Genomic DNA, 53849 nt, shown 5'->3' with positions numbered 1-53849 from the left:
CAGGATGGCGCGCCGGTCGGCGTGGGCGACGTGGTCGCCAAGATCCCGCAGGAAGCGTCGAAGACCCGCGACATCACCGGTGGTCTGCCGCGCGTGGCGGACCTGTTCGAAGCGCGCAAGCCGAAGGACCCGGCGATCCTCGCCGAAGTCTCGGGCATCGTCAGCTTCGGCAAGGACACCAAGGGCAAGCAGCGCCTGATCATCAAGCAGGCCGACGGCAGCGAGCACGAAGAGCTGATCCCGAAGTACCGCCAGATCATCGTGTTCGAAGGCGAACACGTGGAGAAGGGCGAGACGGTCGTGGACGGCGAACCGAGCCCGCAGGACATCCTGCGCCTGCTCGGCGTGGAGCCGCTGGCGGTCTACCTGACGAAGGAAATCCAGGACGTCTATCGCCTCCAGGGCGTGAAGATCAACGACAAGCACATCGAGGTGATCGTTCGCCAGATGCTGCGCAAGGTCGAAGTGCTGGATGCGGGCGACACCAAGTTCCTGCACGGTGAACAGGTCGAGCGTCAGCGCATGGTCGAGGCGAATGCCGCGGCCACGGCGAAGAACGAGATCCCGGCGAAGTACGACCCGGTGCTGCTCGGCATCACCAAGGCCTCGCTGGCCACCGAGTCCTTCATCTCCGCGGCCTCCTTCCAGGAGACCACCCGCGTGCTGACCGAGGCGGCCGTTCGCGGCACGCGCGACAGCCTGCGCGGCCTGAAGGAAAACGTGATCGTCGGTCGCCTCATCCCGGCGGGCACGGGCCTGGCCTACCACACCGCACGCCGCCGCAACGCCTCGGGCCTCACCGAGTCGGAGCTGGAAGCGCTGTCGGGCACCATGGTCGAGCAGGCCCCGGCCCCGGCCGTGGAAGCGGCGCAGACCGAAGCCGGCGAGGAGTCCAGCGCCAGCTAAGCCACTGCCAGCGACGGCCTGAAGGCCGTCCCAGACCACGAAATGAGGCGCAGGGAGCGCCTCGTCTTCGGCCCAGGACGGGCGGGAACATCGAAGGGCGGGCGGCCCCGGAGCGGGTCGCCCTTCACCTCCGCAAAGTCGCTCGCGTTGACGGTTTTCGTCGGCGCGGGCTATACTTTTCCGTCTATGCAGGCCCCACGTGGCCTGCATCGTTATTCACGCAGGACCTCGGTCCCAAAAAAGAGCCCCGAAATGGCAACGATCAACCAGCTGGTGCGTAAGGCGCGCAGCCCGGAAACCTACAAGAGCACTTCGCCCGCTTTGGCGAATTGCCCGCAGCGCCGCGGCGTCTGCACCCGCGTCTACACGACCACCCCGAAGAAGCCGAACTCGGCGCTTCGCAAGGTCGCCAAGGTGCGCCTCACCAACGGCTACGAGGTCATCTCGTACATCGGCGGCGAAGGCCACAACCTGCAGGAACACTCGGTCGTGCTGATCCGCGGCGGCCGCGTCAAGGACCTGCCGGGCGTGCGCTACCACACCGTGCGTGGCTCGCTCGACGCCGCCGGCGTCGCCAAGCGTCGCCAGGGTCGTTCCAAGTACGGCGCCAAGCGCCCGAAGTCCTGATCTAGGGGTCATCGAACATGTCGCGTAAAGGTTCCACTCCGCAGCGCACCGTCCTTGCCGATCCGAAACACGGCAGCGAGACGATCGCGCGTTTCATCAACATGGTCATGCAGAGCGGCAAGAAGTCCGTCGCCGAGAAGATCGTGTACGGCGCCATGGACGTCATCGGCGAAAAGAACGCCAATGCGCTCGAGCTCGTCGAAAAGGCCCTCGGCAACGTTTCGCCGTCGGTCGAAGTGAAGTCGCGCCGCGTCGGCGGCGCCACGTATCAGGTGCCGGTCGAAGTGCGCTCGTCGCGTCGCATGGCGCTCGCGATGCGCTGGCTGATCGAGTCGGCGCGCAAGCGCGGCGAGAACAGCATGCCGCGCAAGCTCGCCGGCGAACTGCTGGACGCCTCGGAAAACCGTGGCGGCGCCATCAAGAAGCGCGAAGAAACGCACCGCATGGCGGACGCGAACAAGGCGTTCGCGCACTACCGCTGGTAAGACACGCGGGCCCCTAAGCCGGGCCCGTTCGCGGCCGGCAATGCCGCCGCACTCGCCCGAGCCGCCGAAAGGCGGCTTCGGCCTTCCGGACATTCCGTCCGACACGAACAACGAGAGACAGCCGTGGCTCGCACCACTCCCATCGAGCGTTACCGCAACTTCGGCATCATGGCCCACATCGATGCCGGCAAGACCACGACGACCGAACGCATCCTGTTCTACACCGGCGTCAACCACAAGATCGGCGAAGTGCACGAAGGTGCCGCGACGATGGACTGGATGGAGCAGGAGCAGGAGCGCGGCATCACCATCACGTCGGCGGCGACGACCGCGTTCTGGAAGGGCATGGACATGTCCCTCCCGGAATACCGCTTCAACATCATCGACACCCCCGGGCACGTCGACTTCACGATCGAAGTCGAGCGTTCGCTGCGCGTGCTCGACGGCGCCGTGTTCGTGCTGTGCGCGGTCGGCGGCGTGCAGCCGCAGTCGGAAACCGTGTGGCGCCAGGCCAACAAGTACAACGTGCCGCGCCTTGCGTTCGTCAACAAGATGGACCGCACCGGTGCCAACTTCGGCAAGGTCGTCGAGCAGCTGAAGTCGCGCCTGGGTGCCTATCCGGTGCCGCTGCAGGTGCCGATCGGCGCCGAGGAAGGCTTCGAGGGCGTCGTCGACCTCCTCAAGATGAAGGCCATCGTGTGGGACATGGAGTCCAAGGGCACCAAGTTCGAATACGCCGAGATTCCGGCCAACCTCGCCGATGAGTGCGCGACCGCGCGCTCGTTCATGGTCGAGGCTGCCGCCGAGGCGTCCGAAGAACTGATGGACAAGTACCTCAACGGCGAAGACCTGAGCGAAGAAGAGATCATCGCGGGCATTCGCGAGCGCACGCTCAAGTGCGAGATCATTCCCGCGCTGTGCGGCACGGCGTTCAAGAACAAGGGCGTGCAGGCGATGCTCGACGCGGTCATCCGCTTCCTGCCGTCGCCGTCCGATCGCCCGCCGGTCGCCGGCATCGACGAGAACGACAAGGAAGACAGCCGCAAGGCGCTGGATACCGAGCCGTTCTCCGCGCTCGCCTTCAAGATCATGACGGACCCGTTCGTGGGTTCGCTGACGTTCTTCCGCGTCTACTCGGGCACGCTCAACTCCGGCGACCAGGTCTACAACCCGGTCAAGTCGAAGAAGGAACGCGTGGGCCGCATCCTGCAGATGCACGCCAACAACCGCGACGAGATCAAGGAAGTGCGCGCGGGCGACATCGCCGCGGCGGTCGGCCTGAAGGACGTGACCACCGGCGACACGCTGTGCGCGCAGGACAAGGTCATCACGCTGGAACGCATGATCTTCCCGGAGCCCGTCATCTCGATGGCGGTCGAACCGAAGACCAAGTCCGACCAGGAAAAGATGGGCCTCGCGCTGGGTCGCCTCGCGCAGGAAGACCCGTCGTTCCGCGTGCGCACCGACGAAGAATCCGGCCAGACGATCATCTCGGGCATGGGCGAGCTCCACCTGGAAATCCTGGTGGACCGCATGAAGCGCGAGTTCAACGTCGAAGCCAACGTCGGCAAGCCGCAGGTCGCCTACCGCGAAACCATCCGCAAGGCGGTCAAGTCGGAAGGCAAGTTCGTGCGCCAGTCGGGCGGCAAGGGCCAGTTCGGCCACGTGTGGCTCGAGATCTCGCCGAACGAGCAGGGCAAGGGCTACGAGTTCGAAAACGCGATCGTCGGCGGCGTGATTCCGAAGGAATACATCCCGGCGGTCGACAAGGGCATCCAGGAAGCGGTCGCGAACGGCATCATGGCCGGCTTCCCGATCGTCGACGTCAAGGTGCGCCTGGTCGACGGCTCGTACCATGAAGTCGACTCGTCCGAAATGGCGTTCAAGATCGCCGGTTCGATGGGCTTCAAGGAAGGCTTCCACAAGGCCTCGCCTGCACTGCTCGAGCCGATGATGAAGGTCGAGATCGTCACCCCCGAGGATTACCTCGGCGACGTGATGGGCGACGTCAGCCGTCGCCGCGGCATCCTGCAGGGCCAGGACGACAGCCCGTCGGGCAAGATCATCAACGCGATGATCCCGCTGGGCGAAATGTTCGGCTACGCGACGACGCTGCGCTCGATGTCGCAGGGCCGCGCGACCTTCACGATGGAATTCGATCACTACGCGGAAGCGCCGGCGAACATCGCCGAGGCCGTGATCAAGAAGTCCTGACCGTCAAACAACACAACCAAATCATTTTCTGAGGTAAGCAATCATGGCCAAGGGTAAGTTCGAGCGCACCAAGCCCCACGTGAACGTGGGCACGATCGGTCACGTCGACCACGGCAAGACGACGCTGACGGCGGCGCTGACGAAGGTGGGCGCGGAACGTTTCGGCGGCGAGTTCAAGGCGTACGACGCCATCGACGCGGCGCCGGAAGAGAAGGCGCGCGGCATCACGATCTCGACGGCGCACGTGGAATACGAATCGGCCAAGCGCCACTACGCGCACGTCGACTGCCCGGGCCACGCGGACTACGTCAAGAACATGATCACGGGTGCGGCGCAGATGGATGGCGCGATCCTGGTGTGCTCGGCGGCCGACGGCCCGATGCCGCAGACGCGCGAGCACATCCTGCTGTCGCGCCAGGTCGGCGTGCCGTACATCGTGGTGTTCCTCAACAAGGCCGACATGGTCGACGACGCCGAGCTGCTCGAGCTGGTCGAGATGGAAGTGCGCGAGCTGCTGACCAAGTACGACTTCCCGGGCGACGACACCCCGATCATCAAGGGTTCGGCGCGCCTGGCGCTGGAAGGCGACCAGTCGGAAATCGGCGTGCCGTCGATCCTGGCGCTGGTGGATGCGCTGGACTCGTTCATCCCGGAGCCGGAGCGCGCGATCGACAAGCCGTTCCTGATGCCGGTGGAAGACGTGTTCTCGATCTCGGGCCGCGGCACGGTGGTCACGGGCCGCATCGAGCGCGGCATCATCAAGGTCGGTGACGAAATCGAAATCGTGGGCATCCGCCCGACGCAGAAGACGACGGTCACGGGCGTGGAAATGTTCCGCAAGCTGCTCGACCAGGGCCAGGCGGGCGACAACGCCGGCCTGCTGCTGCGCGGCACCAAGCGTGACGACGTCGAGCGCGGCCAGGTGCTGGCCAAGCCGGGTTCGATCACGCCGCACACGACGTTCGAAGCCGAGGTGTACGTGCTGTCGAAGGACGAAGGCGGCCGCCACACGCCGTTCTTCAAGGGCTACCGCCCGCAGTTCTACTTCCGCACGACCGACATCACGGGTGCCGTGACCCTGCCGGAAGGCGTGGAAATGGTCATGCCGGGCGACAACATCAAGATGGTGGTCGAGCTGATCAACCCCGTCGCGATGGACGAAGGCCTGCGCTTCGCGATCCGCGAAGGCGGCCGTACGGTCGGCGCCGGCGTGGTGGCGAAGATCGTCAAGTAAGAAACTCAGGGAATTTCCGGGGGAATGGCTTGCCATTCCCCCCGGGAACCCCCTAGAATGCAAGACCCTCGCGGCCTCCTTCATCGGATGGCCCAGGGACCAGCGAAATGAGGGGCAGGATGCACCTCGTTTTCGCCAGACAGGGATATGTCGCGCGGCTGCGCTCCGTCCGTTCCGAAGCTCTTCGGGACATTGATGACGGGGCAGTTTGCGCGTTCACGATTCCGTCTGGGCGGACCGGGAAACCGGCCCGCCCTTGATTTTGGGGAATGGATTCCGCGACACGCTCCACCGCTCCAAGAACCCCGGGGCCGGCACACCCAGAGGCCGACCCTCCGCTCTTTCCAGAGGAACACCCGTCATGGCGGACCAGAAGATCCGGATTCGGCTGAAGGCATTCGATCATCGCCTGATCGATCGCTCGGCCAGCGAGATCGTCGAGACGGCCAAGCGGACCGGCGCGCAAGTGCGCGGCCCGATCCCGCTGCCGACCAAGCTCGAGCGCTACACCATTCTCACGTCGCCGCACGCCGACAAGGACGCGCGCGACCAGTACGAAACCCGCACGCACAAGCGCGTGCTCGACATCGTCGACCCGAACGACAAGACCGTGGACGCGCTGATGAAGCTCGAGCTCGCGGCTGGCGTCGACGTGCAAATCAAGCTGACCTGAGGCCCGCCACCATGACCGCGAAGAAATATTCGTTGGGCATCGTCGGCCGCAAGGCCGGCATGAGCCGCGTGTTCACCGAAGACGGCAAGTCCATCCCGGTGACCCTGATCGAAGCCACCCCGAACCGCATCACCCAGGTCAAGACGGTCGAGACCGACGGCTACAGCGCCGTGCAGGTCACCGTCGGCGTCAAGCGCGCCGCCCTGGTGAACAAGCCGGAAGCCGGCCACCTCGCGAAGGCGAAGGTGGAAGCGGGCCGCGGCCTGTGGGAACTGCGCGTGGCCGACGACAAGATCACCGACTTCCAGGTGGGCGGCGAGATTCGCGCCGACATCTTCGAAGTGGGCCAGGTCGTCGACGTCCAGGGCATCACCAAGGGCAAGGGCTTCCAGGGCACGATCAAGCGCTGGAACTTCACCATGGGCGACGCGACGCACGGTAACTCGCTGTCGCATCGTTCGCCGGGTTCGATCGGCCAGCGCCAGACGCCGGGCCGCGTGTTCCCGGGCAAGAAGATGTCGGGCCACATGGGTGCCGAAACCCAGACGACGCAGAACCTCAAGGTGGTCAAGGTCGACGCCGAGCGCGGCCTGATCGCCGTGCGCGGTGCCGTTCCGGGCGCGCCGGGTGGCGACGTGATCGTGCGTCCGACGAGCAAGGGAGTCTGACGATGGAACTGTCCATCAATAACAGCAAGAGCACGCTGTCCGTTTCGGACGCGGTGTTCGGCCGCGAGTTCTCCGAAGACCTCGTGCACCAGGTCGTCGTCGCCTACCGCAACGCGGGTCGCGCCGGCACCAAGGCGCAGAAGACGCGTTCGGAAGTCAACGGCACCACGAAGAAGTCGAAGAAGCAGAAGGGCGGCGGTGCGCGTCATGGCGCGCTGACGGCTCCGATCTTCGTCGGCGGCGGCGTGACGTTCGCGGCCAAGCCGCGCAGCTTCGCGCAGAAGGTCAACCGCAAGATGTACCGCGCGGCGATCTCCGCGATCCTGTCGGAGCTCAATCGCCAGGGCCGCATCACGGTCGTCGAGTCGTTCGACATCGACGGTCCGAAGACCAAGGGCCTGATCGCGAAGCTGAAGGACCTCTCGGTCGGTCGGCGTCCGCTGATCGTGACCGAAGACGCTTCGGAGTCGCTGTACCTGTCCGCGCGCAACCTGCCGTACGTCGAAGTGCGCGATGTGCAGGGCCTCGACCCGGTCGCCCTCGTCGGCGCCGATTCGGTCGTGGTCACGGCCGACGCGGTCAAGAAGATCGAGGAGTGGCTGGCATGAGCGCGAACGTTTACGAAGTAATCCGTGCGCCGCGCGTGTCCGAAAAGACCGCGCGCCTGCAGGAAGTGTCGAATCAGTACGTCTTTGAAATCGCGAAGACCGCCACCAAGGCCGACGTCAAGGCCGCGGTGGAGCAGATCTTCGACGTCAAGGTCGAAGCGGTGAACGTGGTGAACGTGAAGGGCAAGAACAAGTCCTTCAAGTTCCGCCAGGGGAAGCGCGGCGACTGGCGCAAGGCGTACGTCAAGCTGGCCGAAGGCCAGTCGATCGACGTGATGATGGCCAAGGCCTGAGGACAGACCCATGGCATTGATGACTTTCAAGCCCACCTCGCCCGGTCGCCGTTCGGCGGTCCGTGTCGTGACGCCGGACCTGCACAAGGGTGCGCCGTTCGCCGCGCTGGTCGAGAAGAAGGCAAAGACCGGCGGCCGTAACCACCACGGCCGTATCACCACCCGCCACATCGGCGGTGGCCACAAGCAGAACTACCGCATCATCGACTTCAAGCGCGACAAGGAAGGCATTCCGGCGCGCGTGGAGCGGATCGAATACGATCCCAACCGCACCGCGCACATCGCGCTGCTGTGCTACGTCGATGGCGAGCGTCGCTACATCATCGCCCCCAAGGGCCTGAAGAGCGGCGACCAGGTGATCGCTGGCCGCGACGCGCCGATCAAGGTCGGCAACACGCTGCCCCTGCGCAACATCCCCGTCGGCTCCACGGTGCATTGCATCGAGATGAAGCCCGGCAAGGGTGCGCAGCTCGCCCGCGCCGCCGGCGCCGGCGTGCAGCTGATCGCCCGCGAATCCGGTTACGCCACGCTGCGCCTTCGCTCCGGCGAAATGCGCCGCGTGCCGGCCGAGTGCCGCGCGACCGTCGGTGAAGTCGGCAACGTCGAGCACAACCTCGAGAAGCTGGGCAAGGCCGGTGCGAAGCGTTGGCGCGGCATCAAGCCGACCGTCCGCGGCGCCGCCATGAACCCGGTCGACCACCCGCACGGTGGTGGCGAGGCGAAGGCTGGCCAGGGCAACCCGCATCCGGTCACCCCGTGGGGTGTCCCGACCAAGGGTTACAAGACGCGCAAGAACAAGCGCACCACGCAATTCATCGTGCGCGATCGCAGGGGTTAATCGGCCATGGCACGTTCACTGAAGAAGGGTCCGTTCGTCGACCACCACCTGATGAAGAAGGTGGAGACCGCGGGCAACAACAAGAAGCCGATCAAGACCTGGTCGCGTCGTTCGATGGTCATGCCGGAAATGGTCGGCTTCACCATCGCCGTGCACAACGGCAAGAACCACATCCCGGTCCTGGTCAACGAAAACATGGTTGGCCACAAGCTTGGCGAATTCGCACTGACCCGGACGTTCAAGGGTCATGGCGGCGACAAGAAGAGCGGGAAGTAAGGAGATGACCATGGAAGCGAAAGCCATCCTGCGCTCTGCGCGCATCTCCGCCCAGAAGGCCCGCCTGGTCGCCGACCAGGTGCGCGGTCTCTCGGCCGAACGCGCCGTCAACCTCTTGAAGTTCTCCGACAAGAAGGCCGCCGCCATGATCCGCAAGGTCGTGGAATCGGCGATCGCCAACGCGGAGAACAACCAGGGCGCCGACGTCGACGACCTGCGCGTCAAGACCATCATGGTTGACGAAGGTCCCACGCTGAAGCGCTTCATGGCGCGTGCGAAGGGCCGCGGCACCCGGATCCTCAAGCGCACCAGCCACATCACCGTGGTTGTCGGTGCCGGCAAGTAAGGCGGAGATAAGACGATGGGTCATAAAGTTCATCCGACCGGTATCCGCCTGGGCATCGCCAAGGACTGGAACTCCAAGTGGTACGCCGGCAAGAAGCATTACGCCGACTACCTGATCGCCGACCTCAAGGTCCGCGACATGCTGCGCAAGAAGCTCGCGCAGGCCGGTATTTCGAAAATCCTGATCGAGCGTCCGGCGCAGAACGCGCGCGTGACGATCCACACCGCCCGCCCGGGCGTGGTGATCGGCAAGCGTGGCGAGGACATCGAGAAGCTGCGTAAGGAAGTCAGCGATCTGATGGGCGTTCCGGCGCACATCAACGTCACCGAAGTCCGCAAGCCGGAACTCGATGCGCAGCTGGTCGCCGAATCGATCGCGCAGCAGCTCGAGCGCCGCATCATGTTCCGCCGCGCGATGAAGCGTGCGGTCGGCAATGCGATGCGCCTCGGCGCCCTGGGCATCAAGGTCAATGTCGCCGGTCGCCTCAACGGCGCCGAAATCGCGCGTTCGGAGTGGTACCGCGAAGGTCGCGTGCCGCTTCACACGCTGCGCGCCGACATCGACTACGGCTTCGCCGAAGCGAAGACGACCTACGGGATCATCGGCATCAAGGTGTGGGTCTACAAGGGTGAAGTGTTCGACTTCAGCCAGGTCGGCCAGGAAAAGCAGGACGACACGCCGCGCGCCGAGCGTGGTGAACGCGGCGATCGCGCCGATCGTCCGCGTGGTCCGCGCCGTGAGCGCGAGGCGAGGGATTAATCATGTTGCAACCCAAGCGAACCAAATATCGCAAGATGCACAAGGGCCGTAACGACGGCCTGAGCTGGAGCGGCAATGCCGTCTCGTTCGGCGAGTACGGCCTGAAGTCGACGGCTTTCGGCCAGCTCACCGCGCGCCAGATCGAAGCGGCCCGCCGCTCGATCAGCCGCTACGTGAAGCGCGGCGGCAAGATGTGGATCCGTGTGTACCCCGACAAGCCGATCACCAAGAAGCCCATCGAAGTTCGAATGGGTTCCGGTAAGGGCAACGTCGAATACTGGGTCGCGCAGATCCAGCCGGGCCGCATGATCTATGAAATCGAAGGCGTCACCGAGGAAGTCGCACGCGAGGCGTTCCGCCTGGCCGCGGCCAAGCTGTCGGTGACCACCACTTTCGTTACCCGGACGGTGCGCTGATGGAACTCAAGGACCTGCGTCAGAAGAACGCCGCGGAACTGAAGGCCCATCTCGTGGACCTGCAGAAGGAGCAATTCGCGCTCCGCATGCAGAAAGCCACGGGCCAGCTGCCCCCGGCCAAGACCCATGAAGCCCGCCGTGTTCGCCGCGAAATCGCGCGCGTGAACATGTTGCTCGGCGACGTGGCCAAGAAGTAAGGGACTCGACGATGAACGAGAACACCAAGAAGCTGCACACGGTCGAAGGCCGCGTCGTCAGCAACAAGATGGACAAGACCATCACCGTGCTCGTCGAGCGCCAGGTCAAGCACGCGCTGTACGGTAAGTACATCCGCCGCTCGACCAAGCTGCACGCGCATGACGCCGACAACGCCTGCAAGGAAGGCGATTTCGTGCGCATCGCCGAATGCGCGCCGATGTCGAAGACCAAGAACTGGCGCGTCGTCGAAATCTTGACGCGCGCGGCCGAGTAAGGAAGGAGAGACAGCCATGATCCAGATGCAGAGCTATCTCGACGCCGCCGACAACTCGGGCGCGAAGGAACTGATGTGCATCAAGGTGCTTGGAGGTTCCAAGCGTCGTTATGCCCACATCGGCGACATCATCAAGGTGACCGTCAAGGACGCGATCCCGCGCGGCAAGGTCAAGAAGGGCGACGTCTACGACGCCGTCGTGGTCCGTACCCGCAAGGGTGTGCGCCGCGCCGACGGTTCGCTGATCCGCTTCGACGGCAACGCCGCGGTGTTGCTCAACAACAAGCATGAGCCGATCGGCACGCGCATCTTCGGGCCCGTGACCCGCGAGCTGCGTTCCGAGAAGTTCATGAAGATCGTCTCGCTCGCGCCTGAAGTGCTCTGAGCAGGGGAAGCATATGAACCGTATCCGCAAGGGCGACCAGGTGGTCGTCATCTCCGGCAAGGACAAGGGCAAGCGCGGCGACGTCGTGCGCGTGGCCGGCGACAAGGTCGTCGTGTCCAACATCAACGTCGTCAAGCGCCACACCAAGCCGAACCCGCAGGCCGGCCAGGCCGGCGGCGTGATCGAGCGCGAAGCGCCGATCCATATTTCGAACGTCATGCTGTTCAACCCTGCCACCGGCAAGGGCGAGCGCATCGGCTTCAAGGTCCTGGAGGATGGACGCAAACTGCGTGTGTTCCGCTCCAGTGGTGAATCGATCGACGGCTGATAGGCCGTCCGAGGAAATGTCATGACCCGGCTTGAAAAGATTTACAAGGAAGACGTGGTGCCGAAGCTGATGAAGCAGTTCGGCTACACCAATCCGATGGAAGTGCCGAAGCTCGTCAAGATCACGCTCAACATGGGCGTGGGCGAAGCGGCGGCGAACAAGAAGATCCTCGAGAACGCGGTGGCCGACATGGCCAAGATCTCCGGCCAGAAGCCGTTGGTCACCAAGTCGCGCATCTCGGTGGCTTCGTTCAAGATTCGCGACGGCTGGCCGATCGGCTGCAAGGTCACCTTGCGCCGCGCCCGCATGTTCGAGTTCCTGGATCGCCTGATCAACATCTCGTTGCCGCGCGTCCGCGACTTCCGCGGTGTGTCGGCGCGTTCGTTCGACGGCCGTGGCAACTACAACATGGGCGTCAAGGAACAGATCATCTTCCCGGAGATCGATTTCGACCAGGTCGACGCCATGCGCGGCATGGACATCGCGATCACCACCTCGGCGAAGACCGATGCGGAGGCCAAGGCCCTGCTCGAAGCCTTCCGCTTCCCGTTCCGCAACTAAGGGCACGACACCATGGCCAAGACCTCGATGGTCAACCGCGAAGTCAAGCGCGCCAAGCTGGCGAAGCAGCATGGTGCCAAGCGTGAGGCGCTGAAGAAGATCATCTCCAGCACCACCGCTTCGTACGAAGAAAAGATGGAAGCCGTGGTCAAGCTGCAGAAGCTGCCGCGCGATTCCTCGGAAAGCCGCCAGCGCACGCGTTGCGCGATCACCGGCCGTCCGCGTGGCGTCTACCAGAAGTTCGGCCTCGCGCGGAACATGCTGCGCAAGGCCACGATGAACGGCGACGTCCCGGGTCTCCGCAAGGCGTCCTGGTAACAAAGTTCCAACAGAAGTATTCGCATTCCGCGGATATCGGTGCACTCAAAGGTAATTCTCAATGAGCATGACTGATCCCATCGCCGACATGCTGATCCGCATCAAGAATGCGGCCGCCGTCGGCAAGCCGGCTGTTTCCATGCCGTCGTCCAACATCAAGGTCGCGATCGCGAAGGTCCTCGAGGAAGAGGGCTACATCGCGTCGTCGCGCGTGACCAAGGACGGCGTCAAGTCGGTGCTCGAAATCGCGCTGAAGTACTACGAAGGCAAGCCCGTCATCGAGCGCCTCCAGCGCGTTTCGAAGTCCAGCCTCCGCCAGTACCGTGGCAAGGATGCGCTGCCCAAGGTCCTCGGTGGCCTCGGCGTCGCGATCATCTCCACCTCGAAGGGCATCATGACGGACTCGCAGGCGCGCCAGCAGGGCGTCGGCGGCGAAGTCCTGTGCATCGTGGCCTAAGGGAGTAACGACTATGTCGCGCGTCGCCAAGCAACCGATCGCCCTGGCCAAGGGCATCGAAATGAACATCCAGGCCGAGAACGTGACCGTCAAGGGCCCGAAGGGCACCCTGTCGATCGCCAAGCCGGCCGGCGTCGAAGTCAAGGTCGAAGACGGCAATGCGCTGCTCTCGGCCAACGACCCGTCGCTCGTCCCGATGGCCGGTACGCTCCGCGCCATCCTCGCCAACATGGTCAAGGGCGTCTCCGACGGCTTCGAGCGCAAGCTCGAGCTGGTGGGCGTCGGCTACCGTGCCGCCATGCAGGGCAAGGACCTGAACCTCTCGCTGGGTTTCTCGCACCCCGTGCTGTTCAAGGCCCCTGAAGGGATCACCATCACCACGCCGACGCAGACGGAGATCCTCGTCTCCGGCGCCGACAAGCAGCGCGTCGGCGAAGTGGCGGCGAAGATCCGCGGTTTCCGTCCGCCGGAACCGTACAAGGGCAAGGGCGTGAAGTACGCCGGCGAGAACATCATCCGCAAGGAAGCCAAGAAGGCCTAAGCGGCTTTCAGCTTTCGGAGACATACGCATGAACAAGAAACCCGCCCGCCTGCGCCGCGCCAAGTCGACGCGCGCGCACATCCGCGAACTCGGCGTGCCGCGCCTGTCGGTGCTGCGCACCGGCCAGCACCTGTACGCCCAGGTTTTCAGCGCCGACGGATCCAAGGTCCTGGCTTCGGCCTCGACCGTGCAGTCGGACATCAAGGAAGGCCTGAAGAACGGCAAGAACGCCGATGCCGCCGCCAAGGTCGGCAAGGTCATCGCCGAAAAGGCGAAGGCTGCCGGCGTCGAGAAGGTCGCGTTCGACCGCTCGGGCTACCGCTACCACGGCCGCATCAAGGCGCTCGCCGATGCAGCCCGCGAAGGCGGCTTGCAGTTCTAAGAACTTTTCAACCGTCGATACGGTCGGTATCGGACGCAGTCGGGAGTTCTCCCGGCTGCGGTGCACCCGCGACATACCAACAACTCCAAGCGGCACGAGCCGTAATCCCTTAACCAACGAGACAAGACAATGGCAGAACAACGTGAATCGCGGGGCCGCGATCGCAATCGCGACCGCGAAGAAGTCGATGACGGCATGATCGAGAAGCTGATCGCGGTCAACCGCGTCAGCAAGACGGTCAAGGGTGGTCGCCAGTTCACCTTCACCGCACTGACGGTGGTGGGCGACGGCAACGGCAAGGTCGGTTTCGGTTACGGCAAGGCGCGCGAAGTGCCGGTCGCGATCCAGAAGTCGATGGAATACGCGCGCAAGAGCTTCATCAACGTGGACCTCAACAACGGCACGTTGTGGCACGCCGTCAAGTCGGGCCACGGCGCCGCGCGCGTCTTCATGCAGCCTGCTTCGGAAGGTACCGGCGTGATCGCCGGCGGTGCGATGCGCGCCGTGCTCGAAGCGGTCGGCGTCAAGAACGTGCTGGCCAAGGCCGTCGGTTCGCGCAACCCGATCAACCTCGTGCGCGCCACGCTGCGCGGCCTGGGCGAAACGCATTCGCCGACCAAGATCGCAGCCAAGCGCGGCAAGAAGGTGGAGGACCTGCACCATGGCTAAGTCGCCCGCCAACACCGGCGGCACCGTCAAGGTGCGCCTCGTCAAGGGCCTTCGCGGCACGCAGGCGCGTCATCGCCTGTCGGTGCGCGCCCTCGGCCTCAACAAGCTCAACGATGTGCGCGAGCTGAAGGACAGCCCGCAGGTGCGTGGCCTGATCACGCAGCTGCACTACCTCGTTCGCGTGGAGGACTGATCTCATGCGTATGAATACCCTCAAGCCCGCCGACGGCGCCCGCAAGGACCGCGTCCGCGTCGGTCGCGGCATCGGTTCGGGCCTCGGCAAGACCGCTGGCCGCGGCCACAAGGGCTCGTTCGCCCGTAGCGGCAAGGGCAAGATCAAGGCCGGCTTCGAAGGCGGCCAGATGCCCATGCAGCGTCGCCTGCCGAAGATCGGTTTCCGCTCGCAGATCGCGAAGGAATCGGTCGAAGTGCTGCTGTACCAGCTGGACAAGCTGGACGCCGGCACGATCGACATCGCCGCGCTGCGCGCCGCCAAGCTCATTCCGCAGGCCGCCCGCAAGGTGAAGGTCGTGAAGAAGGGCGAAGTGACGAAGAAGTTCGTGCTGCAGGGCCTGACGGCCACGGCGGGCGCGAAGGCCGCGATCGAAGCGGCCGGCGGCCAGGTCGGGGAGTAAGCGACGCATGGCGCGAGGCCAAGCTGCGAATCTCGGTGGTGGGCTCGGTAAATTCACCGAGCTCCGCCAGCGCCTGTTGTTCGTGCTCGGCGCGTTGATCGTCTATCGCATCGGTTGCTACATCCCGGTGCCGGGCGTCAACCCGCAGGCGATGATCCAGCTCATGGAGTCGCAGAAGGGCACCATCGTGGACATGTTCAACATGTTCTCGGGCGGTGCGCTCCAGCACTTCAGCCTGTTCGCGTTGAACGTCGTGCCGTACATCTCGGCGTCGATCGTCGTCCAGCTGATGACGCAGATCCTCCCCAGCTGGAAGGCGATGTCGAAGGAAGGCGAGTCCGGTCGCCGCAAGATCACGCAGTACTCGCGCCTGGGCGCGGTGTTCCTCGCGATCGTGCAGGCCGGCTCCATCGCCTTCGCGCTGCAGCACCAGGTATCGGCCACCGGCATGCCGGTCGTCTACAACCCGGGTCCGGGGTTCGTGCTGACCGCCATCGTGTCGCTGACGGCAGGCACCATGTTCCTGATGTGGCTCGGCGAGCAGGTGACCGAGCGCGGCATCGGCAACGGCGTGTCGCTGATCATCTTCGCCGGCATCGTCTCCGGCCTGCCGGGCGCGGTGCTCACCACGTTCGAACAGGCGCGCAACGGCGACATCACCGCGTTGCAGGTGCTCGCCATCGCGATCATCGTGCTGGCCTTCACGTTCCTCGTCGTGTTCGTCGAGCGCGGGCAGCGCCGGGTCACGGTCAATTACGCGCGCCGTCAGGGTGGCGGTCGCAACGCGTACATGAACCAGACCTCGTTCCTGCCGCTGAAGCTCAACATGTCGGGCGTGATCCCGCCGATCTTCGCCTCGAGCCTGATCATGTTCCCGGCCACGGCCTCCACCTGGTTCGGCCAGGCGGGGCAGGCCACCTGGCTCCAGCGCGCGGCACAGTCGCTGGCCCCGGGCGAGCCGCTGCACATGATCCTGTTCGCCGCGCTGATCATCGGCTTCGCGTTCTTCTACACGGCGCTGGTCTTCAACTCGCAGGAAACGGCCGACAACCTCAAGAAGTCGGGCGCGCTGATCCCGGGCATCCGTCCCGGCAAGGCCACCGCGGACTACATCGACGGCGTGCTGACCCGCCTGACGGGCGCCGGCGCGATGTACCTGGTGCTGGTGTGCTTGCTTCCGGAAGTGATGCGCACGAAAATCGGCGCCTCGTTCTACTTCGGCGGCACCTCGCTGCTGATCGTCGTGGTGGTGGTGATGGACTTCATGGCGCAGATCCAGGCGCATCTGACGTCCCACCAGTACGAAAGCCTGCTGAAGAAGGCGAACCTCAAGGGTTCGCGCGGCCTGACCGGCCGTTGATCCAAACACCGCGGAGCCGGCTTGGCCGGTTCCGCACCCGGTCCCGGGTTTCGCCCGGGCCGTCAAGGGCGACTCGCGCGGCGGTCTCGTGCGCGGGTGGGTCCGGACCAGACCGCGCGCCGGAGTAGCGCGCGGGGCAGGGCACGGCGGGGTTCGCCGCTGTGTCCCGGCAGTCCGGATTCCGTCGCCGGAGCATGGGCACACTCCCCATGCCGGGTTCAGGGCCTTCGGGTCCGGGACTTCCAAGAACCACGAGACCACGCTAAACTTTCATGTTCCCTTCGCCGGGTCGAACACATCCGGCCGCCATCAAGTTTGGAGATCGCGTCATGGCGCGTATTGCGGGCGTCAACCTGCCTGCCCAGAAGCATGTCTGGGTCGGGCTGCAAAGCATCTACGGCATCGGCCGTACCCGTTCGAAGAAGGTCTGCACCGCTGCGGGCGTTGCTTCGAACACGAAGATCCGCGACCTGTCCGAACCGGAAGTCGAGCGCCTGCGCTCGGAAGTCGGCAAGTACGTGGTCGAAGGCGACCTGCGTCGTGAAGTCGGCATGGCCATCAAGCGTCTGATGGACCTGGCCTGCTATCGCGGCCTGCGTCACCGCCGTGGTCTCCCGCTGCGTGGCCAGCGCACCCGGACCAATGCACGCACCCGCAAGGGTCCGCGCAAGGCCATCAAGAAGTAAGGAACCCACACCATGGCCAAGCCGGCAGCTGCCGCAAAAACGAAGAAGAAGATCAAGCGCGTCGTCACCGACGGCGTCGCCCACGTCCACGCTTCGTTCAACAACACCATCGTCACGATCACCGACCGCCAGGGCAACGCGCTGTCGTGGGCGACTTCGGGCGGCGCGGGTTTCCGCGGCTCGCGCAAGTCCACCCCGTTCGCCGCCCAGGTCGCCGCCGAAAAGGCCGGCCGTGCTGCGCTCGACTACGGCGTCAAGTCGCTGGAAGTCCGCATCAAGGGCCCGGGTCCGGGTCGTGAAAGCGCCGTGCGTTCGTTGAACAACGTCGGCTACAAGATCACCAACATCATCGACGTGACGCCCATCCCGCACAACGGATGCCGTCCGCCGAAGAAGCGCCGCGTCTGAGGAGCTGAAGAACCATGGCTCGTTATATTGGTCCCACCTGTAAGCTCGCCCGTCGCGAAGGCGCCGACCTCGGCCTGAAGTCGCCGGCACGCGCGCTCGATTCCAAGTGCAAGCTGGAGCAGAAGCCCGGCCAGCACGGCGCCACCGCCCGCAAGGGCAAGCTGTCCGACTATGCGACCCAGCTGCGTGAAAAGCAGAAGGTCAAGCGCATCTACGGCCTGCTCGAGCGTCAATTCCGCAACTACTACAAGAAGGCGTCCACCAAGAAGGGCAACACGGGTGAAAACCTGCTGCAGCTCCTCGAGACGCGCCTGGACAACGTCGTCTACCGCATGGGCTTCGCCGTCACCCGCCCGGCCGCGCGCCAGCTGGTGTCGCACCGCGGCGTCACGGTCAACGGCAAGCCGGTGAACCTGCCGTCGTACGCCGTCAAGGCTGGCGACGCGATCGCGCTCTCCGAGCGCGCGCAGAAGCAGCTCCGCGTGCAGGAATCGGTCACCGTCGCGCAGCAGATGGATCTGTCGCCGGCGTGGGTCGAAGTCGACGCGAAGAAGTTCGCCGGCGTGTTCAAGGCCGTGCCGGACCGTGCGGAACTGCCGGCCGACATCAACGAAGCGCTGATCGTCGAGTTGTATTCGAAGTAACGGTTCGCGAGACATCAGGCATGCGGCCAGACGTGGCCGCGTGCCGCCCTATTGGAGACGTTACAACATGACGGTTACCGCAAACCAAGTCTTGCGCCCCCGCGGTCCGCAGATCGAGCGGATCGCCGAAAACCGCGCCAAGGTCGTGATCGAACCGCTGGAACGCGGCTACGGCCACACGCTCGGCAACGCGCTGCGTCGCGTGCTGCTCTCCTCGATCCCCGGCTTCGCCATCACGGAAGTCGAGATCGACGGCGTGCTGCACGAGTACACCACGGTCGAAGGCCTGCAGGAAGACGTGCTCGAGGTGCTGTTGAACCTCAAGGACGTCGCGATCCGCATGCACACCGGCGATTCGGCCACGCTCAACCTTGCCAAGCAGGGTCCGGGCGTCGTCACCGCCGGCGATATCCGCACGGACCACAACGTCGAGATCCTCAATCCGGCGCACGTCGTCGCGCACCTCACGAAGGACACGGCGCTCAACATGCGCCTGAAGATCGAGCGTGGTTTCGGCTACCAGCCGGCCGCCGCGCGTCGTCGTCCGGATGAAGAGACCCGCGCGATCGGCCGCCTGATGCTGGATGCGTCGTTCTCGCCGGTCCGCCGCGTCGCCTACGCGGTGGAAGCCGCGCGCGTCGAACAGCGCACCGACCTGGACAAGCTGGTCCTGGACATCGAAACCAACGGCACGATCGACGCCGAGGAAGCCGTGCGCACCGCCGCCGACATCCTCAGCGACCAGCTGTCGGTGTTCGGCGATTTCACCCACCGCGACCGCGGTGCGGCGAAGCCGCAGGCGAGCGGCGTGGATCCGGTGCTCCTGCGCCCGATCGACGACCTCGAGCTGACGGTGCGTTCGGCCAACTGCCTCAAGGCCGAGAGCATCTACTACATCGGCGACCTGATCCAGAAGACGGAAGTCGAGCTGCTCAAGACCCCGAACCTCGGCAAGAAGTCGCTCACCGAGATCAAGGAAGTCCTCGCGCAGCGTGGCCTGTCGCTCGGCATGAAGCTCGAGAACTGGCCGCCGGCGGGCATCGCCTCGCACGGCATGATGGGCTAAGCAATATCGGTGCCTGCGCGGTTCGCCGCGCAGGCACTCGTTGCAAGGCAAGCAACACAACCGACGCGGCCCGAGCCGCGCGGACGCCGCCCACGGAGGGTCGGCCAGGGCCAACGCAGTCCAAGTTCCAACGCCAGGATGGCGACAGCGAAATCCAACGACACAAGATTCCAAAGGAAACCAACCCATGCGCCACAAGAAAGCCGGACGCAAGTTCAGCCGCACCAGCGCCCATCGCGATGCGATGTTCAGCAACATGGCGGCCTCGCTGTTCAAGCACGAATTGATCCGCACCACGCTCCCGAAGGCGAAAGAACTTCGCCGCGTCGCGGAACCGCTCATCACGCTGTCGAAGGTCGACGGCGTCGCCAATCGCCGCCTTGCGTTCGCGCGCCTGCGCGACAAGGAAGCGGTGGGCAACCTCTTCACCATCCTCGGCCCGCGCTACGCGGCCCGTCCGGGCGGCTACCTGCGCATCCTCAAGTGCGGCTTCCGCGCCGGCGACAACGCGCCGATGGCGTACGTCGAACTGGTCGATCGCCCCGAGGCGGCCACCGAGTAATCGGTTCGCCCGAAGCACTCCGAGAATCCCCGGCCTCGCGCCGGGGTTTCTTTTTTGCGCGCCGGCGACGCGCGCCACTTCCCATCCGTCGCAAGCTCAGCCACGCTTGGCGGATGAACGATGCCGCCGCCGCTTCCGCCTTCCGCCTCCGCTTCCTGATCGGGTTCGTCGCATGCGCGGCGCTGATCGGGTTCGCGCTGTTTTCGCAAAGCCACTGGCACCTCAACCCGTGCCCGCTCTGTATCTTCCAACGGATCGCCTTCGCGGTGCTCGGGCTCGCATTCCTCGTCGGCGGCTTGATCGCGCCGCGCGGCGCGACGGGCCGTCGCATCCTGGGCGTCATCGCGCTGATCCCCGCGCTGGCCGGCATCGGCATCGCAGGCCGCCACGTGTGGCTGACGCACCTCCCGCCGGACCAGGTGCCCTCCTGCGGCCCGCCGCTGGATTTCATGATGGAAGCCAGTCCGCTGGCCGACGTCGTGCGCCAGGTGCTCACCGGCTCGGGCGAATGCGCGAAGGTCGACTGGCACTTCCTTGGCCTGTCGATGCCGGCGTGGGCGTTGTCGTGGTTCATCGTGCTCACGATCCTGATCGCGATGAGCGCGTTCCGCCGCCGCTGAATGGTGCAGATTGCCGGTTGCGGGCACTCCGCCGCCGGCCCATGATGCGACGACGCACTGCAACATTCCGGCGTCTTCCCATGGCAAATCCCGACCGCACCCTGCATCCCGTGAACCTCCCCGCCGACTGGGCGCCCGACACCTGGCGCACGCATCCGGCCACGCAGATGCCCGTGTATCCCGACGCGGCCGCGTTGCAGGAAGCGCTGCGCGAACTGCGCGCGCTGCCGCCGCTGGTCACCTCGTGGGAAATCATCGCGCTCAAGCAGCACCTGGCTGAAGCGCAGGAAGGCAAGCGCTTCCTCCTGCAGGGCGGCGACTGCGCGGAGAGCTTCGCCGAATGCAGCTCCGACGTGATTTCCAACCGTCTCAAGGTGCTGCTGCAGATGAGCCTCGTGCTCGTCCACGGACTGCGCCTGCCGGTGGTGCGCGTCGGCCGCTTCGCGGGCCAGTACGCAAAGCCGCGCTCGACCGACGATGAAACCCGCAACGGCGTGACACTGCCGAGCTACCGCGGCGACATCGTCAACGCGCCGGGCTTCACCGCCGAAGAGCGCACGCCCGACCCGCGCCGCATGATCAAGGCGCACGCGCGTTCGGCGATGACGATGAATTTCGTGCGCGCGCTGATCGATGGCGGCTTCGCCGACCTCCACCATCCCGAATACTGGGACCTGCGCTGGGTCGGCCACTCGCCGCTCGCCGACGAATACCACCGCATGGTCGCCAGCATCGGCGATGCCGTGCGTTTCATGGAAACGCTGTCCGGTTCTCAGGTGCACAACCTCAATCGCGTCGACTTCTACACCGCGCACGAAGCCCTGCTGCTGCCGTACGAGGAAGCGCAGACGCGCCAGGTGCCGCGCCAGTGGGGCTGGTTCAACCTCAGCACGCATTTCCCGTGGATCGGCATGCGGACGGCCGCGCTGGACGGCGCACACGTCGAATACTTCCGCGGCATCCGCAACCCGGTCGCGGTCAAGATCGGTCCGAGCACGACGCCCGATGCGCTGATGAAGCTCATCGACGTGCTCAACCCGGAAGACGAGCCCGGCCGCCTCACGCTCGTGCACCGCATGGGCGCCACGCAGATCGGCAGCAAGCTGCCCGCGCTGCTCGACGTCGTGCGCCGCGAAGGCCGCCGCGTGCTGTGGGTATGCGACCCGATGCACGGCAACACCGAAAGCACGGCGAACGGTTACAAGACGCGCCGCTTCGGCAACATCCGCAACGAGCTCGAGCAGGCGTACGAATTGCACGCCGTCGCCGGCACGCGCCTGGGCGGCGTGCATCTCGAACTCACGGGCGAGGACGTCACCGAATGTCTGGGCGGCGCACGCGAACTGACGGAGAACGATCTCGCGCGTGCGTATCGTTCGACGGTCGACCCGCGCCTGAACTACGAACAGGCGCTGGAAACCGCGATGCTGATCGTGCGCAAGCAGGCGCAGTTGATGCAGCCGGTGCAGGCGTGAGGCCTTTCGTCATGCCCGCGAAGGCGGGCATCCAGGCCGCCGTTGCGTCCTGTGTCTTCTTCGCAGCCAACGCCTTCGCCGCCAACCCGACGATCGAAACGCAAAGCAGCGGCGTCACCGTGCGCCTGCGCGGCATCTCCGCCATTGATGAAAACACCGCATGGGCGAGCGGCCGCGAAGGCACCGTGCTGCGCACGCTCGACGGCGGCCAGACCTGGGTCAACGTGTCGGTTCCCGACGCGAAGGCGCTCGACTTCCGCGACGTCGAAGGCTTCGATGCGAGCACCGCGGTCGTGCTGAGCATCGGCCCCGGCGAACAATCGCGCGTATATCGCACGCAGGACGGCGGCAGGTCGTGGACGCTCGCGCTGAAGAACGATGACGAGCGCGCGTTCTTCGATTGCATGGTGTTCAAGGGGAATACGGGTTGGATGCTGGGTGATCCGGTCGACGGGCGTTACCAGATCCGCGAGACGCAGGATGGTGGCCGCACCTGGACGCTTTGGAAGAACGGCCCCGAAGCGATGAAAGACGAAGCGGCATTCGCCGCAAGCGGAACCTGCATCGCGCACACGGCCAGCGGACAGTTGGTCGCGGTGGGTGGCGGCGCCGCCGCACGCGTCCACCATTTCATGTACGGCGAGATCTGGTCGGCGGATGAAACGCGGATGCAGCATCGCATTCCCGCCGCCGGCATTTTTTCGATCGCCACCATCGGCGACGACGCGCTCCTGGTCGGTGGCGATTTCGAGAACGAAACGCAGGGCAGTGCGGCGTGGATGTGGTTCGGTCGGAAGCAGACGTCGATGGACCCGCTTCCGCCGCCGCGCGGTTATCGCTCGGGCGCCGCGTGCTTCTCCAAATCGCTTTGCATCGCCGTCGGCCCAACCGGCGTCGATGCGCTCGATTCTCCCGCCGAGGGGACGCCCACGTGGCGCCCCTTGTCCGATGTCGGCTACGACGCCATCGACCGCGCCGGCATGACCGCGTGGGCGAGCGGCGACAAGGGCCGCATCGCGAAGATCACTTTCGCGTCGAAGGCGCCGCAGGCGGCGGCAGCGCCGACGTCGACGCGGTAGCCGGCTCGGCCGACGTCCACACCGGCATCGTGCTGGCCGTCGGCGACGGCAGCGCCGTCTTGCCGAGCCTCACCGTCGGCGCGAACGTCGGCGCACGCCGCAACTTGCTGCGCTGCTCGTACGCGTAACCGACCGACAACAACTTCGCTTCGCTCCACGCCGGACCGACGAACACCACGCCGATCGGCAAGCCGTGGCTTTCGCCCATCGGCACGGTGAGACTGGGATAACCGGCGACCGCGGCCGCGCCGTAACCGGCGCCGACGAAATGATCGCCGAGTACCAGGTCGGTCGGCCACGCGGGCGACATGGCCGGCGCGATCAGCACGTCGACGTTGGCGGCCTGCATCGCCGCATCGATGCCTTCGGGACCGGCGAGGCGGCGCGCCTTCGCCTTCGCTTCGAGATACGCAGGATCGCCGAGCGGCCCCTTCGCATTCGCCTTCTCGAAGATCTCCTGACCGAAGTAGGGCATCTCCTTGTCGGCGTTCTGGCTGTTGAACACCATCAATTGCGAGAGCGTCTTCGGGCCGGCGTCGTGCTTTTGCAGGTAGTTCTCCACGCCCGCCTTGAATTCGAACAGGAGCACTTCGAATTCCGCTTCGTCCCACTTGCCGCGCGTCGGGATGTCCGCATCGACGACGGTGGCGCCCGCCGACTTCAGCGTTGCGACCACGCGTTCCATCGCCGCGTCGACATCCGGATGCCAGCCCATGTCCTTGCGCAGGATTCCGATGCGCAGGCCTTGCAGCGCGTTCGCGTCGAGGCGCTTTTCGTAATCGAACACCGCCTTGCCGACGCTGTTGCCCGTCGCCGCGTCGCCATCGTCGCGCCCGACCATCGCCGACAACATCGCAGCCGCGTCGCTCACCGTGCGCGTCATCGGGCCGGCGGTGTCCTGCGTGGCGGAGATCGGGATGATGCCGTCGCGGCTCACCAGGCCGACGGTCGGCTTCAATCCGACCAGGCCCGCGACCGACGCCGGGCAGATGATGCTGCCGTCGGTTTCCGTGCCGACGCCGACGACCGCGAGATTCGCCGCGATCGCTGTCCCCGTGCCGGAGCTCGAGCCGCACGGATTGCGATCGAGCGCATACGGGTTCTTCGTTTGCCCGCCGCGGCCGCTCCAGCCGGAGGTCGATCGCGTCGAACGGAAGTTCGCCCATTCGCTGAGGTTGGTCTTGCCGAGGATGACCGCACCGGCCGCGCGCAGGCGTTGCACGAGGAACGCATCGCGCGCGGGCTTGTTGTTCGCCAGTGCGAGCGAGCCGCCGGAGTTTACCATCGGCACCGCGTCGATGTTGTCCTTCAACAACACGGGAATGCCGTGCATCGGACCGCGCAACGTGCCGGCCTTGCGTTCGGCGTCGAGCGCGTCGGCTTCCGCAAGCGCCTTCGGATTGAGTTCGATCACTGCGTTGAGCGTCGGACCCGCCTTGTCGATCGCCGCAATGCGGTCGAGGTAGGCCTGCGTGAGTGCGTGGCTGGTCAGACCGCCCCCGGCCATGCGTTGCTGCAGGCCCGCGATGTCGGCCTCGTCGTAGGCGAAGGCTGGAACCTCCGATGCGGACGGCGCACCGGGCTTCGCAGGCGCGGGCGCCGTCTTCGGTGCGGCCGCATCCCGTGGCTGGCAGCCCGTGGCCGCGAGGAGGGCGAGGGCGAGCAAGGCAAGGCGCATGGCAAGGTCCCCTGGGCGGCGGCGTGCCGCGAAGGCGGAGCATCGCGCGGCGGCCGTGCGGCCGCAACTCATGGGGCGGCAGTGGACGCGCTTACTTCCGGCGCTTCAACAAGTCGCGCGCCAGCACCCAGACGACCAGCACGTTGATCGCCAGCACCGCGACCGACACCCAGCCGGGATGGCGGATCAATGCGTAGATGTCGAACGGGAGATAGATCGCCGCGGCCAGGCAGCCGAGCAGCGAGGCCCATGCCTTGTCGCGCCACAGGCCCCACGCTTCGATGAGGTGCAACACCGCGTACACGGCCACCGCGGCCGCGGCGAGATGCACGGAGTCGGGGTTGATCGCGTTGGCGAGCCATGCCATCGCGCCGTGGTCGGGTTCGAGCTGGAAGCGCGCGATCAGCTCATGCACCCAGCGCTTGAGGGGAATCGGGCCGATCAGTTCCAGCCCGCTCGCGGCGGAAAGCGCGAGCAACCCCTTGATGCCTTCGATGATCGCGATCGCCCGCAGGCCCGGATGGGCCCGCGGGTCGTGCACGTAGTCGTTCGTCGTCGAGCGCTTCGCGTCCACGCGTTGCGCCGGATCGGACATCACGCAGCGCGCGAGGCGCGCTTGCGATCGGTCTCGCTGCGGAACTTCTTGCGCAGGCGGATCGCCTTCGGCGTGATCTCGACGAGTTCGTCGTCGTCGATGAACTCCAGCGCCTGCTCCAGCGAGAACTTGATCGCCGGGATCAGCCCTTCGTCGTCGTCCTTGCCCGACGCGCGGAAGTTGGTGAGCTGCTTGCCGCGCAGCGCGTTGACCGTGAGGTCGTTGTCCTTCGAATGGATGCCGACGATCTGGCCTTCGTAGATCTCCTCGCCCGGCTCGATGAACAAGCGGCCGCGTTCCTGCATCGCCATCTGCGCGTAGGCAGGCGACGGGCCGGTGCCGTTGGAAATCAGCACGCCGTTCTGGCGCTGGCCGATCTGGCCTTCCGCCTTCGGGCCGTAATGGTCGAAGACGTGGAAGAGCATGCCGGTGCCGGCGGTGAGCGTGCGGAACTCGGTCTGGAAACCGATCAGCCCGCGCGCGGGGATGAGGTAGTCCAGGCGCACGCGGCCCTTGCCGTCGGGTTCCATGTTCTGCAGCAGCGCCTTTCGCTCGCCGAGGCGACCCATCACGCCGCCCTGGAATTGCTCTTCCATGTCGACGACGAGGGCTTCGAACGGCTCGGATACCACGCCGTCGATTTCCTTGATGATCACTTCCGGACGCGACACCGCGAGCTCGTAGCCTTCGCGGCGCATGTTCTCGATCAGGATCGACAGGTGCAGTTCGCCGCGGCCGCTGACCTTGAACTTGTCGGCGTCGCCCGTGTCCTCGACCTTCAGCGCGACGTTGTGCTGCGTTTCGCGCGTGAGGCGATCGCGCAGCTGGCGCGAGGTGAGGAACTTGCCGCCGCTGCGGTCCTTGACGCCCGCGAACGGCGAGTCGTTGACCTGGAAGGTCATCGAGATCGTCGGTTCGTCGACGGTGAGCACCGGGAGTTGTTCGACGGCGGTCGGATCGCACAGCGTGTCCGAAATGCCCAGGTTCTCGATGCCGGAGAACGCAATGATGTCGCCGGCCTGCGCTTCGCCGACTTCCACGCGCTCCAGGCCCATGAAGCCGAGCACCTGCACGACCTTGCCGTTGCGCGTCTTGCCTTCGCGGTCGATGACCGTGACCTGCTGGTTGGTCTTGACCTTGCCGCGCTGGATGCGGCCGACGCCGATGATGCCGACGTAGCTGTTGTAGTCCAGCGAGGTCACGCGCATCTGGAACGGACCTTCCGGGTCGACCGGCGGGGCGGGCACGTGCTCGCAGATCGCTTCGAACAGCGGCGTCATGTCGCCGTCGCGCACGCTTTCGTCCATGCCGGCGTAGCCCTGCAGGCCCGAGGCGTAGACGGTGGTGAAGTCGAGCTGGTCGTCGGTCGCACCGAGGCGGTCGAACAGGTCGAAGGTCTGGTCGAGCACCCAGCTGGCGCGCGCGCCGGGGCGGTCGACCTTGTTGACGACGACGATCGGCTTGAAGCCCATCGCGAACGCCTTCTGCGTCACGAAGCGCGTCTGCGGCATCGGGCCGTCCATCGCGTCGACGAGGATAAGCACGGAGTCGACCATCGACAGCACGCGTTCCACTTCGCCGCCGAAGTCGGCGTGCCCGGGGGTGTCGACGATGTTGATGCGCCAGACTTCGTTGGTCTTCGGATTCGTCCAGCGGATCGCGGTGTTCTTCGAGAGGATCGTGATGCCACGTTCCTTTTCGAGATCGTTGCTGTCCATGACGCGGTCCGGGACCACGGCGCGCTCGTTGAGGGTGCCGGACTGCTTGAGCAGCTGGTCGACGAGGGTGGTCTTGCCATGGTCGACGTGGGCGACGATGGCGATGTTGCGGAGGCGTTCGACGGAAGCGGACATGATGAATGCGCGCCGGTGAGGGCGCTGGGGCTGCTTGAGAGAGCCGGCGAGTATACCTGTCGGCGGGCCCCGAACACTGACTGGAGTATCCTCGTCGGCTTTCCCGCAGGAGCCCCCGAATGTCCCTGGTCGCCGTTTTCGATACCTCCCGTGGCCCGATCCGCGTCGCGCTGGCCCCCGACAAGGCCCCGCTGACCGTCGCGAACTTCGTGAACCTCGCCAAGCGGGGCTTTTACGACGGGCTGAGCTTCCACCGCGTCATCGCCGATTTCATGGTCCAGGGCGGCTGCCCCGAGGGCTCCGGCCGTGGCGGCCCGGGCTACCGCTTCGAGGACGAGACCAGCAATGGCCTGCGCCACGACCGCGGCGTGCTGTCGATGGCCAATGCCGGCCCGAACACCAACGGCAGCCAGTTCTTCATCACCCACGTGCCGACCCCGTGGCTGGACGGCAAGCACACCGTGTTCGGCAAGGTCACCGAGGGGCTGGACGTCGTCGACGCCGTGAAGCAGGGCGACACGATCAACAGCATCCGCATCGAAGGCGATGCCGACGCCGTGCTGGCCGCCAAGGCCGACCGCGTGGCCGAGTGGAACAAGATCCTCGCCGCGTAACTAGCGTTCCAGGCGAAGCGTGTCGAGCATCCTCGACACCTTCGCCGAATCGCGCGGGAAGTAGTACTCGCGCGGGGCGATGAAGATCGCCAGCGCCAGGCCCTTGTCGTGTTCGAACATCGCGACGAGGCCCTGGTACTGCAGGCCCTCGCCGGTCTGCAAGTCGAGGTCGAAGCGCAGGCCGCTGTGCGTCCCGAAGCTCGCCGGCCGCAGGTTCGACGGCGACACGCCGATGAATCCCGCACTGAGCAGGCCGTCGGAGACCAGGTCGCGCAGTTCGTCCTCGCGCATGCCCTTGTGGTAGTAGGGCGCATCCGGGCGGCGCTTGCTCTCGCGCTGGCCGAGGAAGATGTAGTCGCCTTCCTTCACCGTGTGGACCAGGTAGAGCATGTTCAGCAGCTCGCCGTCGATGGTCCACAGCTGCGAGCGGTTGCTCGTCGCACGCGTCCATTCCATCTCGCTGGTCAACACGAGCTTGCCCGAGCGCACTTCGCCGACCGGCACCAGCCGGCTCGTGCCGCTCGACGCGCATGCGCCGAGCAGCAGCGCGACCGCGCACGCCACGATCGCGTTCCGGACCACGGCCATCCTTTGCATCAGTGCGTGCCTCCGAGTTTGTCGAGCGCGCGTTGCACGAAGGCGCGGTCGTCGGCCTTCGGTGCGTTCTGCAGGTAGGTTTGCAGCGCGCTGCGTGCGTCGTCGTTCCGGCCTTGCTGCGCGAGGGCGTAACCGTGTTCGCGCCACGCAGCGGCGGGCGTGCCGGGCAGGGTGACGGCGCGCGCGTAGAGCTCCGCGGCCTTCGCGTCATCCTGCTTGTTGTCGCGGCGCCGGTAGGACTCGCCGAGGTAGAAGGTCAGCATGCCCTTGTCTTCCTGCGGCGCGTCGTCCAGCAATTCCTGGATCACCAATTGCGAGCTCGCATAGCGGCGCTGCGCGAGTTCGCCGACCAGCCAGTTCTCGAGGAACGGGCGCGTGGCTTCGCGGTATTGCGCCTTGTTGCGCGTGGACGGCGGATTCGGCACCGCTGCCGCCGCGGCGCGCACGTCGGACAAGCGTTCTTCGGTGGCCGGGTGGGTGGCGAACACCGTGCTGCGGCTGATGTACTTCAGCGTGTTCTCTTCGCGCAGCATGCGGCCCCAGACATCGGCGCCCGCGCGCGGGTCCCAGCCCTGGGCGACGACGGCCTCGAACCCGAGCTTGTCGGCCTCGCGTTCCATGTCGCGGCTGAACTTGAAGATCGTCGCGTAGATGCCGAGCGAGCCGAAATACGCGGTGTTCGGGAAGCCCGCGCCATAGGCGAGCATCTGGAACGCGCCGAGGAACGCGCTGGTGTCCTTCATGCGCCGCCATTGGCGCAGCGTGTGCTGCGCGCGGAAGTGGCCCGCTTCATGGCCGAGCACGAAAGCGAGCTCGGCCTCGTCGCGCATGCGCAGCAACGCGCCGGTCCAGACGATCATCGTGCCGTTGGGGGCCATGCTCGCGTTGAACGCGGGCACGTTCATGATGTAGACGCGCAGGTCCTTGCAGTAGCCGGCCGACGCGCGGCACGCGACGTCCTTGACGTACGCGTTGAGCGCCGGGTCGCGCACGCGCATCGGGGAACGCGCGAGTTCTTCCTCCGACTTCTCCATCGCGTACCACAGCTCGTCTTCGTCGGTGCCCGCGACTGGGCGCGAACCCGGTTCCGGCGTGCGCATCGGTTGTTGCGTGGCGCATCCGACGAGCAGCGCGAGCAGGGCGCCCGCGATCGCGTGCTTCGCTTGCCCGACCGTCATTTCCGGATGCCCTTCAGCAGGTCGCCCGCGGTTTCCGATGCGCCGGCTTCGTCGCGCAGATCGCCGGTCTGGTCGAGCAACAGGTTGTGCCAGACGACCTGGCCGGTGCGCAGGTCGACCAGCGAGGCCAGGCCGATCTGCTGCCCGCCGCCGATGTCGCCGCCCAGGAGCAGGAAGCCGATCACGCGCATCGCCGCCCGCCCGCCGCTGGTGTAGCTGTCGCGCACGTAGGTGAACAACGCGTAGTCCGCGCCGGTCGCCTCGCGCAGGTCGGACACGCCCGGCCCGAGGGTCCAGTCGAACTTGTCGTGTTTGTTGCGCAGCGTGCCGGGGCGCCCGTAATTCAGGATGCTCATCGACACGGCCTGGTTCAGCAGGTAGATCTGGCGCAGGCGGTTTTCCGGGCCCGCGTCCTTCGGCAGGTAGTAGTCGGGCCGCAGGGTGAAGCCGACGGCCTCCAGGCGCTGGCGTGCGGCGTCGGGAAAGTTCTTGCGGGCGGCTTCCGTCCACGCCTTGCGCGGTTCGGCCATGCCGCCGGCGCCCACGGCGTACAGCTCGATGTCCGGTTCCACCAGGACCACGGTCGTGCCCGACATGACCACCGGTTTGCCCTTCTCGTCCTCGACCTGCCGCACCTGCGTCGACATGCAGCCGGGCAGGGCCGCAAGGATCAGGAGGATCAGGAGGAAAACAGCCGGGAACCGGCGCACCACGCGCCCCGGCACTGCGGTCGACAACGTCCCCTGTGCTAGCATTTCGGGCTTCCTTCCGGCTGTTCCCGCAGCCGATACGTAGACCAGTCCCCAGTTCGTTCCGACGAGGTTCTCGCGATGCCTTTGCTCGCCCGGCGCGTTGGTCGCGCCAAGCCTAGCGCAATCATGGTGGTGGCCGAAAAGGCCAAGCGTTTGAAGTCCGAAGGCCGCGACATCATCAGCTTTTCCATCGGTGTACCGAATTTCCTCCCGGGCGATCACGTCTATGCCGCCGCTCGTGAAGCGTTGGCGAAGGACAGCGGGCAGTACGGCAGCAACCGCGGCAGCGATGCGTTGCTGGACGCGTTCCTCGCTCACATCGCGCAGATCGGGCTGAACGGATACGAACGCGCGAACATCGCCACCGGCATCGGCGCCAAGCACGTGATCTTCAACCTCGCCGAAGCCCTGCTCGACGAAGGCGACACCATCTGCTTCGCGACCCCGTACTGGACCAGCTACTTCGACATCGCGGAAATCGTGAACGCGAAGATCGACCTGCTTCCGTGCCCGCCGTCGCAGGACTACAAGATGACGCCGGCGCAGCTCGACGCGGCGCTGGCGAAGAAGCCGAAGGTCTTCCTCTTCAACAACCCGTCCAACCCGACGGGCATGGTGTATTCGAAGGACGAGATCGCGGCGCTGGCCGACGTCGTCGCCAAGTACCCGGACACCTGGGTGATCACCGACGACATCTACAACCGCATGGTGTTCGACGGCCTCGGGTACCACAACTTCGTGCACGCGCGACCCGAGTTGCGCGACCGCGTGATCTTCATCGACTCGCTCTCCAAGACCTACGGCATGCCCGGTTGGCGCGTCGGCTTCATGGCCGGCCCCGAGAGCGTGGCCAAGGCCGTCGCGACGATGAACTCCAACCACATCACCAACATCCCGGAAGTCGTCACCGCCGCGGCCATCGCCGCGCTGACCGGCCCGCAGGACGTGCCGACGCAGAAGAACGCCGAGTTCTCCGCCAAGCGCGACCAGGTGCTGGCGATGCTCGCGGAGATCCCCGGCATCGTGTGCCCGCGTCCGCAAGGCGCGTTCTACGTCTTCCCGGACGTCAGCTGCGCGTTCGGCAAGACGCATGGCCCGACGGGCCTGAAGATCGGCAACGACGTCGATTTGTGCAACGCGCTGTTGGAAGCCAAGGGCGTGGCCTGCGTGCCGGGTTCGGCGTTCGGCGAGCCGCGCGCGCTGCGCATCAGCTACACGTGCCCCACGCCGCAACTCGCGCCGGGGCTCGCACGCTTCAAGCAGTTCTTCGACGAACTGCAGTAACGCCCAATCAATAGTCCCCACGATTTCCGGAGCCACCGCACCATGAAGACCCCCGTCCGTGTTGCCGTCACCGGCGCTGCCGGCCAGATCGGCTACGCCCTGCTGTTCCGCATCGCCTCCGGCGAAATGCTCGGGAAGGACCAGCCGGTCATCCTGCAGATGCTGGAACTGCCGCTCGAAAAAGCGCAGGCCGCGCTCAAGGGCGTGATGATGGAACTCGAGGATTGCGCGTTCCCGCTGCTGGCCGGCATGGTCGGCACGGACGATGCGCGCGTCGCGTTCAAGGACGCGGACATCGCGTTGCTCGTCGGCGCGCGTCCGCGCGGCCCGGGCATGGAGCGCAAGGACCTGCTGCTCGAGAACGCGAAGATCTTCACCGAACAAGGCAAGGCGCTGAACGATGTCGCCTCGCGCAACGTCAAGGTGCTCGTGGTCGGCAACCCGGCCAATACCAACGCCTACATCGCGATGAAGTCGGCGCCGAGCCTCCCGGCGAAGAACTTCACCGCCATGCTGCGCCTGGACCACAACCGCGCGCTGTCGCAGCTCGCGGCCAAGGCCGGCGTGCAGGTCGCCGACATCGACAAGCTGATCGTGTGGGGCAACCACTCGCCGACGATGTATCCGGACTACCGTTTCGCCACGGCTGGCGGCGCGTCGCTGAAGGACAAGATCAACGACGCCGACTGGAACGCCAACGACTTCATCCCGAAGGTGGGCAAGCGCGGCGCGGCGATCATCGAAGCGCGCGGCCTGTCCTCCGCCGCGTCGGCCGCCAACGCCGCGATCGACCACGTCCGCGACTGGGTCCTCGGCAGCAACGGCAAGTGGGTGACGATGGGCGTGCCGTCCGACGGCACCTACGGGATTCCGGAAGGCGTGATCTACGGCGTGCCCGTGACCACGCAGAACGGCGAGTACACGCGCATCACCGACCTGGCCATCGACGACTTCAGCCGCGAGCGCATGGACAAGACGCTCGCCGAGCTCGAGGAAGAACGCGCCGGCGTGGCGCACCTGCTCTGATTCGTAACATCGAGGCGACCGCAAGGTCGCCTCGTCGATTGTGGGATGCATGACATGACGCAAGCTTCTGCCGGCACGCGCTTCCGCGATGCCGTCCGCGACGAAAGCCCGCTGCAGGTGATGGGCGCCATCACCGCGTACGCCGGCCTGATGGCCAAGCGCACGGGTTACAAGGCGCTGTATCTCTCCGGCGGCGGCGTGGCCGCCAATTCGCTCGGTGTGCCGGACCTCGGCATCAGCACGATGGAAGACGTGCTCGTCGATGCGCGCCGCATCGTCGATGCCACGCAACTGCCCCTGCTCGTCGACATCGACACCGGCTGGGGCGGCGCGTTCAACATCGCGCGCACCATTCGGTCCTTCATCAACGTCGGCGTTGCGGCCGTGCACATGGAAGACCAGGTCGGCCAGAAGCGGTGCGGCCATCGCCCCGGCAAGGAAGTCGTCACGAAGGACGAAATGGTCGATCGCATCAAGGCCGCGGTGGACGCGCGCACGGACGGGACGTTCGTGATCATGGCGCGCACCGATGCAGCGGCGGTCGAAGGCGTGGAGTCGGCGATCGACCGCGCCTGCGCCTACGTCGAAGCCGGCGCGGACATGATCTTCCCCGAAGCGATGAACACGCTCGAGGACTACAAGCGCTTCAAGGCCGCGGTGAAGGTGCCGATCCTGGCCAACCTCACCGAGTTCGGCTCGACGCCGTTCTTCACCACGGACGAGCTGCGCGGCGCCAACGTCGACATCGCGCTGTACTGCTGCGGCGCGTATCGCGCGATGAACAAGGCCGCGCTCAACTTCTACGAAACCGTGCGCCGCGAAGGCACGCAGAAGAACATCGTCGACACGCTGCAGACGCGCGCTGCGTTGTACGACTTCCTCGGCTACCACGCGTACGAAGACAAGCTCGACGCGTTGTTCTCCTCGAAGAAGTGATGAACGACGCCGCGCCGCGCACGGGCTTCGACTGGGATCGCGTCACCGCGCTCTCGGCGCTGGTCGTGAGCTTCGTGGCGGTCGGCGTCGCCGCATACACCGCGCAACTCCAGCGCCAGCAGGTGCGCGCGCAGGTCTGGCCCCGCGCGCAGTTCTACAACGCGGGCGCACTCGGCGAGTTCCACCTCGCCAACAAGGGCATGGGACCGCTGATCGTGCGCAGCGCGCGCGTGACGCTCGACGGCAAGCCGCTGAAGGACTGGGGCCAGTTGGCCAGCGCCCTGGGCCTGCCTCCCGAAAAGATGGGCTACAGCTCGCTCAACGGCGCGGTGCTCGCGTCCGGTGAGGACATGACCTACCTGCAGCCGGGCGCGAAGGAGCAGTTCACCGCCATCCGCAACGTGGCCGGGGAACGCTGGAACGCCACCATCTGCTATTGCTCGGCGCTCGACGAATGCTGGACCACGCAATCCCATCCGCGGGGCACCGAGGACGTCACCCGTCCAATCGATGCCTGCCCCCGGTTCGACCCGGCGCTCGAGTTCGAGAACTGATTCGCGCGCAACACACGCATACAACGACGCAAACGAAGGAAACGCCATGAGCGAACAAGTGCTCCCCAAGGCCAAGAAGTCCGTCGCGCTGAGCGGCACCGCAGCGGGCAACACCGCGCTGTGCACCGTCGGCCGCAGCGGCAACGACCTGCACTACCGCGGGTACGACATCAAGGATCTCGCCACGAAGTCCACCTTCGAGGAAGTCGCGCACCTGCTGGTGCACGGCGCGCTGCCGACGACCTCGCAGCTCAAGGCCTACAAGACCAAGCTCTCGCGCCTGCGCGGCCTGCCGGCCATCGTGCAGGAAGCGCTTGAACTCGTCCCCGCCAACGCGCACCCGATGGACGTCATGCGCACGGGCTGCTCGGTGCTCGGCACGGTACTGCCGGAACGCGAAGGCCATCCGGCGTCGGAAGCGCGCGACATCGCCGACAAGCTGATCGCGTCGTTCGGTTCGATGCTGCTGTACTGGTGGCACTTCACGCGCAACGGCCGCCGCATCGACGTGGAGACCGACGACGACAGCGTCGCCGCGCACTTCCTGCACCTGCTGCACGGTGAGCCGCCGTCGAAGCTGCACGCCGATGCGCTCGACAAGTCGCTGATCCTGTATGCCGAGCACGAGTTCAACGCCTCGACGTTCACCGCGCGCGTGATCGCGGGCACCGGCTCGGACATGTTTTCCTGCATCACCGGCGCCATCGGCGCGCTGCGCGGTCCGAAGCACGGCGGCGCGAACGAAGTGGCGATGGACATCATCTCGCGCTACACCAGCGCCGATGAAGCGGAAGCCGACATCCGCGCGCGCGTGGAGCGCAAGGAAATCGTCATCGGCTTCGGCCATCCGGTCTACACCGTCGGCGACCCGCGCAATCCGATCATCAAGGAGCTCTCGCGCAAGCTGTGCGCGGATGGCGGCAACCAGGTGCTGTTCGACGTCAGCGAGCGCATCGAAACGCTCATGTGGGACATGAAGAAGATGTTCCCGAACCTCGACTGGTTCAGCGCCTCGGCCTACCACATGATGGGAATCCCGACGCCGATGTTCACGCCGCTGTTCGTCATCGCCCGCACGACGGGTTGGAGCGCGCACGTGATCGAACAACGCGAAGACGGCAAGATCATTCGCCCCAGCGCGAACTACATCGGTCCCGACGATCGCGACTACGTCGCCATCGACAAGCGCTGAAAACGAAAAGGCCGCGCACTGCGCGGCCTTTTTCGTTACGAGAGCCCTTGTGTCTGCAAGGCGCGTTTGACCCCCGGATCGTTCCGCATCCGGTCATGGAACGCATGCAGGTTGTCGAGGCCCGACAGGTCGACGTTCATCGCCTTCGCCCAGCGCACGACGACGAACAGATACGGGTCGACGATCGACCGCTCGCCGGCCACCCAATCCTGGCCCGCGAGCTGCGCATCGATGCGCTCGTACAACGGGCGCAAGGTCTTGCGCGCCTGGTCCTGTGCCTTTTCGATCAGCTTCGGATCTTCGAGGTACTCCGCGCCGCCGAAGAATGCCTTGAAGGGCGGATGCACGTCGGCGTTGACCATCGACAGCCACTGGTTCACCAGCGCGCGCGACCGGGGCGAACCATCGCCGCCCAACTTCGCTTCCGGGAACGAGTCGGCGAGGTAGTTGAGGATCGCGACGTTCTGCAGCAGCACCGTGCCGTCGTCGAGTTTCAACGCGGGTACGGCGCCGGCGGGGTTGATCGCGAGGTATTCGGGTTGCCTGCGCTCCTCGCGCGTCACCAATTGCGCCTCGAACGGCTGGCCGATCCATTCCAGCGCGATGTGGTCCGACAGCGCGCACGTCCCGGGCGTGTAATAGAGCTTCATCGCATCACCCGTTGCGCGGCTTGAGCGTCTGCACGCGATAGAAGGTGTGGTCGCCGATCTTCGCCACCTGGTAGGCGTTGCGCCACGAGGGGCTTGCGATCGCATGCGCGGCGAAGTGGCTCGCGCCCGGCACGATTTCCTTGCGTTGGCCCATCGGCAGCGCCCAGTTGCGTTGCGATTCCAGCGCGACGCTCACCGCGTTCGACCACGCCTCGCCACCGCGCAGGCGCGTGTTGGCGGGCACGATGGTCGGCGCGAACTGTTTTTTCGCGGTGACCACCGAACACAGGTTGTCGCCCCACAGGCCGCTGTCGCGGCGGCGCAGTGCAACTTCGGCGACGGCTTGTTGCCCGCGCGCGGATTGATCGCGCGCTTCGAGATACACGGTGGTGCTCAGGCAGAGCGAATCTGCGGCCGGCTGCGGCAATACCTGCGACAGCCAGAGGATCCAGGCCAGCTTCATTGCGTCGGACTCCTTGCTCCGTTGCGACGCCGATCCGGAGGGACCTGGCGCCATGGCGTACTGGGGAGGGCGGCGGCTCTAACGGCTGCCTTTGCCCGAACGCGGCCTTTGCATTGCAGGCCGCGTGGGTGCCCCGCATCGAGCGGCGGGGCGTGAAAGTGTGCGCACGTTAACGATCGTGATCGGAACGAAATGTGAATACGGGCGCTTCAGAGCGTCACGATGGGCTTGAATCCACCCCAGAACATGCGCTTGGCGTCGAACGGCAGGTTCTTCGGGTCCGCCATCTCGGCCAGGCGCGGATCCTTCATCACCAGTTTGTTGATGCGGCTGCGCTGCGCCTTCGACTCGTAAATGATCCAGGAGAACACGACGAGTTCGCCGGCCTTGCGTTTCACCGCCTGCGGGAAGCTCGTGAGCTTGCCCGGCTGCACGTCGTCCTCGACCGTTTCCATGTATTCGAGCGCGCCGTGCTCCTTCCAGATCTTGCCCGCCTTGCGGGCCATCTTGCGGTAGGCGGCGAGGTTGGCTTGTGGAACGGCCAGGACGTAACCATCGACATACATGGGCGGCACTCCGCGGCGTGGGAGCCGCCGAGCGTACGCCGCAGTGCGTTAAAGCTTCGCTGCGAGCGCGGTGCCCTGCGCGATGGCGCGCTTGGCGTCGAGTTCCGCGGCGACATCGGCGCCGCCGATGACGTGGACGTCGCGGCCATTCGCGGAGAGCGCATCGAACAACGTGCGTCGGGGTTCCTGTCCCGCGCAAACCACCACGTGGTCGACGGGCAGCGCGCGTTCCTCGCCATCGATGCGGATGCGCAGGCCCGCATCGTCGACGCCGAGATACTCGACGCCCCCGAGCATGTGCACGCCCTTCGCCTTCAATGCGGCGCGGTGGATCCAGCCCGTCGTCTTCGCAAGGCGTGCGCCGGGGCGGCCCGCCGTGCGTTGCAGCAGCCACACTTCGCGCGCGGCCGGTTCCGGATGGGCTTTCGCGAGGCCGCCGCGTGTTTCGAATGTCGAATCGACCCCCCATTCGCGCATCCAGCGGTGCGGGTCGAGCGAAGGCGAGGGCCCCGCGTGCACGAGGAATTCCGCGACGTCGAACCCGATGCCGCCCGCGCCGATGACCGCCACGCGTGGGCCGCAAGTGACGCGTCCTTCGATCACGTCCGCATAGCCGACGACCTTCGCGTGATCCGCACCGGGAAACGACACCGCGCGTGGCGTCACGCCCGTCGCGACGACGACCGCATCGTGATCCTGCAATGCCGCCGCATCGACATGCGTGCGCAGATGCAGCGTGACGCCGGTCTCTTCGATCCGATGCCGGAAGTAGCGCAGCGTCTCGTCGAATTCTTCCTTGCCGGGAATTCGCCGCGCGAGGTTGAACTGTCCGCCGATGGCGTCGTTCGCATCGAACAATTCGACGCGATGCCCGCGCGCGGCCGCTTCGGTCGCGCACGCCAGGCCCGCGGGGCCGGCGCCGACGACGGCGATGCGGCGTGGCGTCGCCGTGCGCGTCGCGACCATCTCGGTTTCGGCGCACGCACGCGGATTGACCAGGCAACTCGCGCGCTTGTTCTCGAACACGTGGTCCAGGCACGCCTGGTTGCACGCGATGCAGGTGTTGATCGCATGCGCGCGGCCGGCGCGCGCCTTGTTCGGCCATTGCGGGTCGGCGAGCAGCGGGCGCGCCATCGACACCATGTCGGCGCTACCGGTCGCGAGCACCGCTTCGGCGACGTCGGGCATGTTGATGCGATTGGTGGCGATCAACGGCAGGCGCACGTGCGGACGCAGCTTTGCGGTGACGCCGGCGAAGGCGGCACGCGGCACGGACGTTGCGATGGTGGGAATGCGTGCTTCGTGCCAGCCGATGCCGGTGTTGATGAGCGTCGCGCCGGCGGCTTCGATCGCCTGCGCCTGCTGCACGATGTCCTGCCAATCGCCGCCGCCGTCGACGAGGTCGAGCATCGACAGGCGATAGACGATGATGAAATCCGGGCCGCACGCTTCGCGCACGCGGCGCACGATTTCGACTGCGAAGCGCATGCGTTGCGCGGTGTCTCCGCCCCAACCGTCGGTGCGCTTGTTGGTGCGCGCGACGGTGAACTGGTTGATGAGATAGCCTTCCGAACCCATCACTTCCACGCCGTCGTAACCGGCCTCGCGTGCGAACACCGCCGCGCGCGCATACGCGGCGATTTGCCGTTCGACCCCGCGCGCCGACAACGCGCGCGGCGTGAACGGGTTGATCGGCGCCTTCAATTTCGACGGCGCGACCGACAGCGGGTGATAGGCATAACGTCCCGCGTGCAGCAGTTGCAGGCAGATGTGCGCACCGTGCGCGTGCACGGCCTGCGTCACCTCGCGATGTGGGCGCACTTCGTGCCGCCACGACAACTTGCCTGCGAAGGGCTTGAGCCAACCCACGAGGTTCGGCGCGAATCCGCCGGTGACGATCAGGCCCGCGCCGCCGGCCGCGCGTTCGGCGAAGTAGGCCGCCAGCTTCGGGAAATCGCGCGCACGGTCTTCGAGGCCGGTGTGCATCGATCCCATCAGGATTCGGTTGCGCAGCGTCGCGAACCCGAGATCGAGCGGGCGGAACAGGTGCGGGTAGGGCATTGCGCATACGCCGGCGTACGGGATGGCGCACCATGCCCGCATTCACGGCGCGGCTCAAGTCATCCGAAGGCGAAGGCGTCCAGGGCCAGCGTCCCGAGTTCGTGCGACTGGTGCAGGTGGCGCATCGCCGGCGCGTCGCCCGCGGCGCCGAGCGCGACGAACAACGGCATGAGGTGTTCGACGGTCGGGTGTGCGCGCTTGGCGTGCGGTGCGCGCGATTGCCAGTCGGCGAGGGCATCGATGTCGTTGGCCTGCAGGCGCTCGCGCATCCAGTCGGCGAATTCCGATGCCCACGGGGCAAGCGGCGCCTCCGGGTTGCGCCAGTCCAGGTCGCCGAGGTTGTGCACGAAGCCGCCCGAACCGATCACGAGGACGCCGTCGTTCCGCAACGACGACAACGCCCGGCCCAGCGCGACATGCGCCCGCGCATCGCCGCGCGGATCCACCGACACCGGAACCACCGGGATGTCGGCATTCGGATACATGCGTAGCAAGGGCACCCACACGCCGTGGTCGAGGCCATGGTCGGCCGCGATGCGGACGGGAATGCCGGCGGTGTCGATCGACTTCGCGATCTCGTGCGCGAGCGCGGGCAGGCCGGGGGCGGGGTACTGCAATTCGTAAAGCGCCGGCGGGAAGCCGCCGAAGTCGTGGATCGTGCGCGGCAGGGCCGCCGCGCCGACGTGCGTGGGTGCCGCGGAGAAATGCGCGGAGGCCACGACGATCGCGCGGGGCGTCGGCAGGTGCGCGGCGAGCCCGTCGAGGAAGCGGCCGGCGGCCGAGTCCTGTCGGGCGAGCATCGGCGAGCCATGCGAAAGGAACAGGGTGGGGAAGGTGTCCATGCCCCGGAAGATGCGCGCGCAACCGGGCCGTACCAAGCCGGGCAGGTGCAGCGGTGCGTTGCATGTGTGCAACGTCGGCCGATGGTCGGGCCGTGAAAGGGGTCTCTCTCTGGCAAAATGCGCGGCTTCCCTCCGCCGACCGAATACGCATGAGCCACTTCGACGTCCGTTCCGCCGTCCGCCCGAATCCCGACCAGCCGATGGTCGACATCGCCGACTACGTCGTCGACTACAAGGTCGACTCGCAGGAGGCGTACGACACCGCGCGCTACATGCTGCTCGATTCGCTGGCCTGCGCGATGCTGGCGATGAAGTTCGAGGGCTGCGTGAAGCACCTCGGGCCGATCGTGCCGGGTGCGACGCTCCCGGGCGGCGCCGTGGTGCCGGGCACCGGCTTCGAGCTTGATCCGGTCCAGGCCGCCTTCAACATCGGCACGCTCGTGCGCTGGCTGGACTTCAACGACACCTGGCTGGCCGCCGAATGGGGCCATCCGTCGGACAACCTCGGCGCGATCCTCGCGGTGGCCGACTGGCTGAACCGCAAGGCCCTGCGCGACGACTCGGGCAAGACGATCACCGTGCGCGACGTGCTCGGCTGGGCGATCAAGGCCCATGAGATCCAGGGTGTCTACGCACTCCAGAACTCGTTCAACCGCGTCGGCCTGGACCACGTGATCCTGGTGCGCCTGGCCTCGACCGCCGTGTCCACGGCGATGCTCGGCGGCACGAAGGACGAAATCATCACGGCCGTGTCGCACTCGTGGATCGACAACGGCGTGCTGCGTACCTACCGCCACGCGCCCAACACCGGCCCGCGCAAGAGCTGGGCCGCCGGGGATGCCTGCCGCCGCGCCGTCACGCACGCGCTGAACGCCGTGGAGAAGAAGGTCGTCGGCTATCCGAGCGCCCTGAGCGCGAAGACCTGGGGCTTCTACGACGTCGCCTTCAAGGGCAACGAATTCAAGTTCGAGCGCCCCTTCGGCAGCTACGTGATGGAAAACGTGCTGTTCAAGATCTCCTTCCCGGCCGAATTCCACGCCCAGACGGCGGTGGAATGCGCCATGCAGCTGCACCCGCAGGTGAAGGCGCGCATCGCCGAAATCGATCGCATCGAGATCGAGACGCAGGAAGCCGGCGTGCGCATCATCGACAAGACCGGCCCGCTGGCGAACTACGCCGACCGCGACCACTGCCTCCAGTACATGGTGGCCGTCCCGCTGATCTTCGGCCGCCTGACCGCCGACGACTACAACGACGACGTCGCCGCCGACCCGCGCATCGACGCGCTGCGCGCCAAGATGGTCGTTAAGGAGAACCCGCAGTTCACCAAGGACTACTTCGACGCGGCCAAGCGCTACATCGGCAACTCGGTGCAGGTGTTCTTCACGGATGGCACGAGCACGGAGAAGGTGTCGATCGATTTCCCCATCGGACACCGGAAGCGTCGCGCCGAAGGCATCCCCGTGTTGATGGCAAAGTTCCAGGCCGCGATCCGCGCCCACCTCCCCGCGGCCTCGGCCGACCGCCTGATGGCCCTGGCGGGCAAGCCGGCGGAGCTCGAGGCGATGTCCATTTCGGACTTCATGAACCTTTACCGGGTGTAAGATCGCCCCCACGATTCGAGGGTTGGCACCCTCCAACTGTTATGCTAGCGTTAACAGGGCCTTCACCGGGTCCGAATTAGGTTGGCCTGGATGCCGTGCGGATCGCGGCCGTCAGAAATTGAAAAAGCGTTGGTTTCTTTACCCTGATCAAGGAGCTGAACATGAACAAGAAACTCCTCTGCGCCGCGCTGCTTTGTGGCCTGGGCGTCGCGCAGGCGGCCGCCGCGCAGACCTTCGACGACCGTTGGTACGTCGCGGGTTCCACCGGCGTGAACTTCCAGGACACGGACCGTGACACCGAAGACTCCATCTTCGGCACCCTCGGTTTCGGCAAGTTCCTCAACCCGAATTGGTCGGTCGACTTCGAACTGAACTACCAGAACCCGGACAAGCAGTCGAATCCGAACCTCTGGTGGAGCCAGTACGGCGCTTCGGCCGATGCCCGTTACCACTTCCGCACCGTCGACTCCAAGTGGTGGCCGTACATCCGTATGGGCCTCGGCTGGCAGCGTCATGAAGAAGAGTTCATCCGCGACCCCGCGTTCGGCACCCCGGACGGCGGTTTCCCGGCTGAGCATTCGGACAACAACGCCGCGCTGAACCTCGGCGCCGGCCTGCAGTTCGACTTCGGCCGCGTCGACCTCCGCACGGAACTCGGTACGCGCGTCGACTTCGACGACGTCCAGGCCCGTCCGGCGCAGCAGCAGGAAGACTACTTCACCGACATCCTCGCCTCGGTCGGCCTGACCGTGGCCCTCGGTCCGGAACCGGCAGCCCCCGTTGCCCCGGCCCCGGCGGCTCCGTCGTGCGCCGATGCGGACGATGACGGCGACGGCGTGAACAACTGCGACGACAAGTGCCCCGGTTCGCAGGCTGGCCAGACCATCGGTCCGGACGGCTGCCCGGTGCCGGTCACGATCGACCTGAAGGGCGTCAACTTCGACTTCGACAAGTCGACGCTGCGTCCGGATGCGGTCGCGATCCTCGGCGAAGCCGTCGAAATCCTGAAGCGCTATCCGGAGCTGAAGGTTGAAGTCGCCGGCCACACCGACTCGGTCGGTACCGACGCCTACAACCAGTCGCTGTCGGAGCGTCGCGCCAAGGCGGTGTACGACTACCTGACCAGCAACGGCGTCGATGCGTCGCGCCTGATCGGTCCGAACGGTTACGGCGAGAGCCGCCCGATCGCGCCGAACACGAACGACGATGGTTCGGACAATCCGGAAGGCCGTGCGCGCAACCGCCGCACCGAGCTGAACGTCCAGAACTAAGTTTCGACGTTCCACGCGTTACGAGAAGCCCGGCGAAAGCCGGGCTTCTTTTTTGGGCCCGGAACATTTCCGCAACGTTTTTCCTACGGCGATCACACGCGATGTGGCGTGATCCCATTGTTCGATCCGGGGGCGGTGCCTACACTCCGGTGGACTTCGGGAGAATGGCCATGCGACACGCACTCATTGCACTCGGACTGTTGGCGATGGCGGGCATGGCCCACGCGCAGACGCCCGCCAATTGCAGCCTGGCCACCGCGCCGCGCGCGCTGCCCATCCAGCCCACCGTGTTGCCGGCGCTCTCGCCCGAGCTCACCGTCCCCAGCCACCAGCTCGGCGCGCCCACCGGCGTGCTCGCGCAGGCGTACGACGAATCGCAGACGCTCGACAACGTCCTGTTCCGGCTGAAGCTCGAAGGCTGCCGCAGCATCGCCAACGCCGCGCCCGCCGCGTCGCCGGCCAACGGCGTCATCGATCCGTCGACCTACAAGCCGCAGACCCAGTTCGACAACACGCCGTGGCGGTTCGACATGAACCAGAACGGCAAGCGCATGACGGCCGAAGAGTTCGACCAGTGGATGAAGGCACGCGGAGTCCGCGTCGCGAAGGGCGGCGCACCTGCCGCCGCGCCTGCGCCGGCATCGTCGACTGCCGCGCCCGCCCCCGTGACGACCACGCCGGCCCCGGCGCCCGAAGGCACGCCGCCCGGCACGCAGGCGCCGCCTGCGACGCCCGCCAAGCCCTGACGCCGCTGGCCCACCCCGCGACACCCCGGCACGGCCTCGCACGCGCGCTTTCCAAGCGCGGCGTGTGTTCGCGCACGCAGGCGGCGCAGTGGATTCGCGACGGACGCGTCAGCGTCGACGGCCGCATCGTGCGGGATCCCGAATTCCCCACCATCGCCGGCCGCCACCGCATCGCGGTGGACGGGCGTTCGATCGATGCAGCCCCCGAGCGTCGCGTCATCGTGCTCAACAAGCCGCGCGGCCTGTTGACCACCGCGAGCGACGAGAAAGGCCGCGACACCGTCTATCGATGTTTCGATGGTGCGGGCCTGCCATGGCTTGCGCCCGTCGGGCGCCTGGACAAGGCGAGCGAAGGCCTGTTGTTGTTCACCAACGATCCCGCGTGGGCTGCGCGCATCACCGATCCGGCGACCGGGCCGGACAAGCGGTATCACGTGCAGATCGATGCGGTACCGGACGATGCGTTGATCGCCGCGCTCAACGCGGGCATCGAGCACGAAGGCGAAATGCTGCGTGCGAAATCGGCCGCGCTGCTGCGCAGCGGCGAGCGCACCGCGTGGCTCGACATCGTGCTGGATGAGGGAAAGAACCGGCAGATCCGCCGGATGCTCGCGGCGCAGCACATCGATGTGCTGCGCCTGGTGCGCGTCGCGATCGGCGCGATCGCGCTGGGGGACCTGGGCAAAGGCGCCTGGCGCGAACTGCGCGCCGACGAAATCGCCGCGCTCAGCCCTTGATCACGCCGAGTTCCTTCCCGATGCGCACGAACGCATCGATCGCGCGATCCAGGTGTTCGCGCGTGTGCGCCGCACTGATCTGCGTGCGGATGCGCGCCTTGCCCTGCGGCACGACGGGATAGAAGAACCCGATGGCGTAGATGCCTTCCTCGAGCAAGCGCTGCGCGAACTTCTGCGCGAGCGGGGCGTCGTACAACATCACCGGGCTGATCGGATGCACGCCGGGGCGGATGTCGAAACCCGCTTCGACCATGCGCTCGCGGAAGTACTGCGTGTTCGCGGCCAACGTTTCGCGCAAATCGCCGGCCGACGAGAGCATCTCGAATGCCTTGATTCCCGCGGCCACCACGTGCGGCGGCAGCGAGTTCGAGAACAGATACGGGCGCGAACGCTGGCGCAGCAATTCGATGACTTCGCGCTTCGCCGTGGTGAACCCGCCGAGCGCGCCGCCCATCGCCTTGCCGAGCGTTCCGGTGAAGATGTCGATCCTGTCCATCACGCCCTTGACCTCCGCCGAGCCGCGGCCCGTCTTGCCGAGGAAACCGGTCGCGTGGCATTCGTCGATATGCACCAGCGCGCCGTACTTTTCCGCGAGCGCGGTGATCTCATCGAGCGGCGCGATGAAGCCGTCCATCGAGAACACGCCGTCGGAGGTGATCATGATCGTGCGCGCGCCGTCGGCCTTCGCCTGCTGGAGCTGCTTTTCCAGGTCGGCCATGTCGCAGTTGGCGTAGCGGTAACGCTTGGCCTTGCACAGGCGCACGCCGTCGATGATCGACGCGTGGTTGAGCGCATCGGAAATGATCGCGTCGTTTTCGTCCAGCAGCGGTTCGAACAAGCCGCCATTGGCGTCGAAGCACGCGGCGTAGAGGATCGTGTCCTGCGTGCCGAAGAAATCGGCGATCGTCTTTTCGAGCTGCTTGTGCAGGTCCTGCGTGCCGCAGATGAAGCGCACCGACGCCATGCCGAATCCGTGCGTGTCGAGCGCGTCCTTCGCCGCCGCGATCACGTCGGGATGGTCGGCGAGCCCGAGGTAATTGTTGGCGCAGAAGTTCAGCACCGTGCGCCCGTCGGCCAGCGTGATCTCCGCCGACTGCGGGCTGGTGATGATGCGCTCGGACTTGAACAGGCCGGCGTCGCGGATTTCGTCGAGGGTGTCGCTGTAGCGCGACGTGAGGCTGGTGTCGTTCATCGCATCAGTTCCACGACAGCACGACCTTGCCGGCCTTGCCCGATTCCATCAGTTCGAAGCCTTCCTGGAACGAGTCGATCGGCAACTGGTGCGTGAGCACCTTGCCGAGCGGGAAGCCGCCGAGCACGAGCTGCGTCATCTTGTACCAGGTCTCGTACATGCGACGGCCGTAGATGCCGTGCAGGGTGAGGCCCTTGAAGATGATCTTGTCCCAGTCGGCGCCGGCGCCCTTGGGCATGATGCCGAGCATCGCGATCTTGCCGCCGTTGTACATGCAATCGAGCATGTCGTTGAACGCGCGCGGGTTGCCGCTCATTTCCAGGCCCACGTCGAAGCCCTCCATGTGCAGGTCCTTCATCACGTCCTTGAGCGAGGTGTTCGACACGTTGACCACGCGGGTGGCGCCCATGTCGGCGGCGAGCTTCAGGCGATAGTCGTTGACGTCGGTGACCACCACGTTGCGCGCGCCGATGTGCTTGCAGATGCCCGCGGCGATGATGCCGATCGGGCCCGCGCCGGTGATCAGCACGTCCTCGCCGACGACGTCGAATTCCAGCGCGCAATGCGCGGCGTTGCCGTAGGGATCGAAGAACGCGGCGAGCTCGCTCGGGATCTGGTCGGGGATCGGCCACAGGTTGCTGGCGGGCATCACGATGAATTCGGCGAACGCGCCATCGCGGTTGACGCCGATGCCCACGGTGTTGGGGCACAGGTGCTGCTTGCCCGCGCGGCAGTTGCGGCAATGGCCGCACACGATGTGGCCTTCGGCCGACACGCGCTGGCCGACCTTGTAACCCGTGACGCCCGGGCCGAGGTCCACGACGCGGCCGACGAACTCGTGGCCGATGACCAGGCCCGGCTTGATCGTGCGCTGGCTCCACTCGTCCCACAGGTAGATGTGCAGGTCGGTGCCGCAGATCGCCGTCTTCTCCAGGCGGATCAGCACCTCGTTCGGACCCGGGGTCGGCACCGGCACCTGTTCCATCCAGATCCCCTTGCCTGCCTCGCGCTTCACCAGCGCCTTCATCATCGTCATGTCGAGCCCGGAACCGTACGGAAGAAGGCGGGAATTATAGGCCGCCGGGCGGCCGCTTATACTCGCGGGCCGTTCACCCCAACCAGGATCGCCACGCCGATGCGTCGTCGCTTGCTCGCACCCTTGCTGCTCTGCGCAGCCACCGCCCAGGCCGACGAAGGCATGTGGATGCCCTCGCAATTGCCGGACATCGCCGCGCAGCTGAAGGCCGCCGGCTACAAGGGCGACCCCGCGGAACTGGCCGACCTCACCCGCGCACCGATGAACGCGGTGGTGAAGGTGGGCGGCGCGACCGGCGCGTTCGTCTCGCAGGACGGCCTGGTGCTGACCAACCACCACGTCGCATTCGGCGTCATCCAGTACAACTCCAAACCCGAGCGCGACCTCATCCACGACGGCTTCGTCGCCAAGGACCGCGCGAGCGAACTCCCGGCCAATCCCGACTTCCGCGTGCTGGTGACCACCGGCTTCGACCGCATCACCGACCGCATCCTCGCGCAGGCCCGCGGCAAGCAGGGCCGTGCGTATTACGACGCCGTCGATGCCGCCACCAAGGCCGCCGTCGCCGATTGCGAACGCGAAGCAGGCTTCCGCTGCAGCGTCGCCAACATGGATTACGGCAGCGACTTCTACCTCATCAAGCAGCTCGAACTGCGCGACATCCGCCTGGTGTTCGCGCCGCCGGAAGCCATCGGCAACTACGGCGACGAAATCGACAACTTCATGTGGCCGCGCCATTCCGGCGACTTCACGCTGTTGCGCGCCTACGTCGGCAAGGACGGCAAGCCCGCCGACTACGCCGCCGACAACGTGCCGTACACGCCGCCGGCACACTTGCAGGTGTCCACGCGCAACGTGCAGCAGGGCGACTTCGCGATGCTCGCCGGCTACCCGGGCACGACGTATCGCCACCGGATGGCGTCGGAGTTCAAGAACCAGATCGAATGGCAGCTGCCTTCGCGCGTGGCGCTGTTCGACGGGCTGATCGACACGATCGACGCGGCCGCCAAGGGCGACAAGAACGCGCAGGTCGCGTACGCCTCGCAGCAGCAGTCGATGAAGAACAACCTCAAGCGCGCGCAGGGCGAACTCGACGGCCTGCGCCGCAGCGATGCCGTGCGCATCCGCAACACCGAGGAAACCGCGCTGCTCGCCTGGCTCGGCAAGCAATCCGACGCCGCCGCCACGCGCAAGGACATCGACGCCGCACAGGCACTGCTGGCCGGTGCGATGGCCACGCGCGAACGCGACCAGCTCGTGTCCTCGATCCGCGGCTCGACGCAACTGCTGCGCGCCGCGCTCACCGTGCAACGCCGCGCGGTCGAACGCGCCAAGCCAGATGCCGAACGCGAATCCGGTTACCAGGAACGCGACGAAGCGCTGATCGCCGGTTCGTTCAAGCAAGTGCAGCGCCGCTACGACGCGAAGGTCGAAAAGGCGATCCTCGCGCACCTGCTTGCGCAATATCGCGCGCTGCCGGCTGCGCAGCACCTGCCCGAACTCGACCAGGTGTTCGGCACGACCGACGCCGATGCGAAGGGCAAGCTCGACGCGCTCTACGCGAACACCAAGCTCGGCGACGAAACCGTCCGCCTCGCCACGCTGCAGGACGCGAACATCGCAGCCAACACCGACGCGATGCTCGTCGCCGCGAAGACGCTGCTCCCCGCGTACATGCGCCTGGAAGAAGAGAGCAAGCAGCGCGAAGGCGAATTGCTGCGCCTGCGTCCGTCGTACATGCGTGCGCTGAACGCCTACAGCAAGTCGCAGGGCCGCGCGGTGTATCCGGATGCGAACTCCACGCTGCGCGTGAGCTACGGCAAGATCACGCCGATGTCGCCGCGAGACGGCATCGACTATCGCCCGCTCACGACCGTGCAGGGCATCGTCGAAAAGCACACGGGCGAGAAGCCCTTCGATGCACCGAAGGCGTTGCTCGATGCGATCGCCAAGGGCGATTTCGGCACCACCGCCGACCCCGTGCTGAAGACGCAGACGGTCGACCTGATGACCAACCTGGATACCACGGGCGGCAATTCCGGCTCTCCGGTGCTGGACGCGGACGGCAAGCTCATCGGCCTGAACTTCGACAGCAATTGGGAAGCGGTGAGCGCGAGCTGGTACTACGATCCGCGCTACAAGCGCGCGATCCACGTGGACATGCGTTATCTGCGCTGGTTGCTCGCCAAGGTCTATCCCGCACCGGGCTTGTTGCAGGAAATGCACCTGCCGGCGGAGTAAGCGATCCGGGAGGTTTCGACATTTCGCGAGCACGGCGCGCCATCGCGCGTCGGTCTCGACGAAGATTCGCGCCGGGAATCGGTGTTGGGCCGCTAGACCTTCGCGGACGCGCGGTCGCTTACTGGCTCCAGTCCTCATTGGCCTGGAGTCGCGATGTCCGACAAGCGCTACACCATCTCGTTGCGGACCACCCATCCCACGAAATCGGCGAAGTGGATGGAGGAAGCGATCGGGCAGGTCGCCAGGCGTTCGCGCAGCGTCGGCGAAATCCGGATCGCGCCTGGTGGTCGGGCGCTCGACGTCAATCGGGAATCCTGCTGCGACTTCAACGTGCTCCCCGTGCAGCGTGGGGCGTTCACCTTCGGGGTCGCGAGCGCGGCGGTCATGTTGTCGCACCACGAGCGCGCCTTCGCCCGGATTCGCGAGGAGGGCGGCGTCGCCGAGCTCTTCGTGCGCGTCTTCATCGACGACGCCTCGAACACGGCATTCGCGCTCGAGCCGGCGTTGATGTCCCGGCTCGTGACCCTGGGGTTGCGCTTGTCCCTGGACGTCTCCCTCGAGGAACGTCAGTGATGCATCCGTGCACGGACCGAATCGCCCGCCTCGAACGCAGCTACATCATCAGCTTCTGCGCGTTCGAGCTGCGGACCTGCACGTCGACGCGTTCATCGACGAGCGCAGGCCCACGGCGTTCGAGATCGGACCGATGGTGCTGACGGCGCTCGGCGCAGCGGCATTGCGGGTGTCGGTGGAAATCCACCCGGACTAGGCGGCCGTGGCGTCGGGCAACGTGTAGTCGAATGTATAGAAGTGCTGCCCGTCGACGATGTCGATCGCCATGCGGCCGCTCAGCCCCACCAATCCATCCGTTCCGGAATCGGGCACGACCCCAAGGTCCAGCGACGGCGCACCGCGGTCCATCACGCCCAGGTGCCGGAAGAAGAACGTGCCGCTGCGACCTTCGAGCGTCGCGGCCACGCGTTCGATCGCGACGTAACACCCCGAGCCCGGCGTCGCGGTCATCGCCGCCATCATGTGCACGACGCTCGTCGCTTCCAGCGGGCCGTCGAACGTCTTGTCGAACCGGAAATGCCCGGCCTCCACGCCGCCGCCCATGTCGAGGGCCGGCTCCATGCTGCGCTTGACCTCGAACGTGCCTTTGACCTGCGTCATCGGGGGTTGCTCCGTGGAGGGAAACGCATGGTAGGCTGCGGGCGTCGCGGATTCCCATGCCAGCCGGCCCCGTTTCTCGACATGTGGTGGTGGTACCGATTCACCCGCGCCCGTGGCCTTCCGCCATTCCGCGCACGTTTCCGCCGGCTCGCAAGGCTGTCCGCGCTCCCTTCCCTGACGGAGCGTGCGAATGAAAGTGCTGGCCTGCGATGGCATCCATGAAGACGGATTGGCGCTGTTCCGGCTCGCCGGCTGGGACGTGGCGGTCGCCGACCCCATCAAGAATCCCGACGATCTCGCCGCGGCACTGGCCGACGTCGATGCTTTGCTCGTCCGTTCCGCGACCCCGGTGCCCGCCGCCGCGCTCGAACATGCGCGCCGCCTGCGCGTGATCGGTCGCGCGGGCGCGGGCGTCGACACCATCGACGTCGAAGCGGCCACCGCCAAGGGCATCGCGGTGATGAACGCCCCCGACGGCAACACCCTCGCCGCCGCCGAACACGCGCTGTCGCTGTTGTTCGCCCTCGCACGCCACATTCCGCGCGCCGACGCCGGCATGAAGGCGGGCCAATGGCCGAAGGCGGGCCTCACCGGTTTCGAACTCGAAGGCAAGAAGCTCGGCGTCATCGGCCTGGGTCGCATCGGCGGCACCGTCGCGCGCAAGGCACAGGGCATCGGCATGGAAGTCGCGGCCTACGACCCGTTCCTGCCCGCGTCCGCGGCGGGGAAGGGCAGCGTGCCGTTGAAGTCGCTCGACGACCTGCTCGCGTGGGCCGACATCGTGACGCTGCATATCCCGCGCACGAAGGAAACCACGCACCTGTTGTCCGAAGCGCGCCTGCGCGCGATGAAACCCGGCGCGTACCTCATCAATGCCGCGCGTGGTGGATTGGTCGACGAGGTCGCGTTGCTGCGCTTGCTCGACGAAGGCCACCTCGCCGGCGCCGCGCTCGACACGTTCGCGACCGAGCCGCTTCCCAGCGATTCGCCGCTGCGCCCGCATCCCAAGCTCATCCTCACGCCGCACCTGGGCGCGTCGACGAGCGAAGCCCAACAAGCCGTCAGCACGATCCTCGCGCGCCAGGTCATCGACTTCGTCGCCACCGGCGCCGTCGCCGGCTGCGTCAACCTGCCGCCGCTCACCGCGGAAGCCGCGCGCGAAGTCGGGCCGTGGATGCCCTTGATGTCGTCGCTCGGCCGGCTCGCCGCGCGTCTGGTGCGCGCGCCGACCAAACTCACCGTCACCTACGCCGGCCGCACCGACGCGCTCGACACGCGCCCGCTCACGCGCCTGCTCGTCGCCGCATTGCTCGGGCAGCATTCCGGTCGCGTCACGCCCGTGAACGCATTGCAGGAAGCGCACGCGCGCGGCCTGGTCGTCGCCGAAACCATCGGCGGCGATGGCGACGGGTTCGATCGTTTGCTCCGCATCCGCGTCGAAGGCGCCGATCGCGTGCGCGAGATCGAAGCGACGTTGCATCGCGGCCCGCGCGTCGTGCGCATGGACGGTGTCGAAATCGAATTCGATCCGCAAGCGCACGTGCTGCTGCTGCGCAACGAGGATCGCCCCGGCATGATCGGCATCGTCGGTTCGCAACTGGGTTCGGCGGGCATCAACATCGTGAACTTCGCGCTCGGCGCGGCCGGCGACGGGCAGGCGCGCGCCGCCATCACCGTCGACCAACCGCTCGACGACGCGCAACTGTCCACCCTGCGCGCCACGCCCGGCGTGCTGTCGCTGCAACAGGTCTGACGCCATGAAAATCCTGCTCGCCCGCCATGGCGAAACCGCATGGAATGCCGAAGGCCGTTACCAGGGCCAGGAAGACATTCCCTTGTCCGGCGTCGGTGAAGCGCAAGCGCGCTCGCTCGGCGACCGCCTGCGCCACGTGCACATCGACCGCGCCGTCGCATCGCCGCTGAAGCGCGCGCTGCGCACGGCCGAACTCGCGCTGGGCGAAGATCGCCTCGCGAAGCTCACCACCGACGCCGGCCTGATGGAAATCGCGCACGGCACGTGGGAAGGCCTGCTCGCGGCGGAAATCCGCGAACGCGATCCGGACCGCCTGCACGCGTGGCGGCATGCACCGCACGAAGTGCTGATGCCCGAAGGCGAATCGCTGCAACACGTCATCGACCGCGCATGGCCCGCGCTGCAACGCGCCACCGAAGGCCTGGGCAAGGACGAAACGCTGCTGGTCGTCGCGCACGACGCGGTGAACCGCGTGTTGCTGTGCAAGGTGATGGGCCTGCCGCTCTCGCGCCTGTGGACGTTCCGCCAGGCGCCGACCACGCTGAACCTGCTCGAAGGCGACGACGTCGAAACCCTCGACGTCGTGCGCATGAACGACGCCACGCACCACACCGCGTTGTTCGGCGAAGCCGTGCATCGGGCGTTGTGATGTCCGCGAATCGCAACCTCGAAGACTGGCTGGCGTACATCGAACGCCAGCACCCGAAATCGATCGACCTCGGCCTGGACCGCGTGCGCGCCGTCGCCGAGCGTATGTCGCTGGGCGCGCCGGCCGAACGCACGGTTGTCGTCGGCGGCACGAATGGCAAAGGCTCGACGGTCGCGTTCATCGAAGCGATCGCGCGCGCCTCGGGGTTGCGCGTCGGCGCCTACACCTCGCCGCATCTGCTGCGTTACAACGAACGCGTGCGCGTCGATGGCGTGCAGGCGGGCGACACGCAACTGATCGAGGCGTTCGACGCCGTCGAGGCCGCGCGCGGCGAGACGCCGCTGACGTATTTCGAGTACGGCACGCTCGCTGCCTTGTGGATCTTCGAACGCGAGCGACTGGACCTGGCAATTCTCGAAGTCGGCCTGGGCGGCCGCCTCGACGCGGTCAACATCGTCGATGCGGATGTCGCGGTGATCACGACGGTCGACCTCGACCACCAGGACTGGCTCGGCGATGACCGCGAAGTCATCGGCCGGGAGAAGGCCGGCATCGCGCGCGGTTGGAAGCCGCTGGTGCTGGGCGAAGACGATCCGCCGTCGAGCGTGCTCGGGCATGCGTACCGCATCGGCGCATCCGCCATCCGCGCGAACTGCGACTTCTTCTTCGAACCCGGCGACGACGGCACGTGGCGCTGGCGCGAGGTGAACTTCGCGCTCGAGCTGCCGATGCCTGCGCTCGCCGCGCCCGTGCAGATGCGCAACGCGGCGACCGCCATCGCGGCGTTGCGTGCACTCGACATCCCGATGACGCGCGAGGCGATCGCCGAAGGCGTGGCGCACGCGCACCTCGCGGGGCGGCTGCAACGGATCGGGAAAGGCGGAATCGACATCGTCCTCGACGTCGGCCACAACCCGCAGGCGGCGCGCGCGCTGGCGCAGTGGCTCACCGCCACGCCGGCCGACGGCCGCACGCTGGCGGTCTACGCGGCGCTGGCGGACAAGGATGTCGCGGGTGTCGTCGAAGCGCTGGCCCCGAACGTCGATGGCTGGTGGCTCGCCGGCATCGGTGACGCCGGCCCGCGCGGCACCGATGTCGATGCCTTCGCCGCACGCCTGGCGGGCACCGTGGCCGCCGAAGGGACGCGGCACGCCAACGTGCCGCAGGCATTGAAGGCGGCGCTTGCGAGCGCGAACCCCGGCGATCGGGTCCTCGTCTTCGGCTCGTTCCACACCGTGGCCGATGCAATGCGTGCTTTGGGTTCAGAAGGCGGCGAGGGGCGAAGGCTATAATCGTCGCCGGCAACATCGCCCGGTCGCAGTGGTCCAAGCCCCTTCGATGGAACCCGCACTGAAACAGCGCCTCGTCGGCGCCGCCGTCCTCGTCGCGCTGGCCGTGATCTTCCTTCCCATGCTGATCCAGGGCCCGGCGCCCGAGAGCGGCGTGGCCAACGTGCCGCTGGACGCCCCCGCCGCGCCGCAGGGCGCGTTCGAAACCCGCGATCTCCCGCTCGTGGCGCCCGAAGGCGCACCGGCGGACGGCGCGCTGGGGATGGAAAGCACGCAGCCGCAGCCCGCGATCGCACCGGCGGCCACCGCGCCGGCACCCGCCGCGG

The 53849-nt window shown here is 66.4% G+C and carries 65 protein-coding genes and 1 pseudogene (1 of these 66 running past the window's edge); 52 read left to right on the top strand and 14 right to left on the bottom strand.

Going from position 1 to position 53849, the window contains the following annotated elements:
- From rpoC to LF41_RS06675, 35 genes are all read left to right on the top strand, one after another.
- Positions 1-906 carry the end of a DNA-directed RNA polymerase subunit beta' gene (gene rpoC / locus LF41_RS06845; protein ID WP_036167777.1) on the top strand. It extends 3330 nt beyond the left edge of the window, so 906 of the gene's 4236 nt are visible here — the last part of the coding sequence; its start codon lies beyond the left edge, outside the window; its stop codon occupies positions 904-906.
- Positions 907-1158: 252 nt separating this feature from the next.
- The gene (gene rpsL, locus LF41_RS06840; RefSeq protein WP_036167774.1) at positions 1159-1533 is read left to right on the top strand and encodes a 30S ribosomal protein S12; all 375 of its coding nucleotides are present in this window, start codon (positions 1159-1161) and stop codon (positions 1531-1533) included.
- Between the two features lie 17 nt (positions 1534-1550).
- Positions 1551-2018 carry a 30S ribosomal protein S7 gene (gene rpsG / locus LF41_RS06835; RefSeq protein WP_036167772.1) on the top strand — a complete coding sequence of 156 codons (468 nt, stop codon included), beginning with the start codon at positions 1551-1553 and terminating at the stop codon, positions 2016-2018.
- A gap of 123 nt (positions 2019-2141) precedes the next feature.
- A complete protein-coding gene (gene fusA, locus LF41_RS06830) occupies positions 2142-4232 on the top strand; it encodes an elongation factor G (protein WP_036167770.1) in 2091 nt (696 codons plus the stop codon).
- Positions 4233-4275: 43 nt separating this feature from the next.
- Positions 4276-5466, top strand: a complete 1191-nt coding sequence (gene tuf, locus LF41_RS06825) for an elongation factor Tu (RefSeq protein ID WP_036167768.1) — start codon at positions 4276-4278, stop codon at positions 5464-5466.
- Positions 5467-5827: 361 nt separating this feature from the next.
- Positions 5828-6139 (top strand): 30S ribosomal protein S10, encoded by a 312-nt coding sequence (rpsJ, locus tag LF41_RS06820; RefSeq protein WP_036167766.1) that lies wholly within the window; start codon positions 5828-5830, stop codon positions 6137-6139.
- A gap of 11 nt (positions 6140-6150) precedes the next feature.
- Positions 6151-6807, top strand: coding sequence for a 50S ribosomal protein L3 (rplC, locus tag LF41_RS06815; protein ID WP_036167763.1), 657 nt, complete (start codon positions 6151-6153; stop codon positions 6805-6807).
- A 2-nt stretch (positions 6808-6809) separates the two neighbouring features.
- The gene (rplD, locus tag LF41_RS06810; protein WP_036167760.1) at positions 6810-7415 is read left to right on the top strand and encodes a 50S ribosomal protein L4; all 606 of its coding nucleotides are present in this window, start codon (positions 6810-6812) and stop codon (positions 7413-7415) included.
- Entirely contained in the window at positions 7412-7708 is a 297-nt protein-coding gene (rplW, locus tag LF41_RS06805; RefSeq protein ID WP_036167757.1) for a 50S ribosomal protein L23, read from the top strand. Before rplD ends, rplW begins: the two co-directional genes overlap by 4 nt.
- Before the next feature lie 10 nt (positions 7709-7718).
- Positions 7719-8546: a 50S ribosomal protein L2 gene (rplB, locus tag LF41_RS06800; protein WP_036167754.1), complete on the top strand. Its 828-nt coding sequence runs from the start codon at positions 7719-7721 to the stop codon at positions 8544-8546.
- Between the two features lie 6 nt (positions 8547-8552).
- Positions 8553-8822, top strand: a complete 270-nt coding sequence (gene rpsS / locus LF41_RS06795; RefSeq protein WP_036167751.1) for a 30S ribosomal protein S19 — start codon at positions 8553-8555, stop codon at positions 8820-8822.
- Positions 8823-8832: 10 nt separating this feature from the next.
- Complete coding sequence (gene rplV / locus LF41_RS06790; protein WP_036167934.1) at positions 8833-9168, top strand: 50S ribosomal protein L22; 336 nt, start codon at positions 8833-8835, stop codon at positions 9166-9168.
- 15 nt (positions 9169-9183) lie between these two features.
- Complete coding sequence (gene rpsC, locus LF41_RS06785) at positions 9184-9927, top strand: 30S ribosomal protein S3 (protein WP_036167748.1); 744 nt, start codon at positions 9184-9186, stop codon at positions 9925-9927.
- Positions 9928-9929: 2 nt separating this feature from the next.
- Complete coding sequence (gene rplP, locus LF41_RS06780) at positions 9930-10343, top strand: 50S ribosomal protein L16 (protein WP_036167746.1); 414 nt, start codon at positions 9930-9932, stop codon at positions 10341-10343.
- The gene (rpmC, locus tag LF41_RS06775) at positions 10343-10540 is read left to right on the top strand and encodes a 50S ribosomal protein L29 (RefSeq protein WP_036167743.1); all 198 of its coding nucleotides are present in this window, start codon (positions 10343-10345) and stop codon (positions 10538-10540) included. The genes rplP and rpmC overlap by 1 nt, the downstream gene beginning before the upstream one ends.
- A gap of 11 nt (positions 10541-10551) precedes the next feature.
- The gene (rpsQ, locus tag LF41_RS06770; RefSeq protein WP_036167740.1) at positions 10552-10815 is read left to right on the top strand and encodes a 30S ribosomal protein S17; all 264 of its coding nucleotides are present in this window, start codon (positions 10552-10554) and stop codon (positions 10813-10815) included.
- A gap of 16 nt (positions 10816-10831) precedes the next feature.
- Positions 10832-11200, top strand: coding sequence for a 50S ribosomal protein L14 (gene rplN / locus LF41_RS06765; protein ID WP_036167737.1), 369 nt, complete (start codon positions 10832-10834; stop codon positions 11198-11200).
- Positions 11201-11213: 13 nt separating this feature from the next.
- On the top strand, positions 11214-11528 hold the full coding sequence (rplX, locus tag LF41_RS06760) for a 50S ribosomal protein L24 (protein WP_036167734.1): 315 nt from the start codon (positions 11214-11216) through the stop codon (positions 11526-11528).
- 21 nt (positions 11529-11549) lie between these two features.
- Positions 11550-12089 carry a 50S ribosomal protein L5 gene (rplE, locus tag LF41_RS06755; protein WP_036167732.1) on the top strand — a complete coding sequence of 180 codons (540 nt, stop codon included), beginning with the start codon at positions 11550-11552 and terminating at the stop codon, positions 12087-12089.
- A 12-nt stretch (positions 12090-12101) separates the two neighbouring features.
- Positions 12102-12407, top strand: a complete 306-nt coding sequence (rpsN, locus tag LF41_RS06750; RefSeq protein WP_036167730.1) for a 30S ribosomal protein S14 — start codon at positions 12102-12104, stop codon at positions 12405-12407.
- 61 nt (positions 12408-12468) lie between these two features.
- Positions 12469-12864 (top strand): 30S ribosomal protein S8, encoded by a 396-nt coding sequence (rpsH, locus tag LF41_RS06745; RefSeq protein ID WP_036167728.1) that lies wholly within the window; start codon positions 12469-12471, stop codon positions 12862-12864.
- A 13-nt stretch (positions 12865-12877) separates the two neighbouring features.
- Positions 12878-13405: a 50S ribosomal protein L6 gene (gene rplF, locus LF41_RS06740; RefSeq protein WP_036167727.1), complete on the top strand. Its 528-nt coding sequence runs from the start codon at positions 12878-12880 to the stop codon at positions 13403-13405.
- A 28-nt stretch (positions 13406-13433) separates the two neighbouring features.
- On the top strand, positions 13434-13787 hold the full coding sequence (gene rplR / locus LF41_RS06735; protein ID WP_036167725.1) for a 50S ribosomal protein L18: 354 nt from the start codon (positions 13434-13436) through the stop codon (positions 13785-13787).
- A 129-nt stretch (positions 13788-13916) separates the two neighbouring features.
- On the top strand, positions 13917-14456 hold the full coding sequence (rpsE, locus tag LF41_RS06730) for a 30S ribosomal protein S5 (RefSeq protein ID WP_036167723.1): 540 nt from the start codon (positions 13917-13919) through the stop codon (positions 14454-14456).
- Positions 14449-14649, top strand: coding sequence for a 50S ribosomal protein L30 (rpmD, locus tag LF41_RS06725; RefSeq protein ID WP_036167722.1), 201 nt, complete (start codon positions 14449-14451; stop codon positions 14647-14649). Before rpsE ends, rpmD begins: the two co-directional genes overlap by 8 nt.
- Before the next feature lie 4 nt (positions 14650-14653).
- Positions 14654-15091, top strand: coding sequence for a 50S ribosomal protein L15 (gene rplO / locus LF41_RS06720; RefSeq protein WP_036167721.1), 438 nt, complete (start codon positions 14654-14656; stop codon positions 15089-15091).
- A gap of 7 nt (positions 15092-15098) precedes the next feature.
- Entirely contained in the window at positions 15099-16451 is a 1353-nt protein-coding gene (gene secY / locus LF41_RS06715) for a preprotein translocase subunit SecY (protein ID WP_036167718.1), read from the top strand.
- Between the two features lie 329 nt (positions 16452-16780).
- Positions 16781-17137 carry a 30S ribosomal protein S13 gene (gene rpsM / locus LF41_RS06710; protein WP_036167716.1) on the top strand — a complete coding sequence of 119 codons (357 nt, stop codon included), beginning with the start codon at positions 16781-16783 and terminating at the stop codon, positions 17135-17137.
- A 12-nt stretch (positions 17138-17149) separates the two neighbouring features.
- The gene (gene rpsK, locus LF41_RS06705; RefSeq protein ID WP_036167714.1) at positions 17150-17545 is read left to right on the top strand and encodes a 30S ribosomal protein S11; all 396 of its coding nucleotides are present in this window, start codon (positions 17150-17152) and stop codon (positions 17543-17545) included.
- A gap of 14 nt (positions 17546-17559) precedes the next feature.
- Positions 17560-18189, top strand: coding sequence for a 30S ribosomal protein S4 (gene rpsD, locus LF41_RS06700; protein ID WP_036167712.1), 630 nt, complete (start codon positions 17560-17562; stop codon positions 18187-18189).
- 67 nt (positions 18190-18256) lie between these two features.
- The gene (locus LF41_RS06695) at positions 18257-19255 is read left to right on the top strand and encodes a DNA-directed RNA polymerase subunit alpha (protein ID WP_036167710.1); all 999 of its coding nucleotides are present in this window, start codon (positions 18257-18259) and stop codon (positions 19253-19255) included.
- A 187-nt stretch (positions 19256-19442) separates the two neighbouring features.
- Positions 19443-19817, top strand: a complete 375-nt coding sequence (gene rplQ / locus LF41_RS06690; RefSeq protein ID WP_036167708.1) for a 50S ribosomal protein L17 — start codon at positions 19443-19445, stop codon at positions 19815-19817.
- Positions 19818-19930: 113 nt separating this feature from the next.
- Positions 19931-20437: a disulfide bond formation protein B gene (locus LF41_RS06685; protein WP_036167707.1), complete on the top strand. Its 507-nt coding sequence runs from the start codon at positions 19931-19933 to the stop codon at positions 20435-20437.
- An 80-nt stretch (positions 20438-20517) separates the two neighbouring features.
- Complete coding sequence (locus tag LF41_RS06680; protein ID WP_036167705.1) at positions 20518-21912, top strand: class II 3-deoxy-7-phosphoheptulonate synthase; 1395 nt, start codon at positions 20518-20520, stop codon at positions 21910-21912.
- Between the two features lie 11 nt (positions 21913-21923).
- Positions 21924-22991 carry a WD40/YVTN/BNR-like repeat-containing protein gene (locus LF41_RS06675; protein WP_052116210.1) on the top strand — a complete coding sequence of 356 codons (1068 nt, stop codon included), beginning with the start codon at positions 21924-21926 and terminating at the stop codon, positions 22989-22991.
- On the opposite strand, the gene LF41_RS06670 is transcribed toward LF41_RS06675, so the two are convergent.
- From LF41_RS06670 to typA, 3 genes are all read right to left on the bottom strand, one after another.
- Entirely contained in the window at positions 22936-24669 is a 1734-nt protein-coding gene (locus LF41_RS06670) for an amidase (protein ID WP_036167703.1), read from the bottom strand. The two genes, LF41_RS06675 and LF41_RS06670, sit on opposite strands and share 56 nt — an antisense overlap.
- A gap of 91 nt (positions 24670-24760) precedes the next feature.
- Complete coding sequence (locus tag LF41_RS06665) at positions 24761-25243, bottom strand: DUF2127 domain-containing protein (RefSeq protein ID WP_237577673.1); 483 nt, start codon at positions 25241-25243, stop codon at positions 24761-24763.
- A 20-nt stretch (positions 25244-25263) separates the two neighbouring features.
- On the bottom strand, positions 25264-27117 hold the full coding sequence (typA, locus tag LF41_RS06660) for a translational GTPase TypA (RefSeq protein ID WP_036167700.1): 1854 nt from the start codon (positions 27115-27117) through the stop codon (positions 25264-25266).
- 119 nt (positions 27118-27236) lie between these two features.
- Between typA and LF41_RS06655 the strand changes: the two genes are divergently transcribed.
- The gene (locus LF41_RS06655; protein ID WP_036167696.1) at positions 27237-27731 is read left to right on the top strand and encodes a peptidylprolyl isomerase; all 495 of its coding nucleotides are present in this window, start codon (positions 27237-27239) and stop codon (positions 27729-27731) included.
- On the opposite strand, the gene LF41_RS06650 is transcribed toward LF41_RS06655, so the two are convergent.
- Genes LF41_RS06650 through LF41_RS06640 form a run of 3 tightly spaced genes read right to left on the bottom strand, consistent with a single transcriptional unit; the run spans position 27732 to position 30261 of the window.
- Positions 27732-28319, bottom strand: a complete 588-nt coding sequence (locus LF41_RS06650) for a hypothetical protein (protein WP_036167692.1) — start codon at positions 28317-28319, stop codon at positions 27732-27734.
- Between the two features lie 8 nt (positions 28320-28327).
- A complete protein-coding gene (locus tag LF41_RS16090; RefSeq protein WP_052116208.1) occupies positions 28328-29506 on the bottom strand; it encodes a M48 family metallopeptidase in 1179 nt (392 codons plus the stop codon).
- Entirely contained in the window at positions 29503-30261 is a 759-nt protein-coding gene (locus LF41_RS06640; protein ID WP_152599919.1) for a hypothetical protein, read from the bottom strand. The genes LF41_RS16090 and LF41_RS06640 overlap by 4 nt, the downstream gene beginning before the upstream one ends.
- Before the next feature lie 123 nt (positions 30262-30384).
- On the opposite strand from LF41_RS06640, the gene LF41_RS06635 reads away from it, so the two are divergent.
- From LF41_RS06635 to prpC, 5 genes are read left to right on the top strand one after another with little or no spacing between them, the layout of a single operon-like run.
- On the top strand, positions 30385-31542 hold the full coding sequence (locus tag LF41_RS06635) for an aminotransferase class I/II-fold pyridoxal phosphate-dependent enzyme (RefSeq protein ID WP_237577667.1): 1158 nt from the start codon (positions 30385-30387) through the stop codon (positions 31540-31542).
- A 42-nt stretch (positions 31543-31584) separates the two neighbouring features.
- The gene (locus LF41_RS06630; RefSeq protein ID WP_036167685.1) at positions 31585-32568 is read left to right on the top strand and encodes a malate dehydrogenase; all 984 of its coding nucleotides are present in this window, start codon (positions 31585-31587) and stop codon (positions 32566-32568) included.
- A gap of 54 nt (positions 32569-32622) precedes the next feature.
- The gene (gene prpB / locus LF41_RS06625) at positions 32623-33504 is read left to right on the top strand and encodes a methylisocitrate lyase (RefSeq protein WP_036167923.1); all 882 of its coding nucleotides are present in this window, start codon (positions 32623-32625) and stop codon (positions 33502-33504) included.
- Positions 33504-34058, top strand: a complete 555-nt coding sequence (locus LF41_RS06620; RefSeq protein ID WP_036167683.1) for a hypothetical protein — start codon at positions 33504-33506, stop codon at positions 34056-34058. Before prpB ends, LF41_RS06620 begins: the two co-directional genes overlap by 1 nt.
- A gap of 46 nt (positions 34059-34104) precedes the next feature.
- Complete coding sequence (gene prpC, locus LF41_RS06615) at positions 34105-35250, top strand: bifunctional 2-methylcitrate synthase/citrate synthase (protein ID WP_036167681.1); 1146 nt, start codon at positions 34105-34107, stop codon at positions 35248-35250.
- Positions 35251-35285: 35 nt separating this feature from the next.
- Here prpC and LF41_RS06610 read toward each other — a convergent pair whose 3' ends face one another.
- The 5 genes from LF41_RS06610 to LF41_RS06590 form a co-directional block, all read right to left on the bottom strand.
- On the bottom strand, positions 35286-35900 hold the full coding sequence (locus LF41_RS06610) for a glutathione S-transferase family protein (protein ID WP_036167679.1): 615 nt from the start codon (positions 35898-35900) through the stop codon (positions 35286-35288).
- Between the two features lie 4 nt (positions 35901-35904).
- On the bottom strand, positions 35905-36363 hold the full coding sequence (locus LF41_RS06605) for a cell wall hydrolase (protein ID WP_036167676.1): 459 nt from the start codon (positions 36361-36363) through the stop codon (positions 35905-35907).
- A 209-nt stretch (positions 36364-36572) separates the two neighbouring features.
- The gene (locus LF41_RS06600) at positions 36573-36929 is read right to left on the bottom strand and encodes a DUF1428 domain-containing protein (RefSeq protein WP_036167674.1); all 357 of its coding nucleotides are present in this window, start codon (positions 36927-36929) and stop codon (positions 36573-36575) included.
- Positions 36930-36977: 48 nt separating this feature from the next.
- Complete coding sequence (locus LF41_RS06595) at positions 36978-38990, bottom strand: NADPH-dependent 2,4-dienoyl-CoA reductase (RefSeq protein WP_036167672.1); 2013 nt, start codon at positions 38988-38990, stop codon at positions 36978-36980.
- A 59-nt stretch (positions 38991-39049) separates the two neighbouring features.
- Entirely contained in the window at positions 39050-39832 is a 783-nt protein-coding gene (locus tag LF41_RS06590; RefSeq protein WP_036167670.1) for a DODA-type extradiol aromatic ring-opening family dioxygenase, read from the bottom strand.
- 149 nt (positions 39833-39981) lie between these two features.
- Between LF41_RS06590 and LF41_RS06585 the strand changes: the two genes are divergently transcribed.
- From LF41_RS06585 to LF41_RS06570, 4 genes are all read left to right on the top strand, one after another.
- On the top strand, positions 39982-41436 hold the full coding sequence (locus LF41_RS06585; RefSeq protein ID WP_036167668.1) for a bifunctional 2-methylcitrate dehydratase/aconitate hydratase: 1455 nt from the start codon (positions 39982-39984) through the stop codon (positions 41434-41436).
- A 161-nt stretch (positions 41437-41597) separates the two neighbouring features.
- Complete coding sequence (locus LF41_RS06580; RefSeq protein ID WP_036167666.1) at positions 41598-42707, top strand: OmpA family protein; 1110 nt, start codon at positions 41598-41600, stop codon at positions 42705-42707.
- Between the two features lie 170 nt (positions 42708-42877).
- Positions 42878-43453: a hypothetical protein gene (locus LF41_RS06575; protein WP_237577665.1), complete on the top strand. Its 576-nt coding sequence runs from the start codon at positions 42878-42880 to the stop codon at positions 43451-43453.
- The gene (locus LF41_RS06570; RefSeq protein ID WP_425599469.1) at positions 43348-44190 is read left to right on the top strand and encodes a pseudouridine synthase; all 843 of its coding nucleotides are present in this window, start codon (positions 43348-43350) and stop codon (positions 44188-44190) included. The genes LF41_RS06575 and LF41_RS06570 overlap by 106 nt, the downstream gene beginning before the upstream one ends.
- On the opposite strand, the gene kbl is transcribed toward LF41_RS06570, so the two are convergent.
- The gene (gene kbl / locus LF41_RS06565) at positions 44180-45382 is read right to left on the bottom strand and encodes a glycine C-acetyltransferase (RefSeq protein ID WP_036167664.1); all 1203 of its coding nucleotides are present in this window, start codon (positions 45380-45382) and stop codon (positions 44180-44182) included. The two genes, LF41_RS06570 and kbl, sit on opposite strands and share 11 nt — an antisense overlap.
- 4 nt (positions 45383-45386) lie before the next feature.
- Positions 45387-46409 carry an L-threonine 3-dehydrogenase gene (gene tdh / locus LF41_RS06560; RefSeq protein ID WP_036167915.1) on the bottom strand — a complete coding sequence of 341 codons (1023 nt, stop codon included), beginning with the start codon at positions 46407-46409 and terminating at the stop codon, positions 45387-45389.
- 108 nt (positions 46410-46517) lie between these two features.
- On the opposite strand from tdh, the gene LF41_RS06555 reads away from it, so the two are divergent.
- The 3 genes from LF41_RS06555 (at position 46518) to LF41_RS16720 (ending at position 49428) form a co-directional block, all read left to right on the top strand.
- Positions 46518-48659 carry a S46 family peptidase gene (locus LF41_RS06555; protein WP_036167662.1) on the top strand — a complete coding sequence of 714 codons (2142 nt, stop codon included), beginning with the start codon at positions 46518-46520 and terminating at the stop codon, positions 48657-48659.
- A gap of 153 nt (positions 48660-48812) precedes the next feature.
- The gene (locus tag LF41_RS06550) at positions 48813-49232 is read left to right on the top strand and encodes a hypothetical protein (protein WP_036167660.1); all 420 of its coding nucleotides are present in this window, start codon (positions 48813-48815) and stop codon (positions 49230-49232) included.
- Between the two features lie 7 nt (positions 49233-49239).
- Positions 49240-49428, top strand: coding sequence for a hypothetical protein (locus LF41_RS16720; protein WP_152599918.1), 189 nt, complete (start codon positions 49240-49242; stop codon positions 49426-49428).
- Here the strand turns inward: LF41_RS16720 and LF41_RS06545 are convergent.
- Entirely contained in the window at positions 49425-49832 is a 408-nt protein-coding gene (locus LF41_RS06545) for a DUF3224 domain-containing protein (RefSeq protein WP_036167658.1), read from the bottom strand. The genes LF41_RS16720 and LF41_RS06545 overlap by 4 nt on opposite strands.
- A gap of 190 nt (positions 49833-50022) precedes the next feature.
- Between LF41_RS06545 and serA the strand changes: the two genes are divergently transcribed.
- From serA to LF41_RS06525, 4 genes and pseudogenes are all read left to right on the top strand, one after another.
- Positions 50023-51585 (top strand): phosphoglycerate dehydrogenase, encoded by a 1563-nt coding sequence (gene serA / locus LF41_RS06540; protein ID WP_036167656.1) that lies wholly within the window; start codon positions 50023-50025, stop codon positions 51583-51585.
- A gap of 4 nt (positions 51586-51589) precedes the next feature.
- Positions 51590-52234, top strand: coding sequence for a histidine phosphatase family protein (locus LF41_RS06535; RefSeq protein ID WP_036167654.1), 645 nt, complete (start codon positions 51590-51592; stop codon positions 52232-52234).
- Complete coding sequence (gene folC, locus LF41_RS06530) at positions 52234-53526, top strand: bifunctional tetrahydrofolate synthase/dihydrofolate synthase (RefSeq protein WP_036167652.1); 1293 nt, start codon at positions 52234-52236, stop codon at positions 53524-53526. Before LF41_RS06535 ends, folC begins: the two co-directional genes overlap by 1 nt.
- 46 nt (positions 53527-53572) lie before the next feature.
- A pseudogene (locus LF41_RS06525) lies at positions 53573-53849 on the top strand (SPOR domain-containing protein); the annotation flags it as partial.

The sequence above is a fragment of the Lysobacter dokdonensis DS-58 genome, assembly GCF_000770795.1.
GTDB classification, from domain to species: Bacteria; Pseudomonadota; Gammaproteobacteria; order Xanthomonadales; family Xanthomonadaceae; genus Noviluteimonas; species Noviluteimonas dokdonensis.
The sequence above is the reverse complement of the archived record's forward strand: the minus strand, read 5'-3'. Positions and strand labels throughout refer to the sequence as shown.

Bases quoted from the DNA above. Each gene is read 5' to 3' on its own strand.
- rpsL (WP_036167774.1), top strand. From the start codon at position 1,159: ATGGCAACGATCAACCAGCTGGTGCGTAAGGCGCGCAGCCCGGAAACC.
- rpsG (WP_036167772.1), top strand. From the start codon at position 1,551: ATGTCGCGTAAAGGTTCCACTCCGCAGCGCACCGTCCTTGCCGATCCG.
- tuf (WP_036167768.1), top strand. From the start codon at position 4,276: ATGGCCAAGGGTAAGTTCGAGCGCACCAAGCCCCACGTGAACGTGGGC.
- rpsJ (WP_036167766.1), top strand. From the start codon at position 5,828: ATGGCGGACCAGAAGATCCGGATTCGGCTGAAGGCATTCGATCATCGC.
- rplC (WP_036167763.1), top strand. From the start codon at position 6,151: ATGACCGCGAAGAAATATTCGTTGGGCATCGTCGGCCGCAAGGCCGGC.
- rplD (WP_036167760.1), top strand. From the start codon at position 6,810: ATGGAACTGTCCATCAATAACAGCAAGAGCACGCTGTCCGTTTCGGAC.
- rplW (WP_036167757.1), top strand. From the start codon at position 7,412: ATGAGCGCGAACGTTTACGAAGTAATCCGTGCGCCGCGCGTGTCCGAA.
- rplB (WP_036167754.1), top strand. From the start codon at position 7,719: ATGGCATTGATGACTTTCAAGCCCACCTCGCCCGGTCGCCGTTCGGCG.
- rpsS (WP_036167751.1), top strand. From the start codon at position 8,553: ATGGCACGTTCACTGAAGAAGGGTCCGTTCGTCGACCACCACCTGATG.
- rplV (WP_036167934.1), top strand. From the start codon at position 8,833: ATGGAAGCGAAAGCCATCCTGCGCTCTGCGCGCATCTCCGCCCAGAAG.
- rpsC (WP_036167748.1), top strand. From the start codon at position 9,184: ATGGGTCATAAAGTTCATCCGACCGGTATCCGCCTGGGCATCGCCAAG.
- rplP (WP_036167746.1), top strand. From the start codon at position 9,930: ATGTTGCAACCCAAGCGAACCAAATATCGCAAGATGCACAAGGGCCGT.
- rpmC (WP_036167743.1), top strand. From the start codon at position 10,343: ATGGAACTCAAGGACCTGCGTCAGAAGAACGCCGCGGAACTGAAGGCC.
- rpsQ (WP_036167740.1), top strand. From the start codon at position 10,552: ATGAACGAGAACACCAAGAAGCTGCACACGGTCGAAGGCCGCGTCGTC.
- rplN (WP_036167737.1), top strand. From the start codon at position 10,832: ATGATCCAGATGCAGAGCTATCTCGACGCCGCCGACAACTCGGGCGCG.
- rplX (WP_036167734.1), top strand. From the start codon at position 11,214: ATGAACCGTATCCGCAAGGGCGACCAGGTGGTCGTCATCTCCGGCAAG.
- rplE (WP_036167732.1), top strand. From the start codon at position 11,550: ATGACCCGGCTTGAAAAGATTTACAAGGAAGACGTGGTGCCGAAGCTG.
- rpsN (WP_036167730.1), top strand. From the start codon at position 12,102: ATGGCCAAGACCTCGATGGTCAACCGCGAAGTCAAGCGCGCCAAGCTG.
- rpsH (WP_036167728.1), top strand. From the start codon at position 12,469: ATGAGCATGACTGATCCCATCGCCGACATGCTGATCCGCATCAAGAAT.
- rplF (WP_036167727.1), top strand. From the start codon at position 12,878: ATGTCGCGCGTCGCCAAGCAACCGATCGCCCTGGCCAAGGGCATCGAA.
- rplR (WP_036167725.1), top strand. From the start codon at position 13,434: ATGAACAAGAAACCCGCCCGCCTGCGCCGCGCCAAGTCGACGCGCGCG.
- rpsE (WP_036167723.1), top strand. From the start codon at position 13,917: ATGGCAGAACAACGTGAATCGCGGGGCCGCGATCGCAATCGCGACCGC.
- rpmD (WP_036167722.1), top strand. From the start codon at position 14,449: ATGGCTAAGTCGCCCGCCAACACCGGCGGCACCGTCAAGGTGCGCCTC.
- rplO (WP_036167721.1), top strand. From the start codon at position 14,654: ATGCGTATGAATACCCTCAAGCCCGCCGACGGCGCCCGCAAGGACCGC.
- secY (WP_036167718.1), top strand. From the start codon at position 15,099: ATGGCGCGAGGCCAAGCTGCGAATCTCGGTGGTGGGCTCGGTAAATTC.
- rpsM (WP_036167716.1), top strand. From the start codon at position 16,781: ATGGCGCGTATTGCGGGCGTCAACCTGCCTGCCCAGAAGCATGTCTGG.
- rpsK (WP_036167714.1), top strand. From the start codon at position 17,150: ATGGCCAAGCCGGCAGCTGCCGCAAAAACGAAGAAGAAGATCAAGCGC.
- rpsD (WP_036167712.1), top strand. From the start codon at position 17,560: ATGGCTCGTTATATTGGTCCCACCTGTAAGCTCGCCCGTCGCGAAGGC.
- LF41_RS06695 (WP_036167710.1), top strand. From the start codon at position 18,257: ATGACGGTTACCGCAAACCAAGTCTTGCGCCCCCGCGGTCCGCAGATC.
- rplQ (WP_036167708.1), top strand. From the start codon at position 19,443: ATGCGCCACAAGAAAGCCGGACGCAAGTTCAGCCGCACCAGCGCCCAT.
- LF41_RS06685 (WP_036167707.1), top strand. From the start codon at position 19,931: ATGAACGATGCCGCCGCCGCTTCCGCCTTCCGCCTCCGCTTCCTGATC.
- LF41_RS06680 (WP_036167705.1), top strand. From the start codon at position 20,518: ATGGCAAATCCCGACCGCACCCTGCATCCCGTGAACCTCCCCGCCGAC.
- LF41_RS06675 (WP_052116210.1), top strand. From the start codon at position 21,924: ATGCCCGCGAAGGCGGGCATCCAGGCCGCCGTTGCGTCCTGTGTCTTC.
- LF41_RS06670 (WP_036167703.1), bottom strand. From the start codon at position 24,669: ATGCGCCTTGCCTTGCTCGCCCTCGCCCTCCTCGCGGCCACGGGCTGC.
- typA (WP_036167700.1), bottom strand. From the start codon at position 27,117: ATGTCCGCTTCCGTCGAACGCCTCCGCAACATCGCCATCGTCGCCCAC.
- LF41_RS06655 (WP_036167696.1), top strand. From the start codon at position 27,237: ATGTCCCTGGTCGCCGTTTTCGATACCTCCCGTGGCCCGATCCGCGTC.
- LF41_RS06650 (WP_036167692.1), bottom strand. From the start codon at position 28,319: ATGGCCGTGGTCCGGAACGCGATCGTGGCGTGCGCGGTCGCGCTGCTG.
- LF41_RS16090 (WP_052116208.1), bottom strand. From the start codon at position 29,506: ATGACGGTCGGGCAAGCGAAGCACGCGATCGCGGGCGCCCTGCTCGCG.
- LF41_RS06640 (WP_152599919.1), bottom strand. From the start codon at position 30,261: ATGCTAGCACAGGGGACGTTGTCGACCGCAGTGCCGGGGCGCGTGGTG.
- LF41_RS06635 (WP_237577667.1), top strand. From the start codon at position 30,385: ATGGTGGTGGCCGAAAAGGCCAAGCGTTTGAAGTCCGAAGGCCGCGAC.
- LF41_RS06630 (WP_036167685.1), top strand. From the start codon at position 31,585: ATGAAGACCCCCGTCCGTGTTGCCGTCACCGGCGCTGCCGGCCAGATC.
- prpB (WP_036167923.1), top strand. From the start codon at position 32,623: ATGACGCAAGCTTCTGCCGGCACGCGCTTCCGCGATGCCGTCCGCGAC.
- LF41_RS06620 (WP_036167683.1), top strand. From the start codon at position 33,504: ATGAACGACGCCGCGCCGCGCACGGGCTTCGACTGGGATCGCGTCACC.
- prpC (WP_036167681.1), top strand. From the start codon at position 34,105: ATGAGCGAACAAGTGCTCCCCAAGGCCAAGAAGTCCGTCGCGCTGAGC.
- LF41_RS06610 (WP_036167679.1), bottom strand. From the start codon at position 35,900: ATGAAGCTCTATTACACGCCCGGGACGTGCGCGCTGTCGGACCACATC.
- LF41_RS06605 (WP_036167676.1), bottom strand. From the start codon at position 36,363: ATGAAGCTGGCCTGGATCCTCTGGCTGTCGCAGGTATTGCCGCAGCCG.
- LF41_RS06600 (WP_036167674.1), bottom strand. From the start codon at position 36,929: ATGTATGTCGATGGTTACGTCCTGGCCGTTCCACAAGCCAACCTCGCC.
- LF41_RS06595 (WP_036167672.1), bottom strand. From the start codon at position 38,990: ATGCCCTACCCGCACCTGTTCCGCCCGCTCGATCTCGGGTTCGCGACG.
- LF41_RS06590 (WP_036167670.1), bottom strand. From the start codon at position 39,832: ATGGACACCTTCCCCACCCTGTTCCTTTCGCATGGCTCGCCGATGCTC.
- LF41_RS06585 (WP_036167668.1), top strand. From the start codon at position 39,982: ATGAGCCACTTCGACGTCCGTTCCGCCGTCCGCCCGAATCCCGACCAG.
- LF41_RS06580 (WP_036167666.1), top strand. From the start codon at position 41,598: ATGAACAAGAAACTCCTCTGCGCCGCGCTGCTTTGTGGCCTGGGCGTC.
- LF41_RS06575 (WP_237577665.1), top strand. From the start codon at position 42,878: ATGCGACACGCACTCATTGCACTCGGACTGTTGGCGATGGCGGGCATG.
- kbl (WP_036167664.1), bottom strand. From the start codon at position 45,382: ATGAACGACACCAGCCTCACGTCGCGCTACAGCGACACCCTCGACGAA.
- tdh (WP_036167915.1), bottom strand. From the start codon at position 46,409: ATGAAGGCGCTGGTGAAGCGCGAGGCAGGCAAGGGGATCTGGATGGAA.
- LF41_RS06555 (WP_036167662.1), top strand. From the start codon at position 46,518: ATGCGTCGTCGCTTGCTCGCACCCTTGCTGCTCTGCGCAGCCACCGCC.
- LF41_RS06550 (WP_036167660.1), top strand. From the start codon at position 48,813: ATGTCCGACAAGCGCTACACCATCTCGTTGCGGACCACCCATCCCACG.
- LF41_RS06545 (WP_036167658.1), bottom strand. From the start codon at position 49,832: ATGACGCAGGTCAAAGGCACGTTCGAGGTCAAGCGCAGCATGGAGCCG.
- serA (WP_036167656.1), top strand. From the start codon at position 50,023: ATGAAAGTGCTGGCCTGCGATGGCATCCATGAAGACGGATTGGCGCTG.
- LF41_RS06535 (WP_036167654.1), top strand. From the start codon at position 51,590: ATGAAAATCCTGCTCGCCCGCCATGGCGAAACCGCATGGAATGCCGAA.
- folC (WP_036167652.1), top strand. From the start codon at position 52,234: ATGTCCGCGAATCGCAACCTCGAAGACTGGCTGGCGTACATCGAACGC.